The organism is Nocardioides sp. GY 10127 (genome assembly GCF_004919085.1).
Lineage (GTDB): Bacteria > Actinomycetota > Actinomycetes > Propionibacteriales > Nocardioidaceae > Nocardioides.
Genome location: NZ_STGL01000006.1, coordinates 281,573 through 337,465, shown reverse-complemented (window position 1 = coordinate 337,465; position 55,893 = coordinate 281,573). Strand labels below are relative to the sequence as shown.

Sequence of the window (55,893 nt, the reverse complement as noted above, 5' to 3'; positions counted from 1 at the left end):
CGAGCAGCTCGGTGACAAGGTCCAGCTGGTCGGCGACGACCTGTTCGTCACCAACGTCGAGCGGCTCCAGCGCGGCATCGACGGCGGCCAGGCCAACGCCCTCCTGGTGAAGGTCAACCAGATCGGCTCGCTGACCGAGACCCTCGACTCCGTCGAGCTGGCCCACCGCAACGGCTTCCGCTGCATGATGAGCCACCGCTCGGGCGAGACCGAGGACGTCACCATCGCCGACCTGGCCGTCGCCACCAACTGCGGCCAGATCAAGACCGGCGCCCCGGCCCGCTCCGAGCGCGTCGCGAAGTACAACCAGCTCCTGCGCATCGAGGACGAGCTCGGTGACGCGGCGCGCTACGCCGGTGTGTCGGCGTTCCCGCGCTACCAGGGCTGAGCGACCCTAGGGGCATGCCCGACGCTAGCCGACGCTCCACCTCGCGCTCCTCGGGCCCCCGTGGCCGCACGGGCCCCGGCCGATCCGGCCGGGGCCCGTCCCGCGCCTCCGGGGGGTCGCGCCCCGACGACGGGCGACCCGACGAGGCCCGAGAGGTGGGCGGCGCGTCCCGCCCGGCCCGCCCCGGTCGGCCGACCGGGTCGGCCCGGACGTCCGGCGACGGCCCTGCCACGGGCCGCCGGCGCCCCCGGCTGACCGGTCGGGCCCTCGTCCTGCTGCTCGTGGTCGGCGTGCTCGTCGTCTCCTACGCCTCCTCGGCGCGGGCCTACCTCCAGCAGCGCTCGGAGATCACCGCGCTCCAGTCGCAGATCTCCGAGACCCAGGCGTCGATCTCCGACATGGAGACCGAGAAGAAGCGCTGGAAGGACGAGGCCTACGTCGAGCAGCAGGCCCGCGAGCTCGGCTACGTCATGCCCGGCGAGACCTCCTACACCGTCCTCGACGAGGACGGGGAGCCGCTGGAGCAGGACAACGAGCTCACCGACCCCGACGCGGTCGTCGGCACCGACGACCCTGGGTTCTGGGAGGAGGCCTGGTCCTCGGTCCTCCTGGCGGGCGACCCCACCTCCGAGGACACCAGCACCCCCGCGACCGAGATCGACGGCTCCTCGGGCGACTAGCCCGGGGCCGACAGAGGAGCACCAGTGAGCGAGCAGCCCCCGCCGACCGACGCCCAGGCCGACCCGGTCCACGGCGTCGAGCGCGGCTTCTCCGAGGCGGACGCCGCGGCGGTCGAGGCCCAGCTGGGTCGCGAGGCCCGCGGCACGTACGGCGTCGGCTACCGCTGCCCGTGCGGCAACCCCGCGGTGGTGGCCACCGAGCCGCGGCTCCCGAACGGCACCCCGTTCCCCACGACCTTCTACCTGACCTGCCCCCGGGCCGCCTCGCGCATCGGCACGATGGAGGGCTCCGGGCTGATGAAGGAGATGACGGACCGCCTCGGCGAGGACGAGGACCTGGCCGCCGCCTACCGGGCCGCCCACGAGCGGTACCTGGCGGTCCGCGGCGCCATCGGGGCCGAGGTCGGCGCCGACGTCCCCGAGATCGCGGGGATCTCCGCCGGCGGGATGCCCGACCGGGTCAAGTGCCTGCACGTCCTCGCCGGCCAGGCGCTGGCCGAGGGTCCGGGCGTGAACCCGCTGGGCGACGAGGTCGTCGAGGCGCTCGGCGCCTGGTGGGAGCCCGGCCCGTGCGTGTAGCGGCGGTCGACTGCGGGACCAACACGATCAAGCTCCTCGTCCTCGAGCTCGCCGACGACGGCACCCCCACCGAGCTGGTCCGCGAGTTCCGGATGATCCGGCTCGGTGAGGGCGTGGACGCCACGGGTCGGATCTCGGACGCCGCGATGGGCCGCGCCTTCGCGGCGGTCGAGGAGCTCGCGGCGATGGTCGCGGACGCCGGGGGCGTGGAGCGCACCCGCTTCTGCGCGACCTCGGCGAGCCGCGACGCCGCCAACGCCGACGTCTTCACGGCCGGGGTGCTCGAGCGCTTCGGCACCGCGCCCGAGGTGCTCACGGGCACCGAGGAGGCCGCGCTCTCCTACGCCGGTGCCGTCCGGGCCCTGCGGACCCCGCCCGCGGAGCCGACCCTCGTCTTCGACGTCGGTGGAGGCTCCACCGAGCTCATCGTGGGGCACGGCGCGAGCGTGGACGTCTCGGAGTCGATGGACGTCGGCTCGGTGCGCCTCACCGAGCGGCGGCTGCACTCCGACCCGCCCACCGCCGCCGAGGTGGCCGCCTGCGTCGCCGACGTCGACGCGGCGCTGGACGCCTGCGCCGAGCCGGTCCGGGCGGCCGTCCGCGCGGCCCGTGGCGTCGTCGGCGTCGCGGGCACCGTGACGACGGTGGCGGCCGGCGTCCTCGGCCTGCCCCGCTACGACCGGACGCGGATCGACCAGTGCGACCTCGCCGTGGCCGACGTGCACGCGCACTGCGACGCCCTGGTCGCCATGACGGCCGAGCAGCGACGCGGGCTCGGCTTCATGCACCCGGGTCGCGCCGACGTCATCGGCGCCGGGGCGATCATCGTCTCCCGGGTGCTCGCCCGCACGTCGGCGAGCCGCCTGGTCGTGAGTGAGAGCGACATCCTGGACGGCATCGCCTGGGACCTGGCCCTGCGCTGACCCCTGCGCTGACCCCTGCGCTGACTCCCGGGCCCGGTGCGACCTGCCCGGTTCGACCTGCCCGGTTCGACCTGCCCGGGCCCGACTCGCCGTGCCAGGCTCGGGGCATGACCCGATCCGACGCCCTGGCGGCGCTCGACGCCCGGCTGGTGGCCTGTCGACGCTGCCCGCGGCTGGTGTCCTGGCGTGAGCAGGTGGCGGCGGACAAGCGCGCCGCCTACGCGGGCGAGGAGTACTGGGGACGCCCGGTGCCGGGTTTCGGCGACCCTGCGCCCACGGTGCTGGTGGTCGGGCTCGCACCCGCCGCGCACGGTGCCAACCGCACGGGACGCATGTTCACCGGCGACCGCTCCGGCGACTTCCTCTTCGCCGCGCTGCACGCCGTCGGGGTGGCGCGTCTGCCCACGGCCGTCAACGCGGACGACGGCCAGGAGCTCGCCGGGTTCCGGCTGACCGCCCCGGTGCGCTGCGCCCCACCGGCCAACCGCCCCACCCCGGCCGAGCGCGACGCCTGTGCACCCTGGCTGGACGAGGAGCTGGCCCTGGTGGGGGAGCGGCTCCGGGCCGTGGTGGCGCTGGGTGCCTTCGGGTGGGGGGCCGCGCTGACGGCCCTGGGTCGCACGGGGGTGCGGGTCCCGCGGCCGAGGCCGCGCTTCGGCCACGGTGCCGAGGTGGTGCTGGACGCGACCGCGTCCGAGGTGGGTGGGCCGCTGGCGTCCCTCACCCTCCTCGGCTGCTACCACCCCAGCCAGCAGAACACCTTCACGGGACGACTCACGCCGACCATGGCGGAGGAGGTGCTCGGCCGCGCACGCGACCTTGGCACAATGCGGACCTGAGGTTCCGCGCCTGGTCGGCCCCCGTATCCCAATGGCAGAGGAAGCCGCCTTAAAAGCGGCACAGTGTGGGTTCGAGTCCCACCGGGGGCACCGCTGCCGACTCGCCCGGTCACCGGGGCCGATTACACGACAGTTGTTGACTTGCCTCACCCGCAGGGGTGTGAGGACGCAGCAAAAACAGAAAATATTGGCCAGCGGAGGCGGTCGCGGCAAGTGCCGTCCAAGGATCTTCACGGCCGCTTCACGATCGTCGGACCTTGGCCCCTGCGGCCTTCGCGTCGACCGCGAAAGGATGGTTCCGCTGTCGTTCTTGGGGGAGGACGGCAGCCCGGGATCGTGGCGCTCGTCGTGACGGTTCCGGCCCCCACAAACCCGGGGACCTCACCGAGTGGGAGGTCCCCGGGTTCCCTCTTCCGTGGGGCGTTCCCCCTCCGACGTGGGCGGGGTGCCGGCGGGTCCATCCCCCCTTGTCCGTCGGCGCCCCGTCCCACCCCTCCCACCTCCGCCGGTGGGGCCGGCCCGTCCCGGAGCGGCTCGCGCGCCCGTCCCCGCCGCTCGGGAACCCTGGACGCCCTCCGTCCGTTGGACCCGATGAGGCGCCGGCCTGGCTAGGCTCCTCGCCACAGGACCACACGGCCCGACCCGGCCTCCGAGGAGAGACCACCATGCAGAGCAACAACCCCGTCTTCCGCCGCTCCAGCGAGTTCCAGCGCAACGGCGCCACCGCGCACGGCGACCAGGCCTACGCAGGCAACGGCAGCCCGTACGCCGGCTACGGCAGCGACCCCTCCACCTGGGGGACCGGCGCGCCGGGCCAGCCCGGGTACGCCCCGGCCGCGCAGGACCGGATGACCATCGACTCGGTCGTGCAGAAGACCGGCCTGACCCTCGCGGTCGTCGTCGTCGCCGCGATGGCCACCTGGATCATGACGCCCGAGATCACCGCCTACGCGGACCTCTCGGGGCTGATGGCCGCCGCGACGATCGGCTCGCTCGGCGCCTTCGCGCTCTCGATGGTCAACTCCTTCAAGCGCGCGGTGAGCCCGGCCCTCGTCCTGGCCTTCGCCGCCTTCGAGGGCGTCGCCCTGGGCGCGATCTCGAAGCTCTTCAACGCGCAGTTCGAGGGCAACGTCGTCCAGGGCGCCGTCATCGGCACCTTCGCGGCGTTCGGTGGCACGCTGGCCGCCTACAAGTTCCTCAACATCAAGGTCGGGGACAAGTTCCGGCGCGGCGTCATGGCCGCGGTGTTCGGCATGGTGGGCCTGGCCGTCCTCGAGATGGTGCTGAGCCTCTTCGGCGCCGGCATCGGGCTGTTCGGCGTCAGCGGCCTCGGCATGCTCACCGCCGTCGCCGGCCTGGTGCTGGGCGTGTTCATGCTCATCCTCGACTTCGACTTCGTCGAGCAGGGCATCGCGAACCGGCTCCCGGAGCGCGAGTCCTGGGTGGCCGCCTTCGCGATGACGGTCAGCCTCGTCTGGATCTACACCAACCTGCTGCGCATCCTGGCGTTCTTCAACCAGGACTGAGCGGCCCGGCGCCCCGCGGCGCCCCGTGAGGCAGAGAAGGGCCCCCGGCGCACGCCGGGGGCCCTTCGTCGCGCTCAGTCGGTGCCGCGGGAACCGGCCGGGTGCGGTGCGGGCTCGGTGCCGTCCTCGGTGCCGTCCGCGCCGGCGTCCTCGGGCGCCTCGGCCTCGACGTCGGCGCGCCGACGCCGGTGGCGCAGCTCGACCCACAGGCCCCGGACGCCGAGACGTGCCCCGCCGATCTCGGTGCCGTCCACCTCGGTGCCCGGAGTGCGGACGGCGCGGAGTGCCGCGTCCGTCACCGGCAGGACTCCCTCGCCCCGTTGGGACTCCAGCTGCTCCTCCTGCTCGTCGGCCAGGCCGAGGGCGGCGAGGACCGAGGGGAGCAGGACGGCGGTCAGCCGGCGGTACCCCTCGACCGAGGGGTGGAACTTGTCCGGGCCGAAGAGGACCGTGGGCTCGGCGGCGAACTCGGGGCCGAGGATGGAGCCGACCGACACCGTCCTCGCGCCCTCCTCCACCACGGCGATGGTCTGGGCGGCCGCGAGCCGGCGCGACCAGGAGCGCGCGATCTCCTTGAGCGGCTGCGCGATGGGCTTGACCGACCCCAGGTCGGGGCAGGTGGCGACGACGACCTGGCACCCCGCGTCCTCGAGCCTGCGCACGCCCTCGGCCAGGAAGCGGACGGAGGCCGACGGCGGCACCAGGTGCGTGACGTCGTTGGCGCCGATCAGGACGACGGCCACGTGCGGCTCCAGCGGGAGCGCGGCGTCGATCTGCTCCGCGAGGTCGGAGGAGCGCGCCCCGACGACGGCGAGGTCGCGCAGGTAGACGCGGCGGTCACCGGCCTCGGACACGCCCGAGGCGAGCAGCCCGCCGGGGGTCTGCTCGGGTCGGTCGACGCCGTACCCGGCGGCGCTGGAGTCACCCAGCAGCACCATCGTGAAGGCGGGTCCGGGGCGGCCGCGGCCGTACCAGCCGGTGGGGTCCGGCGGGGGCTCCTCCCGGATCGGCCCGACGGCCTTCTTGGCGAGGCGTGCCTCGGTCGCGAGCACCCCGTAGAGGGCGGCGCCGAGCACCGACAGGCCGCCGCCGCCGTACGCGGCCGCGGCTGCCAGCTTGCGTGCTGCTGCTGCCTTTCCCACGGCCGCGATCCTAGGTGGCGCCGGCGACCGGCGCCTCGCCCCGCGGGCCGATCCGGGTGAACGATCGCTCACTCCGCGGCCGGGGTGGGCGGCCTGCGCTGGGACGACGGCGTCCGAGTGCGCTGTCTCACGCCGGGTCCCGTCCTTGTGGGTGGTCTCCGCGGGAGCGCCCGAGCGGCCACCCGGGCTAGCGTGCTCCGGTGCCCGTCCCCCCGCGCGTCCTCGACCTCTTCGCCGTGCCCGGGCCGGCGCGCGCCCTGCCCGGCGGGCCGGACGCCCACGGCTCCGCGGTCGGCGTCGTGGCGGGCGACCTCGCGCTGCTGCCCGATCGCGACGCGGACCTCGTGGCGGCGGTGGCGCCGGTGCAGGCGCGCCTCGCCGTCCGGCTGGACGAGGCCCCGAACCGCTCCGCGCGCGACCTGCGGCTGGCGCTGCCGGTCCCGGCGCGGGACGGCTCCTGGGTGGTCGACGGCTGGGCCGCGGCCCGCTTCGAGCCGTCCACCGAGGTGTGCACCGACGTGCCGGTCGTGCTGGGCGCCGGACGGCTGCTGCACGCCCTGCTCGCGGTCACGGTCCGCACGCCCCCGTCGGCGCTCGCCCAGCGCGGCGACCGGGCCGGGTGGGCCGAGCGGGTCGCGTTCGGCGAGGTCCTCCTGCCCGAGGGGCCGGTGACGCCCGGTGCGGCCGGGATGACGGCGGGTGCCCCCGACGGCCTCGGGGCGGGGGAGGACGTGGCGCGACAGGCGCTCGACCTGCTCGCCGTGCTGGGGCACGCCCGCGACCCCCGCCCGGCGCAGCTGGCGCACGCGGGGCTGGCGGGGAGCGTCCTGCTCGACGGCGCGGGTGCCCCCCTCGTCCTGCCGCCCTCTCCCGCGTGGCGCCCGGCGCCGTGGGCGGAGGCGCTGGCGGTGCTGGACCTCGTGCTGGCCTGGGGCGCGCCGCCGGTGCACCTGGAGGAGCAGGCGGCGGACGCGAGCGGTCGGGTGGACCTGCTGCGTGCGATCGCCTACCGGGCGCTCACCGCGGGGGACGACGACGCGGTGGCACACCGGCTCGGTCGGGCGCTCGTCGTGGCGTGCGGCCCGCTGGTGGGCTGAGGGGCCTCCTGCCCGGCCGGGCTCCCGTTCCTCGACGGTCCTGCCACGTGACGATCGCCACACCCGCCCGCGGGGGGCGTGGGCCGTAGGTCCCGGGGCCGTGCGGTGCGGGCGCCGGGTCTCCGGGCCCGCCCGCTGGCGCCGCCGCGCGCACCGGGCGGGTCTCGGGCCGGTCGTCCGGACGGCTGACCTGCGGTGACGTCCGGGCGGCCCGCCGAGGTGGCCGCCGGTGGCCGCGGCAGGGGCGTGGTGACGCCGGTCCGAAGGTCCCGTCGTCGCTGCTGAGGACATGTGTCCGCTGGTCCGTCGGCACTCGGACCTAGGTCCCCCCAGCGGACGAAACTCGTCGGGAGACACCCCAGGGCGGACGGGCGCAGGATGTCGGCGTGGACCTCAGCGCACTCGACATTGCTCGATGGCAGTTCGCCATCACGACCGTGTACCACTTCTTGTTCGTGCCGATCACCATCGGTCTGTCGGCCATCGTGGCCGGCTACCAGACCGCCTGGGTGCGCACGGGGAACGAGCAGTGGCTCCGCCTCACCAAGTTCTTCGGGAAGCTCTTCCTGATCAACTTCGCCATCGGTGTCGTCACCGGCATCGTGCAGGAGTTCCAGTTCGGCATGAACTGGTCGGACTACTCCCGCTTCGTCGGCGACATCTTCGGCGCCCCGCTCGCGGTCGAGGGCCTGCTGGCCTTCTTCCTCGAGTCCACGTTCCTCGGCCTGTGGATCTTCGGCTGGGACCGGCTGCCCAAGAAGGCGCACCTCGCGACGATCTGGCTGGCGCACATCGGCACGGTCTTCTCCGCGTACTTCATCCTCGCGGCGAACTCGTTCATGCAGCACCCCGTCGGCTACGAGTACAACCCGGAGACCGGCCGCGCCGAGCTCACCGACTTCTTCGCCGTGCTCACCAACAAGGTGCAGCTGGTGACGTTCCCGCACGTCCTGCTGTCGGCCTACATGACCGCCGCCGGCTTCGTCGTGGGCGTCTCGGTCTGGCAGATGATCAAGGGTGCCCGCCGCCACGAGGCATCCGAGCGCTCGCTCTACAAGGCCGGCGCCAAGACCGCCGCGTGGGTCCTGCTCATCGCTTCCGCCGGCGTCATCTGGTCCGGTGACGCGCAGGCCAAGGTCATGACCGAGGTCCAGCCCATGAAGATGGCGGCCGCCGAGGCCCTCTACGACACCGAGCCCTCCGCGCCCTTCTCGCTGTTCACGATCGGCTCGCTGGACGGCAGCGAGGAGAAGTTCGCGGTCACCGTGCCGAACCTGCTCTCCTTCCTCGCCACCGGCACCTTCGACGGCACCGTCCAGGGCATCAACGAGCTCTCCGAGCAGTACACGACCGAGTTCGGCAGCGACCCGTCGTCGGTCACCTACGCCTCCGACTACACGCCCATCGAGGCCGTCACCTACTGGTCCTTCCGCCTGATGATGGGCCTGGGCTTCGCCGGCATCATCGCCGCGATCGCCACCCTGGTCGCGCTGCGCGGTGACCGGAACCTCGCCGACACCAAGCGCCCCGCGCTGTGGCTGCTCGCCGCCTGGGTGCTGCCCCTCGGCCCGCTGTTCGCCAACTCCTTCGGCTGGATCTTCACCGAGGTGGGTCGCCAGCCGTGGGCGGTGTTCGGCCTGATGACGGTGGAGAACGCCGTCTCGCCGACCGTCAGCGCCTTCGAGGTGCTCACCTCGCTGATCGTCTTCACCCTGCTCTACGGCGTCCTCGCGGTCGTCGAGATCAAGCTGATGCTCAGCTACATCAAGAAGGGCGCCGACGACTTCGCCGAGCCCGTCGTCCGCGACGACGACAACGACCCCGACCGTCCGCTGGCCTTCGCCTACTGACCGGCGCAAGAAGCAGAGACGAGAGAGAACTGTCATGGAACTGACCACCGTCTGGTTCAGCCTCATCACGATCCTCTGGATCGGGTACTTCGCCCTCGAGGGCTTCGACTTCGGCGTCGCGATGCTGCTGCCGGTCCTCGGGCGCACCGAGCGCGAGCGGCGCGTCCTCATCAACACCATCGGCCCGGTCTGGGACGGCAACGAGGTCTGGGTCCTCGTGGCCGGCGGCGCCACCTTCGCCGCGTTCCCCGAGTGGTACGCCACCCTGTTCAGCGGGTTCTACCTGCCCCTGCTGCTCATCCTGTGCGGGCTGATCGTCCGTGGGCTGGGCTTCGAGTACCGCCACAAGCGGGACGACGCACGGTGGCGCCGCAACTGGGACCTCGCGCTCATCATCGGCTCGTTCGTCCCGGCGCTGCTGTGGGGCGTGGCCTTCGCCAACATCCTGCGCGGCGTCCCGATCGAGGAGCTCAACGGCCACCTCGAGTACACGGGCGGGTTCTTCAACCTGCTCAACCCCTACGCCCTGCTGGGCGGCCTGATGACCCTGACGCTGTTCCTCACCCACGGCGCCATGTACATCGCGCTCAAGACCGACGGTGACGTCCGCTACCGCGCCCGTGCCCTCTCGGTCCGCCTCGGCGTCGGCGCCGCGGTCATCGCCGTCGCGTTCCTGCTGTGGACCCAGGTCATGACCGGGTCGGTCGCCTCCGCGGTGGCCTTCGTCGTGGCCGCGCTCTGCCTGGTGGGCGGCATCGTCGCCGCGCTCCAGGGCCGTGAGGGCTGGGCCTTCGTGGGCACCTTCGTCACCATCGCCGCGGGCGTCGCGGGCCTCTTCCTGGCCCTGTTCCCGAACGTGATGCCCTCGTCGATCGACGCCGCCTACAACCTCACCACCACGAACGCCTCCGCCACCGCCTACACGCTCACCGTGATGACGGTCGTCGCGGCGATCTTCACTCCGATCGTCCTGGCCTACCAGGCGTGGAGCTACTGGGTGTTCCGCAAGCGGATCTCCACGCTGCACATCCCCGAGGAGACCCTCGCGGGGTCGGCTGCGTGAGGCCCACCGACCCGCGGCTCGTCCGTCGGCTGGCGCCCGCCCGGCGCCAGCTGGCGGGCGTCGCCGTTTTCCAGACCCTGAGCGCCCTGCTCGTCATCGGCCAGGCGTTCACCATGACCGGCCTGGTCGTCTCCGCGGTCCAGGACCTCTCCTCCTCGGCCGTCGTCGGCTGGGCGGCCGCCTCGGCCGCCGTCCTGGCCCTGCGCGGCCTCGCGGGCTGGGCCACGGACCGGCTCACCGCCTCCGCCGCCTCGCGGGTCGGCGGCGAGGTGCGCCGCCAGCTCGTCGCGCGCGTGCTCGCCGTGCCGAGCGGCACCTCCGGGGACGCCGAGGCCAGCGGCCGTCGCGCCGTCCTGGTCACCCGCGGCGTCACCGCCCTGGAGCCGTACCTCACGCGCTACCTGCCGGCCCTGGCGCTGGCGACCGTGCTGCCGGCCCTCACCGTGGTCGCGATCGCGACGCAGGACTGGCTCAGCGCGCTCATCGTCGTCCTCACCCTCCCGCTCATCCCCGTCTTCGGCGCCCTCGTCGGGCTCGCCACCCGCGACCGCGCGGACGCCCAGTGGCGCGCGCTCTCGTCCCTGTCCGGGCACTTCCTGGACGTCGTGCGCGGCCTGCCGACCCTCGTGGCGTTCCGTCGCGCGGAGGCGCAGACCGCGGTGATCCGCCGGGCCACCGACGGCTACCGCCGCCGCACCATGGAGACGCTGCGGATCGCGTTCCTCTCCTCGGGCGTGCTCGAGCTCGTCGCCACCATCTCCGTCGCCCTGGTCGCGGTCACCGTCGGCCTGCGCCTGGCGGCCGGCGGGCTCGACCTGCACACCGCGCTCGTCGTCCTGCTGCTCGCGCCCGAGGCCTACTGGCCGCTGCGCCGCGTCGGGCAGGAGTTCCACGCCGCCGCCGAGGGCGTGGCCACCGTCGAGCAGGTCTCGGCGCTCCTCGACACCCCGGCCGCCGCCACCGCGCCCGCCCCCGCCACCGCGGGCGAGGCAGTGGCGGCCGGGGCCCACCCCGCCGCCGGCGCGCTCACCGTGGAGGGCGTCACCGTCCTGCGCGAGGGCCGCACGGTGCCGGCGCTGTCCGACGTCAGCGCCGTGCTCCCCGCCCGCGGCCTCACCGCGCTCACCGGGCCGTCGGGCTGCGGCAAGTCGACGCTGCTGGCCGTGCTCGCCGGGCTGCTGCCCCCGACGTCCGGCACCGTGCGCCGCGACGGCCGCCCGCTCGCCGACGCCACCGCGCTCGCCGCGTGGCAGCGCGACGTGGCGTGGCTGCCCCAGCGACCCGGCTTCGTGCCCGGCACGCTGGCGGACAACCTGCGCCTCGGGCGCCCCGAGGCCTCGGAGGCCGACCTGTGGGCCGCGCTGGCCCAGGTCGCGCTCGAGGAGCGCGTCCGCGACCTGCCGCTGGGCCTCGACACCCCGCTGGGCGAGGACGGCAGCACGCTGTCCGCCGGCGAGCGCGCCCGGCTGTCGCTCGCCCGCGTGGTCGTCGCCGACCGCCCGTGGGTGCTGCTCGACGAGCCGACCGCCCACCTCGACGCGCTCACCGAGCGGGTCATCACCGACACCCTGGTGGGCCTGGCCCGCGAGCGGGCCGTCGTCGTGGTGGCCCACCGCCCGGCGCTCGTCGAGGCGGCCGACCACGTCGTCGCCCTGCCCGCGCCCTCGCCCGTCCCGAACCCGACCACGGCCACCGACGCCCACGCCTCGCTGGCGGCCGCGACCGCGGCCCGCCCCCGTCGCGTCCTGCGCGCGGACGAGGAGGAGGCCGTCGAGGCCGGCGGCCGCGGCCGCCTGGCGCTGGCGACCGTCCTCGGGGCCCTGGCCTCGGGCTGCGGCGTCGCCCTCACCGCGACGGCCGGCTGGCTGATCGTCCAGGCCTCGCTCATGCCGCCCGTGCTGACCCTCATGGTCGCGATCGTGGGCGTGCGCACCTTCGGCATCGGCCGCCCGGTCCTGCGCTACGCGGAGCGCCTGCTCTCCCACGACGTGGTGCTGCGGCTGCTCGCCGAGCGCCGGGTGAAGGTGTGGACGTCGCTGGTGCCGCTCGTGCCCGGCCGGCTCGGCCGTCGGCGCGGCGACCTGCTCGCCTCCGTCGTCGACGACGTCGACGCGGAGCTGGACCACGAGCTGCGCGTGCTCATGCCCCTGCGCGGCTACGTCATCGTCGCGGTGCTCGCCACCGTGGTGGCGACCGTCCTCGTGCCCGTCGCCGGGCTCGTGGTCGGGGCGTACGCCGCCCTGGCCGGCGCGGCCGCCTGGTACGTCGCCCGCACCGGCGCCGCGCGCGCCGAGCGGCGCGCGGTCGCGCTGCGCGCGGCCCTCTCCGACGAGGTCGTGGCCGCCGCGGCGCTCGGCGAGGAGCTGACCATGTGGCAGGCGGTCGGCACCGCCGCGGAGTCGGTCGGGGCGGTCAGCGACCGGCTCGGCGCGGCCACCACCACGTCGGCCACCTGGTGGGGCGCGGCCCGTGCCGCCGTCCTGCTGCTCACGGGTGCCGGGGTCGCCACCACCGCCCTCCTCGTGGCGCCGTCGGTGGCGCTGGGGTCCGTGAGCGGGCCCGTGTGCGCGCTGCTGGTGCTGCTTCCGCTGGCGCTCTCGGACGTCGCCCTGCCGCTCGCCGACGCGGGCGCGCTCTCGGCGCGCACGAGCGCCGCCCGGGCGCGCCTGGAGGCCCTGGCCACCATGGAGCCCGCCGTCACCGAGCCGCGGGCCGTCGGACCGCAGCCGCGCGGCACCGACCTCGACCTGGCCGGCGTGAGCGCCGGCTGGGAGGGCACCACCGCCTTCGAGGGCCTGGACCTGCGGGTGCCCCAGGGTGGCCGTGTCGCCGTCGTCGGGCCCTCGGGCTGCGGGAAGTCGACCCTGGTCGCGCTGATGCTGCGCTTCCTCGACCCCAGCGCCGGCCGCGTCCGGCTCGGTGGGGCGGACCTGGACCGGATGGTCCTCGCGGACGTGCGGGGACGCGTCGGCCTGGTCGACGACGACCCGCACGTGTTCGCCTCGACGGTCGCGGAGAACGTGCGGCTGGCGCGGCCCGCCGCGAGCGACCCCGAGGTCGAGGCCGCGCTGCGGGCGGCCCGGCTCGGTCCGTGGCTCGACGCGCTGCCCCAGGGCCTGGACACGTGGGTGGGCGACGGCCACGCCGCCGTGTCCGGCGGCGAGCGCGCGCGGCTCGCGATCGCCCGCTCCCTGCTGGCCGACCAGCAGGTCCTCGTCCTCGACGAGCCCACCGCCCACCTCGACGAGGCCACCGCGGAGGAGCTCGCCTCGGAGGTGCTGGGACCGGTGCGGGGAGAGGTGTCCGGGGCGGACGTGAGGAAGGGCACAGGCCCCGCTCGGACGATCGTGTGGGTCACTCATGGGAGTGCCGGTCTCACTCGGGTGGACGAGGTGATAGACCTAGGGCCTGTCGCCGCCCTCCGCGGCGATGGCCCGGACGGTCCGGGTAGGGGAGACGCAGAGGAGCTGCCGCATGTCCGATAAGGCCGAGGACAGGATGATCTCCGTGTTCCTGCTCGACGACCACGAGGTCGTGCGACAGGGCCTGCGGAGCCTGCTCGAGGGCACCGGCATGATCACCGTGGTCGGTGAGTCCGGTCTGGCCGAGGAGGCCGCCTCGCGGATCCCCGCGCTCAAGCCCGACGTGGCCGTGCTCGACGCCCGCCTGCCCGACGGGTCCGGCATCGAGGTCTGCCGGTCCATCCGCGCCGTCGACCCCGACATCCGCGCTCTCATCCTCACCTCCTACGACGACGACGAGGCGCTCTTCGCCGCGATCATGGCCGGCGCGTCCGGCTACGTCCTCAAGGACGTGCGGGGCATGGACCTCGTCGGCGCGATCCGCCAGGTCGCCGACGGCAACTCCCTCATCGACCCCGCGCTCACCGCGCGCGTGCTCGACCGGGTGCGCAACGGCCCGGCCACCGCGCCCGAGCTGGCGAACCTCACCGAGCAGGAGCTCAAGCTGCTCGCGCTGATCGCCGAGGGACTCACCAACCGCCAGATCGGCGAGCGGATGTTCCTCGCGGAGAAGACGGTGAAGAACTACGTCTCCTCGATCCTCGCCAAGCTGGGCCTCGAGCGCCGCACGCAGGCCGCCGTCCTGGCGTCCAAGCTGCTGGGCCCCGACGGCAAGCCCAAGTGAGCCAGCGCCACTGATCAGGGTCCACTGATCACCGGGCCGTCGCGACGGCCCGCCACGCTCGGCCCCCGCCCCGCCCTCCTCGAGAGGAACCGGGACGGGGGCCGACGTGCGTCCGGCTCAGACCGGGACGCTCCAGCGGAAGAGCGTGCCGCGCGGGTCGCGGGCCTCGAGCGCGAAGCTGCCGCCCAGGTCGGTGGCGCGGGAGCGGGCGTTGCGCAGCCCGCTCTCGTGGTCCGGCACGCCGGGGCCGACCCCGTTGTCGGCGACCTCGAGCGTGAAGGTGCCGTCGGCGGAGCGCAGGAGCACCTCGGTCTGGGTGGCGCGCGCGTGCCGAGCGACGTTGGAGAGGGCCTCGCGCAGCAGCGGGACGACCTGCTCGGCCACGTTCTCCGGGACCGCGGTGTCGATGGGGCCCTCGATCGTGACGTCGGGGTTGTGGCCGAGCAGCCGCGCGTACTCGCGGGCCAGCGTCCGGGTGCGGGTCTTGAGCGAGGCCTTGCCGTCGCTGGTGAGCTCGAAGATGGTGCCGCGGATGTCGCGGATGGTGTGGTCGAGCTCGTCCACGGCCTTGCCGATGCGCTCGGAGAGCACCGGGTCGGTGGCCGCCATGGAGGCGCCCTGGAGGTGGAGCCCGGTCGCGAACAGTCGCTGGATCACGGTGTCGTGCAGGTCGCGGGCGATCCGCTCGCGGTCCCCGATGACGGCGAGCTGGGCGCGGTCGTCGATGGCCTGCGCACGGTCGAGGGCCAGGGCGGCCTGGTCGGCGAAGGAGATGAGCAGCTCGCGCTCCTCCGCCTCGAGGGCGGAGTTCTGCTCGCTGAGGAACGTGATGAGCAGGGCCGCGCCGCTCAGGTGCGAGCGCAGCGGGACGACGACGGCCCGCTGCCCGTCCTCGCGCCACTCGACCGGGTCGACGACCGGCGTCGGCAGCGCCTGCAGCAGCGCGTAGAGGTCCTGGCGCAGGTCCTCGACGTCCTCGAGGGTGGCGATCGCCGCGCTGTCGGCGGCGGCCATCGCGCTGTCCTCGGCGTGCACGATCGCCGTCCCCCGGGAGCGCAGGACGTGGGAGGCGGCGCGGGCGACGCGGCGCAGCGCCTCGTCGTGCTCGAGCGGCGGCTGGAGCTCGTCGACCAGCTCGGCCGCGGCCTGGAGCCACTGCCGGCGGCGCTCGCCGAGGGTGTAGGCGCGGGCGTTCTCGATGACGAGGCCGGCCGCGGAGGCCAGCGCCTCGACGAGCATGACGTCGGTCTCGGTGAAGTCCTCCCCGCCGTCCTTCTGGGTCAGGTAGAGGTTGCCGAAGACCGTGCCGCGGATCCGGACGGGGACGCCGAGGAACGTGTCCATCGGCGGGTGGTTGGCCGGGAAACCGTAGGAGTCCGGGTGCGCGTTGAGGTCGTGCAGGCGCAGGGGGCGCGGGTCCTTGATGAGCAGGCCGAGGATGCCCCGGCCGCGGGGTGGCGCGCCGATGCCGCGGCGCTGGTCGGCGCTCATGCCGTGGGTGAGGAACTCGCTGATCTCGCCGTCGGAGCCGAGCACGCCGAGCGCGCCGTACCCGGCGCTGGTGAGCTCGCAGGCGGCGCGCACGATGCGCTCGAGCACGCTGGCGAGGTCGAGGTCGCTGGAGATCGCGACGACGGCGTCGAGGAGGGCGTGCGCGTGCTTGGTCATCTCTGGGCGGCGGTGGGGCACCCGCCCATCCTGTCGCACCGACGGCCCCGGGTCAGCAGGAGGCGGCAGATGCCGTCAGGGGTGTCGCAGACCGCGCTCAGCCGACGGAGCGGACGGGACGGGGCACGGACTCCATCAGGTCCCACCCGTTGCCCAGGCGGCGCCCGGTGATCTCGGTGAGGCGGATGCCGACGTGGAGGTTGCGGTTGCCCGCGGCCCACGGACGCGGCGGCCAGACGGCCCGGATCTCGGCGAGCCGACCGAGGTCGGTGATGACCTCGCCCTTGCCGCGCACCAGCACGCTCCAGCCCCGCTGCTCGACGTGGTCGAAGTGGTCGGTCTCGAACGCCAGCACCGTGTCGGCCGCGTGGGTGCCGAGCAGGGAGTACGGCGACGTCCTCACGACCACCTGGTCGGCGACGACCGAGTAGTTCACGGGGATGATGTGCGGGCCCTCCGGCGTGGAGATCGCGATGCGACCGGTCGTGCCGGCCCGCAGCAGCGACTCACTCTCGGAGAGGGTGAGCTCGAGGGTCTGGAGCACCTGGTCCTCCCTGGGCGTCGGTGGTGGATACGTGGCTGGACGCTGCCATGGTGCGGGAGCCTCCGACGCAACTCGCAGGGTCCATGGTCCCCGGTGGCGGGGACCATGGCGGGGACCCTGACAGGGCCCGCGAGGGGCCGCGTGAAGACCCCGTGAAGGCTTCGCGCGGACGCTTGCGGATCGGCGGTGCGGCAGCCGCAGCAGCCCGCCCGGCTCAGTCGTGCACGCCGTCCAGGTAGAGCCAGTGACCGGCCCTCAGGACGAAGCGGCTGCGCTCGTGCAGCCGCCCGCGGGCCCCGCCGACCGCGTAGTGCGCCGTGAACTCGACCCAGCCCTCCTGCGGGGCGTCGGTACCGCGCGGGTCGTCGGGGTCGGCGGGCGTGAGCCCGCTCCCGTGCACCTCCAGGCCGGTCCACGTGGTCGTGGCGTCCACGCCCACGTCGTCCGGGCGGGTGCGGGGGTGCCAGGTGCGGAACAGGTAGTCGGCCTCGCCGCGGGCGAAGGCGGCGTAGCGGCTGCGCATGAGCTGCTCGGGGGTCGACGCACGCTCCGCGCCCCGGTGGAGGGGCCCGCAGCAGGCGTCGTAGGCGCGGCCGGAGCCGCAGGGGCAGGGGCCGGCGGAGGGGAGCACGGCACCACCGTACGGGCGTCCGGGACGGCCTCCCGGACCCGGGACTAAAGACAGGTCCTACGACCCTCCGGCACTCGCTACCGGCGGGTCAGGATGGGGGCATGACCACCAGCAACGTCACCCAGAGCCCGGCCGCCGGTGCCATCGTCGTCGGTGTCGACGGTTCCACCGCCGCCTCCGACGCCCTGACCTGGGCCGTCGGTCAAGCCACCCTCACGCGCCGCCCGCTGTGCCTGGTGAGCGCGTGGAAGCCGGTCAGCAGCGTCTGGCTGGCCCAGGCCGGCATCGACCCGGCCCCCATCGAGGCCGACGTCCGCGCCGCCACCGAGGGGCTCGTCGCGGACGCCGCCGCCACCGTCGCGGAGCTCTCCTCCGAGGTGGAGGTGCGCACGATCGTCCGGGGCGAGGACGCCCGCTCGCTCATGCTCGACCTCTCGCACGAGGCCGCCATGATCGTCCTCGGCTCGCGGGGCCTCGGCCCCGTGCGCAGCCTCGTCCTCGGCTCGGTCTCGGCCACCCTGGCCCGGCACTCCTCGTGCCCCGTCGTCGTGCTGCGCCCGCGCTCGACGCCGCTCGACGCCAACGGCGCCCGCGGCGTCCTCGTGGCCGTGGACGGCACGGAGCGCTCGCGCCCCGCTGCCGAGGTCGCCTTCGAGCAGGCGGCCGCGCGCGGCCTGCCGCTCACGGTGCTGCACTGCCTGCCGTGGGACCGCGGGGCAGCCGGCCAGCCGATGGACCCGCACGACCCGCACGTGGCCGACGTGGCCGCGGCGGTCTCGGGCTCCGTGGCGGGCCTGGCGGAGAAGCACCCCGACGTCGCGGTCGGCACCGTCCTGGTGGGCGGGCTGCCGGACGAGGCGGTGCTCAAGGCGGCCCGTGGCCGCGACCTCGTGGTCGTGGGGCACCGCCGGGCCGGCCTGGTCGACAGCGTGGTGCTCGGGTCGGTCTCGCTGGCCGTCCTGGAGCACGCGGAGGGCGCCGTCATGGTGGTGCCGGGCTGACCGGCACCGCGACCGCGCACTGACGGACCGGAGGGGCCCCGGGAGAGGCCCGGCTCCTCCGGCGCACGTGGCGGTAGCCGGACGCGCGCCCGACGACCGTCACCCCGCGTCCAGGACGGTGGACGCACCCGGGCCCCGTGCCACTCTCCCGGCACGGGGCCCTCCCTCTGCCGTGCCCTGCCGCCCCCGGGGGCCTCGCAGGCCCTCCCCAGCGCTGGGGCGCGGGCGTAGCGTGGCCGCCGTGAGCTCCCCGGCACCCACCCAGCCCGCCCGCACCCCCGCCCCGACGATCGCCACGCTCGGCGACCTCCGGGCCTCCGGCCACGTCCACAAGCCCCTGCGCACCGAGATCCGCGACAACCTGCTGGCCGCGCTGCGCGAGGGCCGCGACCCGTGGCCGGGCCTGCACGGCTTCGAGAACACCGTGGTGCCGCAGCTGGAGCGGGCGCTCCTGGCCGGCCACGACGTCGTCCTGCTCGGCGAGCGCGGCCAGGGCAAGACCCGGCTCCTGCGCACCATGGTCGGGCTCCTGGACGAGTGGACGCCGGTGATCTCCGGCTCCGAGCTCGGCGAGCACCCCTACGACCCGATCACGCTCGCCTCGCAGCAGGCGGTCGCGACCCACGGCGACGACCTGCGCGTCTCGTGGGTGCACCGCTCCGAGCGGTACGCCGAGAAGCTGGCCACCCCGGACACGTCGGTGGCCGACCTCATCGGCGACGTCGACCCGATGAAGGTGGCCGAGGGCCGCTCCCTGGGCGACCCGGAGACCATCCACTTCGGGCTCATCCCGCGCAGTCACCGCGGCATCGTGGCGATCAACGAGCTGCCCGACCTCGCCGAGCGCATCCAGGTCGCGATGCTCAACGTGATGGAGGAGCGCGACATCCAGATCCGCGGCTACGTGCTGCGGCTGCCCCTCGACGTCCTCGTCGTGGCCAGCGCCAACCCCGAGGACTACACCAACCGCGGGCGGATCATCACCCCGCTCAAGGACCGGTTCGGTGCCGAGATCCGCACCCACTACCCCCTCGAGCTGGACGACGAGGTGGCGGTCATCCGCCAGGAGGCCGACCTGGTCGCCGACGTCCCGCCGCACCTGCTCGAGATCCTCGCCCGGTTCACCCGCAACCTGCGCGAGTCCTCGGCGGTCGACCAGCGCTCGGGCGTCTCCGCCCGGTTCGCGATCGCGGGCGCCGAGACGATCGCGGCGGCGGCGCTGCACCGGGCGACCCGGCAGGGCGAGGAGCAGGCCGTGGCCCGGGTCGTCGACCTGGAGACCGCCGTCGACGTCCTCGGGGGCAAGGTCGAGTTCGAGTCCGGCGAGGAGGGGCGCGAGGCCGAGATCCTCGCGCACCTGCTGCGCAGCGCCACGCACGAGACGGTGCGGTCGGTGTTCCGGGGGATCGACCTCGGGGTGCTCGTGGACCGGCTGGAGTCCGGGGTCATGGTGACCACCGGTGAGCAGGTCTCCGCGCTCGACTTCCTCTCGGGCCTGCCCGTGCTGGGGGAGTCCGACCTCTACGACCGGCTGTGCGACGCGGTGGGCGCGACGTCCGACGGCGAGCGCGCCGCCGCGATCGAGCTGGCCCTGGAGGGGCTCTACCTGGCCCGTCGTGTCAGCAAGGAGTCCGGCGAGGGCGAGACCGTCTATGGGTGACGTGTGGAGCCAGCGACGCGCGTCGCGCTACGGCCGCTACACGGGCGGGCCGGACCCGCTCGCGCCGCCCGTCGACGTCCGCGAGGCGCTCGACGCCATCGGCGAGGACGTGATGGCCGGCTACAGCCCCGAGCGGGCGATGCAGGAGTTCCTGCGCCGGGGCGGCCGCTCGCAGCGGGGCCTGGACGACCTGGCGCGGCAGGTGGCGGACAGGAAGCGGCAGCTGCTCTCCCAGCACGAGCTGGACGGGACGATGCGCGAGGTGCGCGAGCTGCTCGACCGGGCGGTGCTCGAGGAGCGCAAGCAGCTCGCGCGCGACGCGATGATGGACGACGACGACCGCGCGTTCCGGGAGCTCCAGCTCGACAACCTCTCGCCCTCGCCTGCCGCGGCGGTGAGCGAGCTCGCCGACTACGACTGGGCCAGCCAGGACGCCCGCGCCGCGTTCGAGCAGATCAAGGACCTGCTGGGCCGTGAGCTGCTCGACCAGCGCTTCGCCGGCATGAAGCAGGCCCTCGAGGGCGCCACGGACGCCGACCGGGCGGCGGTCCAGGAGATGCTGGGCGACCTCAACGACCTGCTGGAGAAGCGGGCCGCCGGCGAGGACACGCCCGAGGACTTCGCGGACTTCATGGCGAAGCACGGCGACTTCTTCCCCGAGGACCCCCAGGACCTCGACGAGCTGCTCGACGCGATGGCGTCGCGCGCCGCCGCGGCCCAGCGGATGCTCAACTCGATGACGCCCGAGCAGCGGCAGGAGCTGATGGAGCTCTCCGCCGCCGCGTTCGGGTCGCCCGCGCTGATGGAGGCGCTGGGTCGCCTCGACGCGAACCTCCAGGGCCTGCGCCCCGGCGAGGACTGGGGTGGCTCCGAGCAGATGGGCCAGGGCGGGGACGGGCCCGGACAGGGGCTGGGCCTCGGCGACGGCACCGGGGTCTTCCAGGACCTCGCCGAGCTCGACGCGCTCTCCGAGCAGCTCTCCCAGTCCTACCGCGGTGCGCAGATGGACGACGTGGACCTCGACGCCCTGCGCCGCCAGCTCGGCGACGACGCTGCGGTCGACGCGCGCACCCTGGCCGAGCTGGAGCGGGCGCTGCAGCGCACGGGCACGCTCGAGCGCGGCTCGGACGGGCAGCTGCGGCTGACCCCGAAGGCGATGCGTCAGCTCGGCAAGGAGCTGCTGCGCGACGTCGCCCAGCGGATGAGCGACCGCTCGGGGCAGCGCGACATGCGCGCGGCCGGCGCGGCCGGCGACCGCACCGGGGGCACCCGCCCGTGGGAGTTCGGCGACACCGAGCCCTGGGACGTCACCCGCAGCCTCACCAACGCCATCGTCCGGGAGGCGGGGGAGGGCCTCACCGGCTCGGGGAGGGTGCGGCTGCGCATCGAGGACGTCGAGGTGCACGAGACCGAGGCGCGGACCCAGGCCGCGGTGGCGCTGTGCGTCGACACGTCCTTCTCGATGGCGATGGACGGCCGCTGGGTGCCGATGAAGCGGACGGCGCTGGCGCTGCACACGCTCGTGCGCAGCCGGTTCCGCGGCGACGACCTCCAGCTCATCACCTTCGGGCGGCACGCCGCGACCACCGAGATCGAGCAGCTCACCGCCCTGGAGCCGGAGTACGACAAGGGCACGAACCTGCACCACGCGCTACTCCTGGCGAACCGGCACTTCCGCCGGCACCCGAACGCGCAGCCGGTGCTGCTGGTCGTCACCGACGGCGAGCCGACCGCCCACCTCGAGCCCGACGGGGAGGCCTGGTTCTCCTACCCGCCGCACCCGCTGACGATCGCCCACGCGGTGCGCGAGCTCGACAACGCCCGGCGCCTCGGCGCCCGCACGACGTTCTTCCGGCTGGGGGAGGACCCGGGCCTGGCCCGGTTCATCGACCAGATGGCGCACCGCGTCGACGGGCGCGTGGTCGCCCCCGAGCTCGACGACCTCGGCGCCGCGGTGGTCGGCTCCTACCTGGGTGGTCGGGACGGACGCTGGGGGCCCGGCGGGCCGTGGGGTGCGGGCGACCTCGGCTGGGGCCGCGGGTTCTGGGCCGGCTGAGCGGGCTGCCCGGGCGCGGGCTCAGAGCCGCGCGAGCCGCGCGGCGAGGTCGGCGATGCCGTCGAGCACGCGTGGCCCGGGGCGCGCCCAGCAGCCGTCGGCGTCGACCGCGTGCACGGGGACGCCGGCCGGCAGCCGTCCGGCGGCCACCAGCGCGTCCGCCTGCTCCTGGGCGCCGGTGCGGTCGTAGCCGCAGGGGGCGACGACCACCAGGTCGGGCCTGGCCGCGGCGACGGCCTCCCAGGTCGTCGGCACCGACCGCTCGCCGCGGTGGCCGAGCACCGGCTCGCCGCCGGCCGCGAGCACCATCTCGGGCAGCCAGTGGCCCGGGGCGTAGGGCGGGTCGGTCCACTCCAGGACGACGACCCGCGGCCGCGCGGCCCGGGTGGCCTCCTCCTCGGCGTCGGCCCGCGCCACCGCGGCCAGCGCCGGGTCGAAACGGGCGGCCAGCGCCATCCCGGCCTCCGGACGGCCCAGCCGCTCGGCGATGGTGAGCACGCCCTCGCGCAGGTCGGCGAGGGTGTGCGGGTCGTAGGAGACGACCTCGGCGGTGCAGCCGAGGTGGGTGAGCGCCTGGTCGACGGTGGAGACGTCGAGGGCACAGACGGCGCAGAGGTCCTGGGTGAGCACGAGCAGGTCCCGGGCACCGGTGACGGGGTGGGCGTCGAGGTCGGCCAGGGCGTCGGCGTTCAGGTGGTAGAGGTCCTCGCCGGCGGCGGTGGCCCGGCGGACCCAGGCGTCGATGCCGGCCGGGTCGAGGCCGGTGGGCATGGTGGTGGAGGAGACCACCCGCCGCGTCCGGGCCTCGGCGGGGTGGTCGCACTCGAACGTCACCCCCACGACGTCCTTGCCGGCCCCGAGCGCGAAGCAGATCTCGGTCGTCGAGGGGAGCAGGGAGACCACGCGCACCCCCGGAGCCTAGGCACGACCTTCCGTGCACTCGGCAGTTGGGCCCGGGCGGGCTCGTCTACCGATGCGGGTGAGGGAGGTGGGGTGGGGTCGGTAGTGGGGCCCGGATGGGCTCAACTGCCGAGTGCGGACGCCCTGGGCAGAACGGCTCTGCTCCGAGCAGAGCGGCCTGGGGCGGGAGGTCGCGGCGGTCGAGGGTCGAGGCATGACCGACTCACCTCCCGTGGCCGTCGCCCCGACGCTCGCCTCCCGCACCGCCGAGGACCTCCTGGCCCACCGCGTCCTGCTGCTCGACTCCCCGCTGGACGACGGCAACGGCGCCCAGCTCATGGCCCAGCTCGCGCTGCTCTCCGCGCAGGACCCCGAGAGCGACATCGCCCTGTGGATCCACTCGCCGGGCGGTTCCGTCTCCGCGATGCTCGCCATCGCCGACCTCATCGACCTCGTGCCCAACGACGTCTCCACCCTCGCGCTCGGCATGGCCTACAGCGCCGGCCAGTTCCTGCTCTGCTGCGGCACCCCGGGCAAGCGGTACGTCCTGCCGCACGGCAAGGTCCTGCTGCACCAGGGCTCGGCCGGGATCGGGGGGATGGCCCCGGACATCGAGCTCCAGGCCGACGACCTGCGGCGCATGCGCGAGACGGTCATCGGGATCATCGCCGCGCGCACCGGTCAGACCCCCGCGAGGGTCTTCGCCGACTCGCTGCGCGACCGGACGTTCGAGGCCGCCGAGGCGGTCGAGTACGGCTTCGCCGACGCCGTCCTCACCGACCTCGCGCTGGCCCGGCCGGTGGTCCGGCGCACGGGCCTCGGCCTGGGCGCGGACCTCGCCACCGCGGGAGGCGCGCGATGAGCGGCTCGTACGTCCTGCCGAACGTGGTGAGCAAGGGGCCGCGCGGCGACCGCGTGCTCGACGTCTGGAGCCGGCTGCTGGAGGAGCGCGTGGTCTACCTCGGCACGGAGGTGGACGACGGGGTCGCCAACGCGCTGATCGCCCAGGTCCTGCACCTGGAGGCCGAGAGCCCCGACGAACCCATCCACCTCTACCTCAACTCCACCGGCGGCTCGATCACGGCGACGTTCGCCCTCTACGACACGATCCGCTTCTGCCGGGCCCCGGTGACGACGACCTGCGTCGGCCAGGCGTTCTCACCCACCGCCCTGCTCCTGGCCGCAGGGGAGCCCGGCCACCGCTCGGTGCTGCCGCACGCCCGGGTGCTGCTGCACCAGCCCTCGGCGCAGGGACGCGGCGCCATCCCGGACCTCATCCTCGCCGCCGAGGAGGTCCTCGCCGTGCGGACGGAGCTGGAGGAGGCGCTCTCGCTGCACACCGGCCGCACGGTCGCCGAGCTGCGCCGCGACACCGACCGCGACCGCGTCCTCCGGGCCGACGACATCGTGGCCTACGGCCTGGCGGACCGGGTGATCACCGCGCGCGACGTCCCCACCCGGTGATCAGGCCGGTGATCAGGCCGGTGATCAGGCCGGTGATCAGGCAGCGAGCGCCAGCGTGCCGCGCGGTCGCCCCGCCGGCGCCTGCGCGGCCCGCAGGTCCCGCTGGAGGTCCCGGGCGATCTCCGTGGTGAGGTCCAGCAGCGTCAGGCCGAGCGCCCCGGCCACGGCGGACAGCACCTCCGAGGAGGGCTCCTTCACCCCGCGCTCGATCTCCGAGAGATAGGGGAGCGAGACGCCGGCCCGCTCGGCGGTCTCGGCCAGGCGCTCGCCGCGCTCGTGCCGGTGGCGGCGCAGGACGCGCCCGCTCGCCTCGCGGAGCAGTGGCTCGGCGGCGCGGGCGGGCGCCCCGGCCTCGGCAGGACGGGCGGGCAGCGGCAGCAGGTCTCCCATGTCGCGAGGCTAGGCGGGCGGCGGCCCGGCGCCGAGGGGTTCTGCCGAGGGCAGAACGCCCGGACCCGCCGACTAGGGTCGGGCCACGTGGCCGACCCGTCCCTCACGACCCTGCTCCTGCTCGCGCTCGCGGGGCTCACGGCGGGGTTCGTGGACGCCGTGGTGGGCGGCGGGGGCCTGATCCAGCTGCCCGCCCTCCTGCTCGGACTCCCGGGAGCGGCGCCCGTGCAGGTGCTGGCCACGAACAAGCTGGGCTCGATCTGCGGCACCACCGTCTCCTCGGTCACCTACTACCGGCGGGTGCGACCCGACCTGCGCACGGTGCTGCCGCTCATGGGCCTGGCGTTCGCGGGCTCCACCCTCGGCGCCCTCGTGGCCAGCCACCTGCCCTCGAGCGTCTTCGAGCCGATCGTGCTCGTGGCCCTGGTGCTCGTCGGCGCCTACGTGGTGCTGCGGCCGCAGCTCGGCGCCGACACCGCCCTGCGCTTCACCGGCCGCCGCCACCTGGCCGCCGTCGCGGGCACCGGCCTCGTGATCGGCTTCTACGACGGTGCGCTCGGCCCCGGCACCGGCTCGTTCTTCGTCTTCTCCCTCGTGGGCCTCGTGGGGTACGCGTTCCTCGAGGCCTCGGCCAAGGCCCGGATGGCGAACTGGGCGACGAACCTGGCCGCCCTGGTGGTGTTCGTCCCCCAGGGCGCGGTCCTCTGGAAGGTGGGGCTGCTGATGGGCGCCGCGAACCTGGTGGGCGGCTACGTCGGCGCGCGCACCGCGATCGTCCGTGGGTCGGCCTTCGTCCGGGTCTTCTTCGTCCTCGTGGTGGCGGCGTTCGTCGTGCGGATCGGGGGCGAGCAGCTCGGTCTGTGGTGAATTCCGGGGCCGGCGCAGGTAAAACTTTCAGGAATCTTGTCGAAACCTGGGCGCAGTCCTGTCCGTGGCGCGCAACCCACAGATGCTCCACATTTCCGAGACCACCGGATTTTGAGAGCACGAACGTGCACCTGACGGGGTTGGCGTCGACGCGGAAAGGAAAGGGTTGGTAACGGGACGTCCACAACTGCCCAGGCAAAATGTCCGCACAGTAGGAGATCGACGGGTCCCGCAGTGCTCTGAGCGGACGTAACCCCGCTTGTGAACGGTCGTTTGCCGACCCACCATGGTGCTCAGACACCGCAAGCGTTTGAGGGAACGCAGCCCCCGCGGTGGTCTGCACCGGCGGCAGTCCCAGCTCCGCCGGGCCCAGGGAACGGCGAGCAGGAAGCCCGCCGGGGAGGAGCAACCATGACGATCGACTTCCAGCCGGAGGTGGGGACGCGCTTCGAACGCCCCGCGGCCGGCACGATGACCCACCACCTCGACCCCGCCCGGGTCGCGGCCCTGCTCGGCCTCGAGGTCGAGCCGGTCCAGCGCGAGGAGGCCCCCCAGGCCCCCGCCCAGGCCGCGCCCGAGGCCCAGCAGGCCGCGCTCACCATGCACGAGGTCCGCTCGATCTCGGTCGGCCTGGCCTCCACGGCCGGCCTGCTGGCCGACCCGACGCTGCCCGACGCCATGCGCGAGCGGCTCACCCAGCTCCTGGTCGAGGAGACCTGCCGCCTCCAGCGCCGCGTCCGGCCGGACGCCGACGCCGAGCGCGCCCCGCAGCCCGGCGCCCGTGCCCGGGTGGCGCTGGACCGGGTCGTCGCCCGCGTCTGCGACCTGCACGAGGTCCGCGGCACCCACGTGACCCTCGCCCAGCCCGTCGAGCGCACCTGGACCAGCGTCCCCGAGGACGTCGTGGTCGAGGTCGTCGGTGCCCTGCTCGAGAACGCCGCCCGGCACGCCCCCGGCGCCCGCGTCCGCGTCTCCGCGACCCGCGTGGCCGGCGGCCTCCGGGTCCGCGTGAGCGACGACGGCCCCGGCGTCGACCCGCTGCTGGTCCCGCACGTCTTCGAGGCGTGGGCCCGCCGCGCCGGCTCCCCGGGGCAGGGCCTCGGCCTGGCCTCGGCGCGCGACCTCGTCCGCACCTGGGGCGGCGACCTCCGCCTCGTCGCCCGCGAGGGTGGCGCGACCTGGGACGTCCTCCTGCCCGAGACCTCCAGCCCGTGGACCGGCGGACCGGCCGCCGACGCCGTCGCCCCGGCCCGCGCCTGGGACGCCCACGCCCCGCAGGCTGCCGCGCAGGCCGCCACGCAGGCCGCGACCCGGATGGTGGTGCTCCATGGCCGCGCGTTCTGAGAGCGGCCTGGTGGCCCTCGTCGAGGACCACCAGCTGTTCGCCGAGTCCCTGGAGCTCGCCCTGACCCTGCGCGGTCACGACGTGGAGCGCATCCGCCCGCAGGACGTGACCTACCTGGGCACCCTGCTCGAGCGGCTGCGCAAGCTCAAGCCGCAGGTCGTCCTCCTCGACCTCGACCTGCCCCCGCTGGGCGACTCGACCCCGCTCATCGCCCCGCTGAGCGCGGCCGGCATCCAGGTCGTCGTCGTCACCGGCGCCGCCGAGGAGGCGCGCTGGGGCCGTTGCCTGGCGGCCGGCGCCCGCGCCGTCCTGCCCAAGTCCAGCTCGCTGGCCGACATCATGGGCGTCGTCCGCCGCGTCCTCACGGGCTTCCCCGTGATGGCCGTGGAGGAGCGCGAGCGCCTCGTGACCACCTGGCTCGAGCGGGCCGCCGGCGACGGCGACGTCCTCGAGCGGCTCGAGCGGCTCTCGCCCCGCGAGCGCGTCGTGCTGCGCCACCTCATGGACGGTCGGACCGTCGCTGAGATCGCGGACATCGAGACCCTCTCCCCGGCCACCGTGCGCACCCAGGTCAAGTCGGTCCTCGGCAAGCTCGAGGTCAGCTCGCAGCTGGCCGCGGTCGGCGCCGCCCACCGGGTCCGCTGGGAGGGCCCGGAGGTCCGCACCTCCGCCTGAGGCGTCCTGCTCCCACCCGCTCCTCCCGCGCTGCCCCTCCCTCACCTCCCTCACCGACGGCCCCCGTCGCCCCGCCCCCGCGGAGCGCCGGGGGCCGTCGGCGTCCCGGACGCTGCTCCGACCGCCCGCGCCCGGGTGTCCTAGGGTCGGGCGCGTGCTGACCGCCTACCGCGTGCCCGCCGGCGACGCCGTGGCCGAGATCGAGGTGAAGCGCTCGGTCTTCCGCTGCACGCTCGCCCGGGTCGAGGACGAGGCGGGGGCCCGCGGCCTGGTCGAGCGGCTGCGCAAGGAGCACTGGGACGCCCGGCACCACTGCTCGGCGTTCGTCCTCGGGCCGCCGCCGGTGCCGGTCGAGCGGTCCTCGGACGACGGGGAGCCCGCCGGGACCGCCGGGGCACCCATGCTCGACGTGCTGCGCGGGGCCGGCGAGGGGCTCGTCATGAGCGACGTCGTCGCGGTCGTCACCCGCTGGTTCGGCGGGACGTTGCTGGGCGCGGGCGGCCTGGTCCGGGCCTACTCGGACGCCGTCCGTGCCGCGCTGGCCGAGGCCGGCACGAGGGAGCGACGGCTGCGCTCGGAGGTCCTGCTGGAGCTCTCCCACGCCGAGGCCGGGCGGGTCGAGGGCGAGCTGCGCACCCGCGGCGTCGACGTGCTCGACTCCGCCTACGGCGCCGCCGTCACGCTCACGCTGGGCGTCGCGCCGGACGGGGTCGGCCGGCTCGAGGCCACGCTGGCCGAGCTCACCGCCGGCACCGCCGAGCCCGTCGTCGCCGGGGAGCGCTGGGTCGACGCCTGAGCGGCGGCCCGCCGGCCCGCCCCGCCGGCACCCCGGCACGCCCGCAAGGCAGGACCCGCGCGCCCGCCCGGCTGGCGTCGTGCGGGAGAGTGGGGGCGTGAACCGCTGGCTCGTCGTCCTCCTCGACCTCGTCGTCGTCCTCGCCTTCGCCGCCGCCGGACGGGAGTCGCACGAGCCCGGCTCGGCGCTGCTGCTCGTCCTCACGATCGCGTGGCCCTACCTGGTCGCCTGCCTGGTCGGCCACGCGCTCGTCGCCTGGCGCGGGTGGCTGCCGCAGGGCGTCTGGCCGGCCGGCGTCACCGTCCTCGCCTCCACCTACGTGCTGGGGATGGCGCTGCGCCTGGTCCAGGGGCGCGGCATCGCGCTCGGCTTCCTGATCGTCACGATCATCTTCCTCACCGTGTTCCTGCTGGGCTGGCGCGCGATCGCGGGCCTGGTCGCCCGGCGCCGGGCCCGGGCCTGACGGGAGGGCGTGGCTCGACCCCACTGCGTCACCGACCGCGCGCCGCTACCGTCGCCCGCATGAGCGAGATCCCGCGCCCGCCCGTGCCCGTCGCCGGCGACGAGACGACCACGCTCCGCGCCTTCCTCGACCACTACCGCCACACGCTGCGCCGGCAGGCGGACGGCCTCGACGCCGCGCGGCTCGACACCCGCCTGGCGCCGTCCATGCTCACCCTCGGCGGCCTGCTGGCCCACCTGGCCTTCGTCGAGGACTGGTGGTGCTCGCAGGTGCTCCTCGGCCGGCCCGCCGCCGAGCCCTGGGCGGGGCTCGACTGGGACGCCGACGCCGACGCGGAGATCAGCTTCGCCGTGGGCCGCGGGGGTGCCGAGCTGGACGGGCTGCTCGTGGCCGCGATCGCCACCTCCGACGCGTGCGTGGACGAGGCCCTCGCCGGCGTGGACGACGAGGGGCGCACCGGGCTCGACCGGCTGGCCGTGCGCGAGCGGCACGGCGAGCGGGTCTCGCTGCGGTGGATCCTCGTGCACCTGATCGAGGAGTACGCCCGCCACTGCGGCCACGCCGACCTGCTCCGCGAGTCGATCGACGGCACCACCGACCTCTGACCCGCCGCGGCTGGGGGCGCCCCGTACCGTGCTCGTCGTGCGTCCCTCCCGCTCGAACCCCGCCCGCTCGAACCCCGCCCGCTCGAACCCCGCCCGCCGGCCCCTCGCCGTCGCCGTCACCTCGCTGGTCGCCACCGCGGCCGCCGCGGTGGGGCTGTCGGCCTGCGCACCCAGCGAGGTGGGGGAGCCCGAGGCGGCAGCGACCGTGAGCGTCGACCCGACCGCGACCAGCACCACCGAGGTCGCCGGGGTGACGGTCACCCAGTGGGGCGCCGGGCGGGACGTCGTCCTGCTGGCGGGTGGGGAGGACGCCGAGGCGTGGGCGCCGCTGGCGACCTCGCTGGCCGCCGACGGCCGCCTGGTCGTGGCGCTGCCCGCGGCGGGCGCCGACGCGCTGGCCGACGTCGCGCAGGCGCTCGCGGAGGACACGGACGCCGGCACCGTCACGCTGGCCGGGGCCGGCCGCCAGGCCACCGCCGTCCTGGCCCTGGGGGCGGCCCAGCCCGACCTGGTCGACGCGGTGGCGGCGCTCTCGCCCACCGAGGCCGTCGAGGGCGCCGGGGCGCTGCCGACCACGATCGTGGTGGCCGACGGCAGCGAGTCCGCCGAGGTCGCCGACGCCATCGGCATGGCCGGCGCCGCCAGCGGCCAGGTGCAGGTCTACAGCGTCGCGGGCCGACGCAGCGGGCTCGACCTGCTGGCCGGGGCGGGCTCCGGCGCCGTGATCACCTACGTCACCGACCGGCTGGCCGGGGTGGCCGACGACCCGCTCTCGCAGGCACCGACCCCGACCGACGACGCGCCCGTCGACGCCTAGGGCCGCTGAGCCCCGCTGTCAGCCCACCGAGAAGCCCGGCAGCTCCTCGGTGAGGATCTCCCGGAACGGCGCCTCGGCCTCGAGCTGGCACAGGATGCCCAGGCCGCCGAGCCAGGTGCGGTGGATGAGCAGGTAGGAGGGCGGCAGGTTGAGCTTGAGCCCCACGGTGTACGCGGGGTCGCGCGGGTCGTTGATCTTCGCGAACACCCCGCGCATCCAGGCCCGGGAGAAGCGGAACCGCTCCTCGAGCGTGGGCTCCACGAACGGCATGAGGTAGTCGGCGACCAGCTGCGGGTCGACGCTCACCTTGTCCTTGATGAACCCCTCGGCGCGCAGGCCCTCGACGAGGTCCTCCGGCGTCGAGGTCGCGGCGATCGAGAGCAGCCGGCCCATCGCGGGCGGGAAGCCGCCGTCCAGCCGCGCGACGGCACCGAAGTCGAGGACGCCGAGCCGACCGCGCTCGGTGTCGCCGTCGGGCCCGGGGACGACCCGGAAGTTCCCGGGGTGCGGGTCGGCGTGCAGCATCCCCGTCCGGGCGGGTGAGGCGAAGAGGAAGCGGCTGAAGAGCTCGCCGTAGTGGTCGCGCTGGGCCTGGCTGCCGCCCTCGATGACGGCGGCCAGCGAGGAGGCGCTCTCCAGCCACTCGGTCACCAGGACGGTGGGGCCGGCCTCCACGACGTCCGGGACGACGATGTCGGGGTCGTCCGCGAAGGCCTGCGCGAACGCGTGCTGGGCCTGCGCCTCGAGCGTGTAGTCGAGCTCCTCGGCGGCGCGCTCCTGGAGCTCGGCGACGAGCGGCTTGATGTCCATGCCCTGCAGGATCGGGGCCATGGTGCGCCCCAGCCGGGCGAGCTGCCTGAGGTCGGACAGGAGGGCCTCGCCGGCGCCCGGGTACTGCACCTTGACCGCGACGTCGCGGCCGTCGTGCCACCGGCCCCGGTGCACCTGGCCGATGGAGGCCGCGGCGCTGGGCCCGCCGTCCAGCTGGACGAGCCGGGTGCCCCAGTCCTCGCCGAGCTCCGCGGCGAGCACCTGGCGGACGGTGGCGGTGGGCATGGGCGGGGCCGCGTCCTGCAGCCGGGCCAGCTCGGCCCGGTAGGGGCCGACGAGCTGCTCGGGCAGTCCGGCCTCCAGGACGGAGAGCGCCTGGCCCAGCTTCATCGCCCCGCCCTTGAGCTCGCCCAGGGTGCGGAAGAGCTGCTCGGCCGTGCGCTGCTGGACGTCGGTGAGCACCTCGTCGGCGGACTTGCCGCCGAGCCGCTTGCCCAGGCCCAGGGCGGAGCGGCCGGCGTAGCCCAGGGGGAGCGCGGCGAGCCGGGCGGTGCGGGCCGCCGCCTTGCGCGGCAGGTCGGTCATGAGGTCATTGTGTCCGACGGGGGAAGGGCCGCGGTTCCCCCGAGCGTGGCGCCCGGGCGGTGCCCGCCCGGGGTCGCGGCCAGTCGTGCGTCCACCTGGTCCCGCAGGCTGCGGGCGGGGGCGGTGCCGAGGTCGGCCAGGGCCGCGTGCCGGCGGATGCGGTGGGCCGCCAGGTCCAGGGAGCGGTCGGGGTACAGCCGGGCTCGGCCGCCCCGGGGCGCCTGCCAGGCCGCCAGGTCCGTCCACGGCTCCTCGACCAGCCGGTGCAGCACCCACGCGGCCGCCAGCGCGAGCGGCAGGACCACCGCGAGGTTCACCGCGTAGGCGAGCGGGGTGGGGCGGGTGAGGAACAGCCCGGTGCGCTCGTAGGCCAGGAGCACGGGCTCGTGCACGAGGTAGAGCGCGTAGGTGACGACGCTGAGCCGGACGGTGAGGGGGTTGTCGACGAGTCGGCCCGGCCAGGTCTGCCGGCAGGTGGCGAGGGCGAGCAGGACGATCGCCCAGGCCAGTCCGCTGGTGGTGGTGCGCAGCGCGTGCTGGATCGGCGTGCGGGTCTCGTCGAGCAGCACCAGGGCGGTGGAGAACAGCCACAGCGCGCCCGCCAGCGGCACGGGCAGCAGCCAGGCGGGGAGGCCGCGACGTCCCACGAGCACCACCACGACGGCGGCGAGCATGCCGTAGGCGAAGTCGTCGGCCTTGGCCGGCGGGCCGAAGCGCCAGGCCCAGTCCGTGACCGGCGGCTGCCACCACAGCTCGACGCAGAGCTTGTAGGCCACGGACGCCGCGACGACCCCGAGCAGCGCCGCCACCAGGAGCCGGACCCGGGCCGCGGTGGTGGCCCGCAGCCGGGCCCGCCGCACGAGCAGGGGCCCCAGCGCCGCGAGGGCGAGGTAGAACATCCACTCCACCGAGAGGGTCCAGGCGGGGCCGATCGTGTAGAAGATCAGCTCGCTGCTCCAGGCCTGGAGCAGGGCGAGGTGCACCAGCAGGTCGTCCCACCGGGCCGTCGTGATGCCGTAGTTGTACGTCGACCAGGCCAGCACCACGACCACCCAGTACAGCGGGAACAGCCGGACGCTGCGCCGCCACAGGAACGTCCGCCACGCCGGCGCCGGGCGGGCGTCGTCGAGCGCCGCCTGCGCGAAGGGCAGGAAGAGCAGGAGCCCGGAGAGGACGAAGAACAGGTCCAGCACCAGGTCGACGTTGCCGAAGAAGGCGATCGCGGCGGGCACGTCCGTCCACGGGCCGACGCCGGTGCCGTCGGTGCCCATGTTCTGCCAGACGTGGAACACGACGACCAGCAGCGCCGCGATCGAGCGCCAGCCCGTGACCCCCACGAGCACCGTCGCGGAGCGGGCGCCCGGGCGGTGGGACGGGCGGCGGAAGCCGAGGCCGGCCCGCGTGCGGCCGGTGGCGGACGGCGCGCTCATCGCGCCGCCCGGAGGAGGCGTCGGTGACCAGCGCGGTGACCAGTGCGGTGACCGGCGCGGCGGGCCCGCGACGTCCTGCCCGTGATCTCCCAGCGGTGGACGCCCAGCCAGTCGCGCACCACGGCCGCCTGGGTGGTGACGCCCTTGAGCTGGCCGTAGAAGAGGGTGCCGACCAGCGCGTAGCGCACGTAGAGGCCGGGGTGGCGGTGGCCCGGCGGGGCCAGGCGCCACGCCACCGCCGCTTGGAGCACGGAGATGCCGAGGACGGCGCACGCGGCGACCAGCATCGGCAGCAGGTCCCACCGCAGGCGGTCTCCCGCGACGAGCCGCGCCGCGAGGATCGGCACCACCTGCGCGGCGACGAAGGGGTGGGCGACGCGCCAGCCGAGGAGCAGGGCGATCCCGCGGCGGTGCACCCGGGTGAGGGAGCGGTCGCGCAGCAGGGGGCGCAGGTGTCGCAGGCTGACCTCCCACCAGCCCTGGGCCCAGCGCATCCGCTGGGTCCACAGCCCCCGCCAGGTGGTCGGCGCGAGCTCGCTGGAGACCAGCCGGGGGTCGGTGCCGAGCCGCGCGCCGGCGGCCAGCGCCCGGACGGAGGCGTCGATGTCCTCGGTCAGCATGGCCGGGTCGAGGCCCACCTGGGCGAGCACGTCGGTGCGCCACCAGCCGTTGGAGCCGCCGAAGATGCCGAAGTCGTGCACGACGGTGCGGCCGGGGTGGGCCACCGCGTAGATGACGGCGAACTCCGCGGCGACGGTGCGGGCCACGAAGGAGTCGTGCCGGTTGCGGATGACGCACTGGCCCTGGACGACGTCGAAGCGGCGGTCGCCGGCGGCGTCGGAGAGCCAGCGGGCGGCCCGCCTCGGCGCCTGGGGGTCGGGGTGGTGGTCGGCGTCGAACACCGCGACGACGTCCACGACCCCCTCGAGGTGGCGCAGGGCAGCCATCACGTTCTCCGCCTTGGTGCCCGAGCCCTCGACCCGCAGCGGCAGCACCCGCTCGTCGACGGCCGCCAGCTCGGCGAGGCCGCGCTCGGTGCGGGCGGCCGGCGAGCCCTCGGGCGCCGGGCCGTTGTAGGCGACCACCACGAGCAGCCGGTCGACGGGGTAGTCCACCCGCAGGTGCGCGAGCACGGACTCGAGCAGCACGTCGGTCTCGTTGGGCAGGTAGGCCGCGACCACGGCCGCCAACGTCGGGAGGTGCTCGTCGGGGAGCTCGTGGCGCAGCGGCGGCTCGGGGAACCGCGCGGCGCGGGCGCACTCGGTGGTGATCTGGAGGGTGGTGAGGAGGAGCAGCACGAAGACCACCCAGAACCACGCCTGGAGGACGTGGGGGAGCCAGAAGGCGAGCGGCAGGTAGACCAGGAAGCCCAGCAGGGGCGGGCCCAGGAGGGCGGCGGCCACCTCGACCGCGGCCTGGCGGCCGCGCGAGCGCCGGGCGTGGGCGGCGGCGAGGCGCGTGCGCCTGGGCCCGGGGCGTCGGCGGTGCCAGGTGCGGGTCGGCAGGTCCTCGGGGCGCGGCGCCGCGGTGGTCCGGTGGCCGGACGGGGCCGGGCGCGCACGCAGGGGCGGGGGTGCGCCGATCTCCCCGGTCGTCTCGGTCATGGTCCGGCCCCCTCGTCGGGGCCGTCGCCCCTCACGAGGAGAACGAGGCGGGGGCGCGCGCGTCACGCCCGGCTGGACCAGCGGGTCGGTCGGCCGGTGCTACCAGCCCAGGCTGGTGGCGGAGTCGACGGGCGGCTCGTCGGCCGCCTCGGCGAAGGCGCTGAGCGCGGCGACGAGGCCGTCGCGGTGCTCGGCGGGCATGGTCCGGACGATCTTCTCGATCGCCGCGCGGCGCCGCTGGGTGACCTCGGCGACCAGCGCCCGGCCGTGCTCGCTGGTCTCGATGACGACCTCGCGGCGGTCCACCTCGCTGCCGCGGCGCTCGGCGTGGCCGGTGGCGATGAGGCGGTCGACGGCGCGCAGAGCGGTGGAGGGCCCCACGCCGAGCCGCTCCGCGAGCTGGGCCAGGCGGGTGGGTCCGTGGCTGTCGAGGACGACGAGGGTGCGGAACTGGCTGAGGGTGACGGTGTCCTCGACGTCCGCCAGCGACCGTGCCGACACCCCCACCAGTGCGCGGGAGGCCGTGAGCAGGCGGCCGACCAGCGCGTCGATCTCGGCGTCTGCGGTGGGGCTCACGGCCGCCACGCTACCGCCCGGTCCACCTGGCGGAGCGATTCGCCCGACGAACTTGGCATCTGCAATCATTGCACCGTGCAATCAGGCTCCGACGCGTCCCCGACCGCCCCGGCACGGACCCCCGAGCGGCCGCCCGGCCGCACCCTGGCGTCCTCCCCGACCTCCCGGGGCGAGGCCGGCCTGCTGCCGCGAGCGGCGGGCTGGCTGCGCGCCTCCGACGGTGGGCTGATCGTCCTGGCCCTGCTCGTCGGCGTGGGCGCCTCCCTGCTCGCGCTCGTCTTCCGGTGGCTCATCCACACCTTCACGTACCTGCTCAGCGGGTACGAGGACTACTCGGCCGTCGCCGGCGCCGCGAACCCCTGGGTCCCGTGGCTGGGCCCCTTCTTCGTGCTGGTCACCCCGGTGGTCGCGGGCCTGGTCTACGGGCCGGTCGTGCGTCGCTTCGCCCCCGAGGCCCGCGGGCACGGCGTGCCCGAGGTGATGTTCGCGGTGGCCCGCAACGGCGGCCGCATCCGCCCCCAGGTGCCGGCCGTGAAGGCGTTCGCCTCCGCGCTGTGCATCGGTGGCGGCGGCTCGGTGGGCCGCGAGGGGCCGATCGTGCAGATCGGCTCCGCCTGGGGCTCCTCGCTGGGCCAGCTGCTCCGGATGGACGAGTCGCGCATGCGCGTCCTCGTCGCCTGCGGTGCCGGCGGCGGCATCGCGGCCACCTTCAACACCCCGCTCGCCGGCGTGTTCTTCGCGATGGAGCTCATCCTCGCCGACTTCGCCGCCCAGGCCTTCGGCATGGTCGTCGTCTCCAGCGTCACCGCGGCCGTCATCAGCCGGGCAGCGCTCGGCGACGAGCCGTTCCTCTCCCTGCCGTCGATCTCGGTGGGCCACGTGTGGGAGTTCGCCCTCTTCGCCCTCCTCGGCCTGCTGGGTGGTGTCGTCGGCGTCGGGTTCTCCAAGGTCCTCTACGCCATCGAGGACGCCTGCGACTGGCTGTGGCGCGGCCCGGAGTGGCTGCGGCCGGCCGTCGGCGGCCTGGCGCTGGGCGTCGTCCTGCTCGTGCTGCCGCAGATGTACGGCGTCGGCTACCCGGTGCTCGGCGACGCCGTCGAGGGGCACTACGCGATCGCGTTCCTGCTGGTGCTGCTCGTGGGCAAGATGGTCGCCACCAGCCTCACCATCGGCATCGGCGGCTCCGGCGGCGTGTTCGCCCCCAGCCTCTTCATCGGCGCCATGTTCGGCGCCGCGTTCGGCCAGACGGTCGCCCTGCTCACCGGCGGCAGCGCCTCGGACGCGGCCGTCTACGCCGTCGTCGGCATGGGCGCGGTGTTCGCCGGTGCCGCCCGCGCGCCGATCACGGCCGTCGTCATGCTCTTCGAGCTGACCGGCGACTACGCGATCATCCTGCCGCTCATGGTCGCCATCGTCCTGGCCACCGGGCTCTCGCACCGGCTGAGCAAGGAGACGATCTACACGCTCAAGCTCGCCCGCCGGGGCGTCGACCTGCTGCGCAACCCCGAGACCATCGCCGTCCGCCGCCGCGTCGGTGACGTCATGCTGGCCGTCCCGGAGCCGCTGGGCGCCGGCACCCGGCTCGCCGACGCGGTCCCCGTCCTCGCCCGCTCGGGTGGCGTGCTGCCGGTGGTCGACGGCCGCGGCGAGTACGTCGGCACGGTCACCGCCGCCACCGTCGCGCACCACCTCGCCGAGGGGTCGGACGACGCGGACCCGGTGGCCCTGGTCGAGCAGTACCCCGAGCGCGTCCGCACCGGCGACACCCTGGCCGACGCGCTCCGGGCCCTGGAGTCGGCCCACGCGCCCGCCGTGCCCGTGCACGGGGCCGAGGGCTCCGCGGACGCCGAGCGGGTCGTCGGGTGGCTCACCTACCCGGCCGCGCTCGCGGGCCTGCGCCCCTAGACGTCACGCCCGGCGCGGCGGCGGCCCGGGTAGGTCGTTCGCCCTCAGCGCCGCGAGCCGGGGGCGGGCGGGGTGCCCTGGTGCCGGGCGAGGCCCAGCACCATCGCCGCCACGAGCAGCCCGGCGCCGAGCACGGCGAGGGACACCGGGGCCCGCATGGCGTCCGAGGTGGTGTCGACCAGCCAGGTGCCGCCGCCCGCGCCGACGGCCACGACGTCCGTGCCGGTGCTCGCGCACGCCACGGTCACCGTGTCGGAGGTCGGGACGAACTCGGCGCCCGCGATCCAGCTGCCGATCGAGCCGGCCGGGCGGGTGTACTCCTGCGAGGAGGCCAGGGCGATGCGGTCGCCGCTGGCCGTGTCCGCCACGCGGCACCCGGGCATCTGCGTCATCGCCGTCCACATGCGGGTCGTCTCGCCGGCGGTCACCGTGACCTCGTGGGCCCGGCCGTCGGTGGGCACGAGGGCCTCGTCGGCCCAGTGGTACCCGCCGAGGTTGCCGATGGACAGCGCCAGCGTCCAGGCCGCGGCGGCCCCGACCAGCGCCAGGCCCAGCCCGACGAGCGTGCGCGTCCAGACCTGCTCGTCGGGGCGGTCGGTGAGCGGGGGGCGCCCGGTGGCGCGCTCGATGCTCACGGTGGCGTCGACGTCGAGCGGCGCTGCGGTCGTCATGACGGGCACGATGCCACGTGAGGGCGGCCCTGCGCGCCACCCGACCGGGCGCGCCCTGTCGGCGGGTCAGCCCTTGAAAGCCCGGACCTCCTGGGGCCAGCCGCAGGCCTCGGCGACCCTGCCGCCCCAGTACCGGGCGGCGTCCTCGTCCGCGACGTCCACGATCGTGAGGCCGCCGACGAACTCGGCGGTCTCGCGGTAGGGGCCGGGGGAGAGGACGAGCTCGCCGGACGTGGCGTCGGCGCTGAACCCGTCGGCCGGGTCCTCCTCGAGCCCGCCCGCGAAGACCAGGACGCCGGCCTCCTCCATGTCCGCGACGACGGCCCGCGCCAGCGGTCCGCGGCTCGCGTACCACTCGGCGGGGTGGTCGCCGACCCACTGCTGGTTGAAGAAGATCAGGTACTGCGTCATGCGGTCAGCCTGACCCGTCCGCCCGCCCGGCGCCAGCCTCCCGCCGTCCTCAGACCGGAACAACCCGGGGCGCGGCCGCGGCCCCAGGTCCGTGACCTGCGGTGATGCGTGCGGCCGGCCCGCGGGAGCGGCGTTGTTCCGGTCCGGGGACGGAGACCCGGGCCGGCGGGCCCGGGATCAGGCCGGGAACGGCACCCCGGTGTTCGCGTGGCAGCGGTACCCGTACGGGTTCTTGTGCAGGTACTGCTGGTGGCCGTCCTCCGCGTAGTAGTACGGGGTCTCGGCGGCCGGGCGGACCTCGGTGGTGATCGCGCCGATGCCGCGCCGGGCCAGCTCCTCGCCGTAGACCTTGGTGAGCTCCGTGGCGGTCTGCTCCTGCTCCGGGCTCGCGTAGTAGAGGGCGGAGCGGTACTGCGTGCCCACGTCGTTGCCCTGGCGCATGCCCTGGGTCGGGTCGTGCACCTCGAAGAACTGCTTGACCAGGTCGGCGTAGGAGACCTTGCTCGGGTCGAAGACCACCCGCACCGCCTCGGTGTGGTTGGTCATGCCCGTGCACACCTCCTCGTAGGTGGGGTTCGGCGTGGTGCCGCCGGCGTAGCCGACGCTGGTCGACCACACGCCCGGCACCTGCCAGAAGATCTCCTCGGCGCCCCAGAAGCAGCCCAGGCCGAACAGGGCGACCTCGAGGCCGTCGGGCACCTCGTCGGTGACCACCGGCGTGCCGAGCACGAGGTGGCGGGTGCGCGGGTCCAGGAGCTCGCGGTCGCGGCCGGGCAGGGTCTGCCCCGCGTCGATGAGCTCGGTCTGCTTGCGGGCGAAGAACACGTGCGCCTCCGGAGTCGTCCTCGACTGCCCTCGCGGGCCTGGCAGGGGGCACAACGCAGCGCCGGGGCCGATGCTTCCCGCGCGCGCCACCCCTGCGGTGTCGGGGCGCGCGGATAGGGTCATGGGGTGGACGACAGCGAGCCCCCCACCGCGCCCGAGCCGCGCCCCAGCCGCGCCCGGCGGGCCGAGCTGAGGCGGGCCCGCGCCGAACGTCAGCAGGCCGCCGAGCAGGCCGCGAACCAGGCCGTCGACCAGGCCGAGGAGGAGGCCGAGCGCGCCCGCGGCGTCCTCGGGCAGCTCTCGCAGCTCAACGCCCAGTGGATCTCGCTGCGCGAGGAGCGCGAGAAGCAGCTCGCGATGCCGGACGTGGGCTCCGACCGTCCGGTGAGCGCCAAGGTGCCCGCGGGCGTCGACCTGGCCGCCGCGTGGGCGTGGCGGTTCATCGTCATCGTCGTGGCCGGCGCGATGGTCGCCTACGCGGTCGCCTACTTCTCCGTCGTGGTCGTCCCCGTGGTGGTGGCGCTGCTGATCACCGCGCTGGTCGCGCCCGTGGTGGGCGGCCTCGCGCGGGTGGTGCCCCGCGGGGTCGCCGCGCTGCTCACGGTGGTCGTGGGGATCGCCGTCATCAGCGCCTGCCTCACGTTCGTGGGCCAGCAGATCGCCAACGGGTCCACCGACCTGGCCGACTCCACCGTCCAGGGCCTCCAGCAGATCCGGGAGTGGCTCAAGACCGGTCCGCTGCAGGCCAGCGACACGCAGATCGACGACTACATCAACCAGGCGCAGGACTACATCACGCAGCAATTCACGTCCGAGCCCGGGCAGTCCTCGCAGCTGCTCACCCGCATCACCGAGGTCGGGCTGACCCTGAGCCACGTCTTCGCCGGGTTCTTCATCGCGCTGTTCTCCACCTACTTCTTCCTCGCCGACGGCGAGCGGATCTGGTCGTGGATCGTCCGGCTCGCCCCCTGGTCGGCCCGCGACCGCGTCGACTCCTCCGGGCACGTCGCCTGGATCTCGCTCACGCAGTTCGTCCGCGCCACGGTGATCGTGGCGTTCGTGGACGCCGTGGGGATCAGCGTGTGGGCCTGGGCGATGGGCCTGCCGTTCGTCGCGGCCATCGGCGTCCTGGTCTTCCTCGGCGCGTTCGTCCCGATGATCGGGGCGACGATCGCGGGCACCGTCGCGGTGCTCGTGGCGCTCGTCGACCAGGGGCTGTGGGCCGCGCTCATCATGCTGATCGGCGTCATCGTCGTGCAGCAGCTCGAGGGCCACATCCTGCAGCCGTTCCTCATGGGCCGCTGGGTCTCGGTGCACCCGCTGGCGGTCATCGTGGCGATCGCGGTCGGCGTGCTGCTGGCCGGCGTCGCCGGGGCGCTCGTGGCCGTCCCGACCGCCGCGGCCCTCAACGCCGTCGTGCTTCACCTGGCCTCCCTCACCGGCCCGGGCGAGCCCGAGCCCGGCCTCGACCCGGGCGACCCACCGGCGCTCTCCGCCGATGGCGGCACCGGCACCGGCACCGGCACCGGCGAGGGCCGCGCGTGAGCCTCCCGGTCGGCCTGGACGACGTCCGAGCGGCCCGCGAGGTGCTCGCCGGGATCGTCGTGCCGACCCCGCTGGAGGAGTCCCGGTGGCTCACCGCCCAGGCGGGCGGCGAGGTCCGGGTGAAGGCCGAGAACCTCCAGCGCACCGGGTCGTTCAAGATCCGCGGCGCCTACGTGCGCCTGAGTCGGCTCTCCGGCGAGGAGCGGGCGCGCGGGGTGGTGGCCGCCTCCGCCGGCAACCACGCGCAGGGCGTCGCGCTGGCCGCCCAGCTGCTCGGCGTCCGCGCCACCGTGTTCATGCCCGAGGGCGCGCCCATCCCGAAGGAGCGGGCCACCCGCGCCTACGGCGCCGAGGTCGTCTTCGCCGGGCCGAGCCTGGCCTCCGCGCTGGAGGCCGCCCAGGAGCACGCGGCGCGCACCGGCGCGGTCTTCATCCACCCCTTCGACCACGCGGACGTGGTGGCGGGGCAGGGCACCGTCGGGCTGGAGCTCGTGGAGCAGCTGCCGGAGCTGGCGAGCGTCGTCGTGCCGACCGGCGGGGGCGGGCTGCTCGCGGGCGTCGCCATCGCGGTGAAGACGCTGCGGCCCGACGTCCGGGTGATCGGCGTGCAGGCCAAGGACGCGGCCGCCTTCCCGGCCTCGCTGGCGCAGGGCCGCCCGGTGCCCCTGACCCAGCTCGCGACCATGGCCGACGGCATCGCCGTGGGCACGCCGGGGGAGCTCACGCTCGCGGCCGTCCGCGAGCACGTGGACGACGTCGTGACCGTCTCGGAGGACCTGCTGGCCCGCGCGGTGCAGGGCCTCGTCGAGCGCGCCAAGCTGGTGGCCGAGCCCGCCGGGGCCGCGGCCGTGGCGGCCGTCCTCGACGACCCGTCGCGCTTCCCCACCCCGTGCGTGGCCGTGGTCTCGGGCGGCAACATCGACCCCCTGCTGCTCGGCAAGGTGATCCGGCACGGCATGGCCGCGGCCGGGCGCTACCTCGACCTGATCGTCACCCTGCCCGACCGGCCCGGCGGCCTCGCGGCGCTCCTCTCCGAGGTGGGCGGCCACGGCGGCAACGTCCTCGAGGTCGGCCACGCCCGCACCTCGCCGGCCCTGTCGATGGACGAGGTGGAGGTGCGCCTCCAGCTCGAGACGCGGGGCGCGGAGGCGTCCGCCGCCCTCGTCGCGCGGCTGCGGGAGTGCGGCTACCGCGTGGTGACCTGACCCCTGCGAACCCACCTGGCGAGCGCCGCGACGGCCGGGGACGACGCCGGCCGGGAACGACGACGGCGCCGACCCCGTGCGGGGTCGGCGCCGTCGTGACGTGCGGGGTGCTCAGCCGGTGAAGGGCTCCGCGCCGAGGATGACGACCTCGAGCGTGCGGCCGTTGGGGGCCTGGTAGCCGACGGTGTCGCCGACCTTCGCGCCGATGATGGCGCTGCCCAGCGGCGACTGCGGCGAGTAGACCTTGAGGCCCTCCACCGAGTCCTCCATCTCGCGCGCGGCGAGGAGGAAGGTCTCGGCCTCGTCGTCGTCGTCGCCGACGAACTTGTAGGTGACCTTGGTGCCCGGGGCGACGGTGCCGTCGTCCTCCGGGGTCTCGCCGACCTCGGCGCGCTCCAGCATGTCCTTCAGCTGGAGGATGCGGCCCTCGAGGCGGCCCTGCTCCTCGCGCGCCGCGTGGTAGCCGCCGTTCTCCTTGAGGTCGCCCTCGTCGCGAGCGGCGGAGATCCGCTCGATGATCTCCGCGCGGACGGGGCCCTGGAGCTCGGCGAGCTCGTTCTTGAGCTTGTCGTAGGCCTCCTGGGTCAGCCAGATGGTGCCCTTGCCCTGCTCCGTGGACTGCGTCATTCCTGCTCCTACCGTGAGACGAACGGGTCGTCGCCCTGGGGCGTGGCGCCCCGTGCGGCGTTCCCGAGGTCCTCCTCGGGTGTCGTGGTGACGGGCCCGACGGGGGTCGGACCTGCCCTGACGTCCGTTCCCGGTGTGCCGCGACGCGGCCTCGACCCGGGCGCCGGGCGGGCCACTCGCGGTGGCCCGGCGAGACAGTCAGAAGTGGCAGTTTAACAATCCGTGCTCCCGCGCGCAGGTCGTGCGGACCACCCGAGGGGAGAGGGGCCGTCCGGAGAGCCCCGGTGCCGGCCCGGCTCAGCGGGCGCGGCTCAGCGGGCGCGGCTCAGCGGGCCCGGGTCTGGCCGTCGGCGGTGCAGCCGACGTTCTCCACGGACGTCGCGCGCCGCTCGGTCCGGATGCTCACCTCGATGCGCCCGCTGCCGGTCGGCACGAAGGACTCCTCGCCGACCGTCGTCTTGTCCTCGGCGTACGCACGGACGACGCACTGGACGCCCGAGGCGCCGTCGGCGAGGGAGACGCTCACGGAGGCGGTGGTCTCGTGGGAGTCGACGACCTCGAACGTCACGAGCGCCGACTGCACCTCGGGGTCCGAGGACGAGACCGCGGCCCAGGTGAGCAGCCCGCCGGCGACGACGACGAAGAGCGCCACCACCACGGCGGCCGCGACGAGCGGCCACCGGGAGCGGCGCCCGTAGCGCTGCGCCAGCTCGGCGTCGTGCGGGTCGGTCGGCTGCGCGCTCGTCACCCCCGCATCCTCGCACCCCGGCCTCGGGCGCCCGCCCGGCACCCGCGAAGGGGCGTTCGGGAGGGGGCGCTCCTACGATGGAGGACATGTCGCCGCACCCGTCGCCGCAGCCGGGGGACAGGCCGTACGCCGGCCTGCGCCTCATGCACGTCCACGCGCACCCCGACGACGAGTCGAGCAAGGGCGCCGCCTCCACCGCGCGGTACGTGGCGCAGGGCGCCCAGGTGCACGTCGCCACCTGCACGGGCGGCGAGCGCGGCTCCATCCTCAACCCGAAGATGGAGCGCCCCGACATCCTCGAGAACATCACCGAGGTGCGGCGCCAGGAGATGGAGCGGGCCCGCGACATCCTCGGGATCACCCAGCACTGGCTGGGCTTCGTCGACTCGGGCTGGCCCGAGGGCGACCCGAAGCCCCCGCTGCCGGAGGGCTGCTTCGGGCTGGTCCCGCTCGAGGAGGCGGCCGCGCCCCTCGTCCGGCTGATCCGCGAGGTCAAGCCGCACGTGCTCACCACCTACGACGAGCGCGGCGGGTACCCGCACCCCGACCACATCATGTGCCACAAGGTCGCCGTCGAGGCGTTCGAGGCCGCCGCCGACCCCGAGCGCTACCCCGAGCTCGGCGAGCCCTGGAGCGTCTCCAAGCTCTACTACCACCACTCGTTCAACCGCCGCCGGATGGAGGCGCTGCACGAGGCGATGCTGGCGCACGGGCTGGAGTCCCCGTGGGCCGAGCGGCTCAAGGACTGGAAGCCGGAGCCCGAGTGGGACGCCCGCATCACCACCAAGGTGGAGTGCTCGGCGTTCTTCGGCGTCCGTGACCAGGCGCTCCTGGCCCACGCCACCCAGATCGACCCCGATGGCCACTGGTTCGCCATCCCGCGCGAGCTCCAGGCCGAGGTGTGGCCGACCGAGGACTACGAGCTCGTCGTCAACCGGGTCGGCGAGGTCGGCCCCGAGGTCGACCTGTTCGCCGGGCTCCTGCCGCTCGACCCCGCCCCCACCACCGAGACCACCGAGGAGGACGCGTGAGCGCCCTGTCCGTCCCGCTCCTGCTCGTCGCCGGCGTGCTGCCCTTCACCGACCAGCAGCTGGACCCGGTGCCCGAGACCGACGACGTCACCGCCGGCTGGATGGGCGTCCTCGTCATCGTCCTGCTCTTCGTCGCCTTCGGCGTCCTCGCGTTCTCGCTGAGCCACCGGCTGCGCAACGCGCGCCGGGCCCAGGAGGCCGGCGTGTACGGCGACGAGCCCGTCGCCGAGGAGCCCGCCCAGGAGTCCACCGAGGGCACCGCCCCGCGCCAGGACTGAGCGACGCCAGGACTGAGGGACCCGCAGGCGGGGGCTCAGCCCTTGGCCGCCTCCTTGGCCGCCTTCTCGGCGGCCTTCGAGGCCTCCCGCGCCTGCTTCTCGGCGTCGCGCGAGGCCTTCTCCGCGGCCTTCTCGGCGTCGCGGGACGCCTTCTCGGCGGCCTTCTCGTCCACCGTCGCGGACGTCGCCGACGTCGTGGGCGCGGCCGCGCTCGTGGTGGGCGTGCTCGCCGAGCTGGACGTCGGCGCCGTGCTCGACGTCGCGCTGCTGGTGGCCGCGTCGGCCGGCGCACCGTCACCGCCGCCGGAGAGCAGGGACGCCGCTCCGACGACCGCCAGGACGGCCACGGCCACGCCGACCAGCGCCAGCAGGGCGGGTCCGAGCCGTCGACGGCCGGGTCCACCGGCCGCGGCGCCCTCGCCAGTCCCGGGCGGGAGGACGGTGGTGGCGCCCGTGCCGGACCACGCGGCCGCGCCCACGGCGCCGGCCCCCAGGACGGCGGTGGCGTCCCCGGAGGGCAGGACGGCGGTCTCCGCCGGTGCCCCGGTGGCCAGCTCGTGCAGCCGGGCCGCCAGGTCCGCGGCCGTGGGCCGGGCCGAGGGCTCCGCGGCCGTCGCCGCGGTGAGCAGGGGCGCCCAGCCGTCGGGCAGGTCGCCGGGTACCGCGGGGTCGCGGTGCAGCCGCGCCAGCGCGGACTCCGCCGGGGTCCCGGGGAACGCGCGGACGCCGGTGAGGGACTCCAGGAGGACCAGGCCCAGCGCGTAGACGTCCGCCGCGCCGGTCACCTGCTCCCCGCGGGCCTGCTCGGGCGCGAGGTAGGCGGCGGTGCCGATCGTCGTGCCCGTGCGCGTGTGGCCGTCGGTCTGGTCGAGGAGGCGGGCGATGCCGAGGTCGGTGAGCTTCGCGCGGCCCGCTCCGTCCAGCAGGACGTTGGCCGGCTTGACGTCGCGGTGCACGATCCCGGCCTCGTGGCACGCGGCGAGCCCGCCGGCCACGGACGCGCCGATCGCCGCGGCCCGGGGGCCGGCGAGCGGCCCGGAGGCGAGCAGGTCGGCCATCGACCCGCCCTCCACGAGCTCCATGACGAGGTAGGGGCGGCCGTCGTCGGTGCCCGCGTCGAGCACGGAGACCAGCCCCGGGTCGGAGAGGCGGGCCAGCAGGCGCGCCTCGGACTCGAAGCGGGCGCGCGCGGTGGTGTCGTCCTCGAGCGCGGCGGTGCCGGCACGCAGCACCTTGACCGCCACGGGCCGGTCGAGGACGAGGTCGGTGGCGCGGTGGACGTCCGCGGCACCGCCGGAGCCGAGCACGTGCTCGAGCCGGTAGCGCCCCGCGAGCGTCTGGGTGCGGGTGGTCTCGGACATCCCCGGCAGCGTGCCCCGCGACGGCGCTGCTCACACCACCCCGGGCGCGGCACCGCCCCGGCCCCCTGAGACCAGGGGCCGGGGCGGTGCCCTCCTGCGAGGGGTGCCAGGAGGGTCGAGCGCGGGATCGAGCGGTGGGTCAGGACGCGGGGACCGGCGTCCCGTTCAGCGTGAAGGGCCCGCCGACGTTGTAGACGTCCGCGCCGTCGGGGGAGGTGTTGCCCGAGACGTCCAGGTTCGTGGCGACGATGGTGCCGGTGGCGGAGTTCCACAGGCCGCCGCCCTGGTTTGTGGCGGTGTTGCCGGTCACGGTGCCGCCGTCCCAGGTGACGACGCCGGCGCCGGTCACGTGCAGGCCGCCGCCGTTGCCGGGGGCGCTGCCGGTGACGTTGCCGCTCGCGTCGACGTCGGTGAGGTCGAGGACGCCGTCCGCGGTCTCGATCCCACCGCCGGCGCGGGAGGAGGTGTTGTCGTCGAGGACGACGGAGTCGAGCGTGACGGTGCCGCCGACGTTGAGCAGGCCGCCGCCGGAGCCGGACGTGCCGGTGGCGAGGTTGCCGGTGACCTCGGTGTCGCGGACGGTCATGGTGCCGTCGTTGTAGAGGCCGCCGCCGCCCTGGGTGGCGTCGTTGCCGGTGGCGGTGTTGCCGTCGAGCACGGTCGCGACGACGGTCATGGTGCCGGTGGCGGAGTTCCACAGGCCGCCACCTTCGACGGCGGTGTTGTCGAGCACGTCGCTGCTGCGGACCGTCACCGTGCCGGCGCCGGTCAGGTGCAGGCCGCCACCGTTGCCGGGCGCGGTGCCGGCGTCGTTGCCGGAGAGCTCGCTGCGGCGGACGGTGGTGTCGCCGAGGTTGGCCTCGATGCCGCCGCCGGCCCGCTGGGCGCTGTTGCCGGAGAAGACCGAGCGGTCGACCACGAACGTGCCGCCGAGGGTGAGGGCGCCGCCGCCGGAGCCGGCCGCGCCGTCCGCGACGTTGTCGGAGACCTGCGAGCCGACCACCGTCAGGGAGCCGCCGTTGTTGTAGAGGCCGCCGCCGCCCTCGTCCGCGGCCGCGCCGGAGGCGGTGTTGCCGCTGACGACGCTGCCCCAGACCTCCATGGTGCCGGTGGCGGAGTTCCACAGGCCGCCGCCCTCGGCGGAGGCGGTGTTGCCGGTGACCCGGCTGGCGTCGACGATCGTGGTGGTGTCGCCGGTGACGTGCAGGGCGCCGCCGTTGCCGGGCGCCGCGCCGGTGACGTTGTCGGCGAGCTCGGAGCCGGTGATGGTGATGGTGCCGGTGGTGCCCTCGACGCCACCGCCGGCACGAGTGGCGGTGTTGGCGAGCAGGGTGCTGCCGGTGAGCACCAGGTCACCGCCGTTGTCGTTGAGCACGCCGCCGCCGGAGCCCGCGGCGCCGTCGGCGACGTTGCCGGCGATCAGCCCACGGGCGACGGTGAGGTCGCCGCCGTCGTTGAACAGGGCGCCACCGCCCTGCGTGGCCTCCGCGCCGGACGCGGTGTTGCCGCGCAGGACGGTGCGACGCACGATCATCGTGCCGGTCGCCGAGTTCCACAGGCCGCCGCCCTCGGCGGAGGCGGTGTTGCCGACGACGCGGCTGCCCCCGACGTCCACGGTGCCGGTGCCGGTCAGGTGGAGCGCGCCGCCGTTGCCGGGCTCCGCGCCCGCGGTGTTGTTGCGCAGCTGGGAGCCGCGGACCAGCGTCGAGCCCTCGAACGCCTCGATGGCGCCACCGGCGCGGACCGCAGTGTTGCGGACGAGGCGGGAGCCGATGACGGAGAGGGTGCCGCCGTCGTTCATGACCGCGCCGCCGGAGGCGCCGGTGCCGGTGACGACGCTGTCGGCGACGACGGCGCCGCGCAGCACCAGGGTGCCGGCGCTGCGGACGGCGCCGCCGGACTCGGTCTCGGGGGCGGCGCCGTTGACGATGCGGACGTTGCGCAGCACCAGGCTCGCGCCCGCTGCGACGTCGAAGGCGCGGTCGATGCCGGCGGCGTCCACGGTGTGGCCCGCGCCGTCGACGACGAGGTCGCCCGTCACGTCCAGGTCGCCCTTCATGGCGCCCCCGGTGCCGGCGGTGCTGAGGGTGACGTCGTGGGTGAGCCGGACGAGCGTCCGCTCCCCGGAGGTGTTGGCGGCCCGGACGGCGGTGCGCAGGCCCCGCTCGTCGTCGACGCGGACGCGCTCCGCGAAGTCGGTCGCGGCCTGGGCGGGCGCTGCCAGCGGGAGCAGGCCGGTGGCCGCCAGGGTCAGGGAGCCGGCGGCGAGCGCCAGGAGGCGTCGCGGCGCCGGACGGCGTCGGGTGGTGGGGGGTGTCGTCATCGTCTCGCCCTTCGTCGGGTCGACGGCTGAGGGCCGTCGCTGCGAGCGCCGCCGCCGGTGGTCGGTGGCCCGGACGCTCGGGAGTGGGTACGTCGCCCGGACCGGGCGCGTTCACGACGTCCTCGGACTTCTTCTCGACCAGCCCCTCCGGTCTGGTCCGCGGGCGGGTGGGGCGGGTCCTGACCCATCCGCGATCGTGGTCACGTCGAAGGCAGGGGAGAGGGTCGTCGACCGCGCGGCCACGGCAGGGACGAGGACGACGTGGACGAGACGACGAGCCGGACCGGCGCCCGGCGGACGCCGCGAACCGGGCCCCCCGCGGCCACGCCGAGCCGCCCGGTGGCGGTGACGGGGCTGGAGGACGAGGACGCGGTGCACGCGGCCTACGCCCTGCACGGTGCCGAGATCTACCGCTTCGTGCTGCGCGGCCTCGGTGACGCCGGCGCCGCCCAGGACGTCACCCAGGAGACGTTCCTCAAGGCGTGGCGCAACGCCGACCGCTACGACCCGACGCTCGCCTCGCTGCGTGTCTGGCTCTTCGGCATCGCCCGCAACACCATGCTCGACCACGCCCGCGCCAGCCGGGTCCGCCCCTGGGAGGCGAGCCTGGTCGACCCCCCGAGCGTGCGCGAGCACGCCCCGGAGGTGGAGGATCCCTCCGAGCGGCTCGTCGAGGGCTGGCTCCTGGAGGAGGCGCTGCGCCGGGTCGCGGAGCACCACCGGGTGGCCGTCGTCGAGACGCACCTGCGCGAGCGCCCCTACGACGAGGTGGCGGGTGAGCTCGGCATCCCGGTCGGCACGCTGCGCAGCCGGGTGTTCTACGGGCTCAAGGCGCTGCGCGCTGCGATGGACGAGATGGGGGTGGCACCGTGACGGACCCCGAGGAGCACGCCCGCCTGCGCGAGGCGCTCGGCTCCTACGTGCTCGGTCACCTCGAGCAGGACGAGGCGGGCGCCGTGCGTGCCCACCTCGACGGGTGCGCCGAGTGCCGCGAGGACGTCGCCGAGATCGCCGGCCTGCGCGGCCCCCTGGACCGCCTGGACGCGGACGCCTTCGAGCGCCCGGCCGTCCCCCCGCCGGACCTGGGGGCCGCGATCCGTGCCCAGGTCGCCGCCGAGCGCACCGCGCGCGAGCAGCGGACCGACGACGAGCTGGCCCGCGCCCGCGCCGCTCGCCGCCGGCGGGGTGCCCTGCGCGTGGCGGTCGCCGCCGCCGTCCTCGTCGCCGTGGCCGGCGCCGGGGTCGGGCTGGGGCGGGGCACCGCCCCCGAGACCGAGGTGGCGGCCACGCCGACGATCCCGTGGGAGCCGGTGTCGTTGCGGCACGCGGGCGGGGAGGACGTCCAGGTCGAGGACGCAGGTCTGGTGCCGCACACCTGGGGGGTCGAGCTGCGGATCACCGCGACCGGGTTCGCGGCCGGGGAGGTCTACCGGGCGTCCTTCGAGGCCGAGGACGGGACGATGCTGCCCGCGGGCGAGTTCGTCGGCGTCGGGGAGAAGGAGATGCACTGCAACCTGCAGTCGTCGCTGCTGCGCGACGACGCGGTGCGGGTCGTGGTCACGGACGCGGAGGGGCGCACCGTGCTCTGGAGCCGGCTCTGAGGGTCGTGGGGGTCGGGCTCAGGCCGCGGTGAGGGCCAGCTCGGCGACCACGCGCGTGCCGTGGTCGGTCTCCACGTGCCAGGCCGAGCAGATGTCGTCGACGATCATCAGGCCGCGTCCCCGCGTGGCGTCCGCGGAGGGGTGACCCGGCTCGAAGCGGCGGGTCGGTCCGGCGTCCCGGACGTCGATGACGATCCGGTCCGGCTCGATGCTCCACCCGACCGAGATGCCTCCGGTCGCGTCGGGATGTCCGTGCTCGACGGCGTTCGAGACGAGCTCCGAGAGCACGAGAGTGGCGTCGTAGGCGACGGGGTCACCGACGCCGGCGTCCGCGAGCGCCGCCCTCAGGCGGTGCCGGGCGACGCCGACGCTGGCGGTGTCCCGCGCCAGGTGCTGGTGCTGCATGGTGGCCCCTTTCGTTGCGAAGGGGCTTCTACCCAGGTCCTCGCCGGTCCACACCGCCCTCCCGCGCCGGACGCGGTGCGCCTGCTCACGTGGGGTCGCGGGCGTCGGCGCGGGCGGGCCGGGCAGGGGCCGGTCAGGGGCCGGTCAGGGGCCGGTCAGGGGTGCGCGGCGTGCTCGTGCTCGGCGTGCCGCTCGGACTCGAACTGGAGGGTCGAGTGCGCGACGTCGAAGTCGCGGGCCAACAGCGCCTGGAGCTCGTCGAGCAGGGGCCCGAGGTGACCGTCGAGGAAGCACTCGTCGGTCACCACCACGTGGGCGGTGAGCGTGGGTAGCCCGGTCGCGACCTGGGTGACGTGCAGGTCGTGGACGGCGAGCACGTGGGGGTGCGTGCACAGCCGGCCGCGCAGGGCGGCGACGTCGATGCCGGCCGGCGTGGCCTCGAGCAGCACCCGCCCGGTGCTGGCGAGGAGCAGCAGCGTCCGCGGCAGGATGAGGGCGACGATGACCAGCGAGGCGACGGCGTCCGCCCGCGCCCACCCGGTGAGGGCGACGACGGCGGCGGCGACGAGCACCGCGACCGAGCCGAGCGTGTCGTTGGCGACCTCGAGGAACGCGGCCCGCAGGTTCAGGTCCGCGCCGCGGGCGCCCACCAGGAGTCCCAGCCCGACCAGGTTGCCGACCAGCCCGACGGCGCCGAACACGAGCATCGCGCCGGAGGCCACCGGCTCGGGGGAGAGCAGGCGGCTCACCGACTCGACGAGCACGTACAGCCCGACGCCCAGCAGCACGGCCGCCTGGGCCGCGGCTCCGAGCACCTCGGCGCGACGCCAGCCCCACGAGTGGGTGTCGGTCGTGGGGCGGCGCGCCAGGGACGCGGCCACCAGCCCGAGCACGAGGCCGCCCGCGTCGGTGAGGACGTGCGCGGCGTCCGTGAGCAGCGCGAGGCTGCCGGACACCACGGCGCCCACCACCTCCGCGACCAGGACGGTGAGGGTGATCGCGAGCACCGCCGCCAGGCGGCCGCGGTGGTCGGGCAGGTCGTGCGTGTGCCCGTGCCCGGTGTGCCCGTGTGAGTGAGCGCTCATGCGTCCCGCTCCGCCCCGGCCGGGTCAGCCCCAGCGTGCCCGGCAGCGTGCCCGGCGGGGTGCCCGTGGCCCCGGCACGGCGCGCCCGTGGCGTCCAGGACGTCGCCCGCGGAGGCGAGGAGGGCCCGCACGAGGTCGGGGTGGGTGAGGGTGAAGACGGACGCGCGACCCTCGGCGCGCGAGCTGACCAGGCCGCACTCGCGCAGGCAGGCGAGGTGCCGCGAGACCGTGGACTGGGCGAGGCCGACGTGCGCGACGAGGTCGACCACGCGGTGCGGGCCGGTGAGCAGGTGCCGGAGCAGGCGCAGCCGGCTGGCGTCGGCGAAGCCGTGGAACAGGAACGCCGCGGCGGCCTCGCGACCGTCCGGCACGTCGTGCGCGTGGGGCAGCGTCGGCGACCCCTGACTCATCGTCATGCGACGATGATAGCGTCCAGCAACGCTGTTTCCGCCGGCCGGTGCTCGCTGGGGGAGAGGGTCAGGCGCTGCGCACCAGGTGCGCGACGTCCGCGGTCGCGAAGGGGCGGGCGCGGGGCAGGTCCAGCAGGACGGGGCGGGCCGGTGCGTCCGCGTCCTGCTGCTCGTCCGCCCGGTCGTCGTCCGTCAGCGGCAGCGGGGAGGCGAGGGCGGCGGCGACGCGGTCGAGCAGGTCCGCCTGCGCGAACGGCTTGGCCACGACGCCCAGCGCCCCGAGGTCGAAGTAGCGGCGGACGTCCTCGGGCTCGACGAGACCCGAGAGCACCAGGGTCCGGGGCCGGCACTCGCGGCGCCGGCGGCTGAGGGCCTCGAGCACCTCCACGCCGTCCATCCCGGGCATGAGGTTGTCGAGGAGGACCAGGTCGAACCGGTCCACGGCGCTGGCGTGCAGGGCGGTGGCGCCGTCGGCGACCGTGCTCACGTCGTGGCCGGCGCGGACCAGGACGTAGCGCAGCAGCAGGCGGAGGTCACGGTCGTCCTCGACGACGAGCAGGCGTCCCATGCCCGGTGGATCGACGGGGCGGCGGGCCTCCTGAGGTCACGCGGGCCGGGTGGGGATGAAGGTCCCGTGAGGAAGGGCGGAGGTCCTTCCCGAGCGGGTTCCTCACCAGGGTGGCGGGCCCACGACGAGGCGCTCGTCGAGGTGCATGGCCACGCGCTCGACGATGTCGTCCATGACGAACGGCTTGGTGATGACGTCGTCGGCGCCGCTCACGTAGGCCTCGCGGACGCCGCCGCGGTCGCGCAGCCGGTCGCCGAGCCCGGAGAGCGCCACCAGGGTGGGGCGGGTCGCCGGTTGCTGGTCGCGGACGGTGCGCAGGACGTCGTGCCCGTCGAGCTGGGGGAGGCCGATCTCGACGAGGGCGAGGTCGACCTGCTCGTGCAGGAGCTGGCGCAGCGCCTCGCGTCCGTCGCGGGCCTCGATCACCTCGTGCCCACTGCGGTGCAGGCGCACGCGCAGGAGCAGGCGGAGGTCGTCGTCCGCCTCGGAGATCTGGATGCGTGCCACGGAGGTGAGTTCGGCAGGTCGGGGCCGCTCCTGAGCCCGCTGCCGCGGGAGCGGGGCGGCGGGCGTGCGCCGGGCCGCGAGACCTGCTCCCGAAATTCGTCTTCCGCTGGGCGGAAGGAAGTGGTCGACGTCACGTGACCCAGGTCTCTAGCGTGCGGGACCAGCGGCCCGGTCGGGCCGTGACCCGAGGAGAGCCCCGTACCCCTCCTCGAGAAGGAGTCGATCATGAGCACCACGCGCACCCGCGTCGCCATCGTGGGTGGGGGCCCGGCGGGCCTCATGCTCTCCCACCTGCTGCACCTCTCCGGCATCGAGTCCGTGGTCCTCGACCACCGCGAGGTCGCCGAGATCGAGACCACGCACCGCGCCGGCATCCTCGAGCGGGACGCCGTGCGCCTGCTCGTCGACTCCGGGGCCAGCGAGCGGGTGCTGACCGAGGGCGACCGTCACGGCGGCATCCACCTGCGGTTCGGCGGCGTCAACCACCACGTCGACTTCGAGCGCCACGTCGGCGCCTCCGTGTGGCTCTACCCGCAGACCGAGGTGTTCGTCGACCTGCACCGCACCCGCACCCGCGACGGGGGCGACCTGCGCTACGGGATCAGCGGCACCCAGGTCCACGACGTCACGGGCTCCCCGCGCGTCACCTACGTCGACGCCGAGGGCGTCACGCACGAGGTCCGCGCGGAGATCGTGGTCGGCGCCGACGGCTCCCGCAGCATCTGCCGGGCCCTCGTGGACCCCCGGAAGCAGTACTTCCGCGAGTACCCCTTCGCCTGGTTCGGCTTCCTCTGCGAGGCCCCGAAGAGCGCCGACGAGCTCGTCTACACCCGCTCCGAGCGCGGCTTCGCGCTCATCAGCCAGCGCACCGAGGACGTCCAGCGGATGTACTTCCAGTGCGACGCGGGGGAGGACCCCACGGCCTGGTCGGAGGACCGGATCTGGTCGGAGATGCACGCGCGCACCGCCGGGCACGACGACTTCGTGCTGCGCACCGGGCCGGTGATCGAGAAGTCGGTCCTGCCGTTCCGCTCGTTCGTCCAGACCCCGATGCGCCACGGGAACCTCGTGCTCGCCGGGGACGCCGCCCACACCGTCCCGCCGACCGGCGCGAAGGGCCTCAACCTCGCCCTCGCCGACGTCCGCGTGCTGGCGGAGGTCCTCGAGCGGGCCCTGGTCAAGGACGACGCCGCGGCGCTCGACGGCTACACCGAGCGCGCCCTGTCGCGGGTCTGGAAGGCCCAGCACTTCTCGTACTGGATGACGACGATGCTGCACCGCACCGCCGAGGGCAGCGACTTCGACGAGCTGCGCCAGCTCGGCGAGCTCTCCTGGCTGGTCGGCTCCGAGGCCGGCTCCGCCTACCTGGCCGAGGGCTACACCGGCTGGCCCTCGCGCTGAGCCGGGCCGCCCACCCGCCGACCGGCACCCCCTGAACGCCCCACCCGTCACAGACCCGGAGGACACCGTGCCCGAGCTCGAGACCCAGCGTCAGATCGACGCGGAGATCGCGGCGACCGCCCACGACTACGAGCAGTCGGGGGCCGAGGAGACCCAGCCGCGGCTGGACTACGCCCCCTACCGCTCCAGCATCCTGCGTCACCCCACGAAGGACCCCCACCACGCCGACCCGGAGGGCATCGAGCTCTGGGCGCCCTGCTTCGGCGAGCGCGACATCGACCCGCTCGAGGCCGACCTCACCATCCAGCGCCGCGGCGAGCCCCAGGGCGAGAAGATCGTGGTGACCGGCAGGGTCGTGGACGGCCAGGGCCGCCCGGTCCGCCGCCAGCTCGTCGAGATCTGGCAGGCCAACGCCGGCGGCCGCTACATCCACAAGCGGGACCAGCACCCCGCCCCGATCGACCCGAACTTCACCGGCCTGGGCCGCTGCCTCACCGACGACGACGGCACCTACCGCTTCACCACCATCAAGCCGGGGCCCTACCCGTGGCGCAACCACCTCAACGCCTGGCGGCCCGCGCACATCCACTTCTCGCTGTTCGGCACGGACTTCACCCAGCGGATGATCACGCAGATGTACTTCCCGGGCGACCCGCTGTTCGCGCTCGACCCGATCTACCAGTCGATCGTCGACCCCAAGGCCCGCGAGCGGCTCGTCTCCACCTACGACCACGACCTGACCCAGCCCGAGGTGCTCATGGGCTACCGGTGGGACATCGTCCTCACCGGCGCGCACGCGACCCCGCTCGAGCAGGAGGACCACCAGTGACCGCCACGTCCCCGGCCCCCACCCTGACGGCCACCCCCGGCCAGACGATCGGCCCGTTCTTCCACTTCGCCCTGCCCTTCGACGGCGACCGCGACCTCGTGGCCCCGGGCACCCCGGGCGCCCTGCTGCTGCACGGCACCGTGCGGGACGGCGACGGAGCGCCGATCCAGGACGCCCTGGTCGAGATCTGGCAGGCCGACCCCAGCGGCGCCGTGCCGCGCAGGACCGGCTCGATGCGCCGCGACGGGTTCACCTTCACCGGCTTCGGCCGCTCCACCACCGACATCTCCGGGCGCTACACCTTCACCACGCTGGCACCGGGCGGCGTCGACGGCGGCCTGCCGTTCTTCGGCGTCACGGTCTTCGCCCGCGGCCTGCTCAACCGGCTCTTCACCCGCGCCTACCTGCCGCTGGACGGGGCCGAGCCGGACGCCCTGCTCACCTCCGTCGGCGAGCGGGCGGGCACGCTCCTGACCGAGCGGGACGAGACCGGTCTGCGCTTCGACATCCGCCTCCAGGGGGAGGGCGAGACCGTGTTCCTGACGTATCCGGGACACTCTGCCTCGTGACCTCCCTGTTCTGGCCCGGCGACCACCGGGCCGGTGGCCTGCTGGGCGACGAGGCGTACTGCCGCGCCCTGGTGGAGGTGGAGGCCGCCTGGCTCGACGCCCTGGTCTCCTCCGGCCTCGCCCCCGACACCGTCGGGGCGGACGCCGGGCGGGCGGTCCGCGACCTGACCGACGACGTCCTGGCCCAGCGTGACGCGCTGGCCGAGGGTGCGGAGTCCGGCGGCAACCCCGTCATCGGGCTCGTCGCGCTCCTGCGCGAGCGGCTCTCGGCCGGGCCGGCCGGGCGCACCGTCGCGGCCACGTGGCTGCACCGCGGGCTCACCAGCCAGGACGTGGTCGACACCGCCCTCGTGCTCTGCTCCCGGGACGCGGTCGACGCCGTCGTCGCGGACGTCGAGGAGCAGGTCGTGCTGCTGGCCGAGCTCGCCGCGGAGCACCGCGGGTCGCTCATGGCGGCGCGGACCCTCACCCAGCACGCCGTCCCGACCACGTTCGGCGTGAAGGCGG

General features: G+C 75.1%; 56 protein-coding genes and 1 tRNA gene (2 of these 57 only partly in view). 35 read left to right on the top strand and 22 right to left on the bottom strand.

Annotated features, from left to right (window positions below; all coding sequences use genetic code 11):
- From eno to E8D37_RS11635, 7 genes are all read left to right on the top strand, one after another.
- Positions 1–388, top strand: partial view of a phosphopyruvate hydratase gene (eno, locus tag E8D37_RS11665; RefSeq protein ID WP_136569932.1) — the 3' portion only. 890 nt of this gene lie to the left of the window's left edge; only the last 388 of its 1,278 coding nucleotides appear in the window; its start codon lies off the left edge, out of view; it ends in the stop codon at positions 386–388.
- A gap of 14 nt (positions 389–402) precedes the next feature.
- Positions 403–1,068 carry a septum formation initiator family protein gene (locus E8D37_RS11660; RefSeq protein WP_136569931.1) on the top strand — a complete coding sequence of 222 codons (666 nt, stop codon included), beginning with the start codon at positions 403–405 and terminating at the stop codon, positions 1,066–1,068.
- A 123-nt stretch (positions 1,069–1,191) separates the two neighbouring features.
- The gene (locus E8D37_RS11655; RefSeq protein WP_240770386.1) at positions 1,192–1,647 is read left to right on the top strand and encodes a DUF501 domain-containing protein; all 456 of its coding nucleotides are present in this window, start codon (positions 1,192–1,194) and stop codon (positions 1,645–1,647) included.
- Positions 1,638–2,570 carry an exopolyphosphatase gene (locus tag E8D37_RS11650; RefSeq protein ID WP_136569929.1) on the top strand — a complete coding sequence of 311 codons (933 nt, stop codon included), beginning with the start codon at positions 1,638–1,640 and terminating at the stop codon, positions 2,568–2,570. Before E8D37_RS11655 ends, E8D37_RS11650 begins: the two co-directional genes overlap by 10 nt.
- 107 nt (positions 2,571–2,677) lie before the next feature.
- Complete coding sequence (locus E8D37_RS11645) at positions 2,678–3,409, top strand: uracil-DNA glycosylase (RefSeq protein WP_136569928.1); 732 nt, start codon at positions 2,678–2,680, stop codon at positions 3,407–3,409.
- A 17-nt stretch (positions 3,410–3,426) separates the two neighbouring features.
- A tRNA-Leu gene (locus tag E8D37_RS11640) sits at positions 3,427–3,499 on the top strand.
- 575 nt (positions 3,500–4,074) lie between these two features.
- Complete coding sequence (locus tag E8D37_RS11635) at positions 4,075–4,935, top strand: Bax inhibitor-1/YccA family protein (protein ID WP_136569927.1); 861 nt, start codon at positions 4,075–4,077, stop codon at positions 4,933–4,935.
- A 74-nt stretch (positions 4,936–5,009) separates the two neighbouring features.
- On the opposite strand, the gene E8D37_RS11630 is transcribed toward E8D37_RS11635, so the two are convergent.
- Complete coding sequence (locus E8D37_RS11630) at positions 5,010–6,077, bottom strand: SGNH/GDSL hydrolase family protein (RefSeq protein WP_136569926.1); 1,068 nt, start codon at positions 6,075–6,077, stop codon at positions 5,010–5,012.
- 200 nt (positions 6,078–6,277) lie between these two features.
- Between E8D37_RS11630 and E8D37_RS11625 the strand changes: the two genes are divergently transcribed.
- From E8D37_RS11625 to E8D37_RS11605, 5 genes are all read left to right on the top strand, one after another.
- Positions 6,278–7,174 carry an aminoglycoside phosphotransferase gene (locus tag E8D37_RS11625; protein WP_136569925.1) on the top strand — a complete coding sequence of 299 codons (897 nt, stop codon included), beginning with the start codon at positions 6,278–6,280 and terminating at the stop codon, positions 7,172–7,174.
- A gap of 386 nt (positions 7,175–7,560) precedes the next feature.
- Positions 7,561–9,024 carry a cytochrome ubiquinol oxidase subunit I gene (locus tag E8D37_RS11620; RefSeq protein ID WP_136569924.1) on the top strand — a complete coding sequence of 488 codons (1,464 nt, stop codon included), beginning with the start codon at positions 7,561–7,563 and terminating at the stop codon, positions 9,022–9,024.
- A 34-nt stretch (positions 9,025–9,058) separates the two neighbouring features.
- Positions 9,059–10,087: a cytochrome d ubiquinol oxidase subunit II gene (gene cydB / locus E8D37_RS11615; RefSeq protein ID WP_136569923.1), complete on the top strand. Its 1,029-nt coding sequence runs from the start codon at positions 9,059–9,061 to the stop codon at positions 10,085–10,087.
- Positions 10,084–13,572 carry a thiol reductant ABC exporter subunit CydD gene (gene cydD, locus E8D37_RS11610; RefSeq protein ID WP_136569922.1) on the top strand — a complete coding sequence of 1,163 codons (3,489 nt, stop codon included), beginning with the start codon at positions 10,084–10,086 and terminating at the stop codon, positions 13,570–13,572. The genes cydB and cydD overlap by 4 nt, the downstream gene beginning before the upstream one ends.
- Positions 13,562–14,233, top strand: a complete 672-nt coding sequence (locus tag E8D37_RS11605; protein ID WP_346763588.1) for a response regulator transcription factor — start codon at positions 13,562–13,564, stop codon at positions 14,231–14,233. The genes cydD and E8D37_RS11605 overlap by 11 nt, the downstream gene beginning before the upstream one ends.
- 117 nt (positions 14,234–14,350) lie before the next feature.
- Here E8D37_RS11605 and E8D37_RS11600 read toward each other — a convergent pair whose 3' ends face one another.
- From E8D37_RS11600 to E8D37_RS11590, 3 genes are all read right to left on the bottom strand, one after another.
- Positions 14,351–15,922, bottom strand: a complete 1,572-nt coding sequence (locus E8D37_RS11600) for a GAF domain-containing protein (RefSeq protein WP_136569921.1) — start codon at positions 15,920–15,922, stop codon at positions 14,351–14,353.
- Between the two features lie 76 nt (positions 15,923–15,998).
- Positions 15,999–16,445 (bottom strand): pyridoxamine 5'-phosphate oxidase family protein, encoded by a 447-nt coding sequence (locus E8D37_RS11595; protein WP_168929728.1) that lies wholly within the window; start codon positions 16,443–16,445, stop codon positions 15,999–16,001.
- Positions 16,446–16,659: 214 nt separating this feature from the next.
- On the bottom strand, positions 16,660–17,076 hold the full coding sequence (locus tag E8D37_RS11590; protein WP_136569919.1) for a YchJ family metal-binding protein: 417 nt from the start codon (positions 17,074–17,076) through the stop codon (positions 16,660–16,662).
- Positions 17,077–17,177: 101 nt separating this feature from the next.
- On the opposite strand from E8D37_RS11590, the gene E8D37_RS11585 reads away from it, so the two are divergent.
- The 3 genes from E8D37_RS11585 to E8D37_RS11575 all read left to right on the top strand — a co-directional run bounded on the left by E8D37_RS11585 (position 17,178) and on the right by E8D37_RS11575 (position 21,793).
- Positions 17,178–18,077 (top strand): universal stress protein, encoded by a 900-nt coding sequence (locus tag E8D37_RS11585; protein WP_136569918.1) that lies wholly within the window; start codon positions 17,178–17,180, stop codon positions 18,075–18,077.
- Positions 18,078–18,318: 241 nt separating this feature from the next.
- Positions 18,319–19,737, top strand: a complete 1,419-nt coding sequence (locus E8D37_RS11580; RefSeq protein ID WP_136569917.1) for a magnesium chelatase — start codon at positions 18,319–18,321, stop codon at positions 19,735–19,737.
- Positions 19,730–21,793: a VWA domain-containing protein gene (locus E8D37_RS11575; RefSeq protein WP_206055705.1), complete on the top strand. Its 2,064-nt coding sequence runs from the start codon at positions 19,730–19,732 to the stop codon at positions 21,791–21,793. The genes E8D37_RS11580 and E8D37_RS11575 overlap by 8 nt, the downstream gene beginning before the upstream one ends.
- 21 nt (positions 21,794–21,814) lie before the next feature.
- Here the strand turns inward: E8D37_RS11575 and E8D37_RS11570 are convergent, their stop codons facing one another.
- Positions 21,815–22,702, bottom strand: coding sequence for an ABC transporter substrate-binding protein (locus E8D37_RS11570; protein WP_136569916.1), 888 nt, complete (start codon positions 22,700–22,702; stop codon positions 21,815–21,817).
- Between the two features lie 205 nt (positions 22,703–22,907).
- On the opposite strand from E8D37_RS11570, the gene E8D37_RS11565 reads away from it, so the two are divergent.
- Positions 22,908–23,555, top strand: a complete 648-nt coding sequence (locus tag E8D37_RS11565) for an ATP-dependent Clp protease proteolytic subunit (RefSeq protein ID WP_136569915.1) — start codon at positions 22,908–22,910, stop codon at positions 23,553–23,555.
- On the top strand, positions 23,552–24,157 hold the full coding sequence (locus tag E8D37_RS11560; protein ID WP_136569914.1) for an ATP-dependent Clp protease proteolytic subunit: 606 nt from the start codon (positions 23,552–23,554) through the stop codon (positions 24,155–24,157). The genes E8D37_RS11565 and E8D37_RS11560 overlap by 4 nt, the downstream gene beginning before the upstream one ends.
- Before the next feature lie 36 nt (positions 24,158–24,193).
- Here the strand turns inward: E8D37_RS11560 and E8D37_RS11555 are convergent, their stop codons facing one another.
- The gene (locus E8D37_RS11555) at positions 24,194–24,547 is read right to left on the bottom strand and encodes a helix-turn-helix transcriptional regulator (RefSeq protein WP_136569913.1); all 354 of its coding nucleotides are present in this window, start codon (positions 24,545–24,547) and stop codon (positions 24,194–24,196) included.
- Positions 24,548–24,634: 87 nt separating this feature from the next.
- Here E8D37_RS11555 and E8D37_RS11550 point away from each other — a divergent pair, with 87 nt between their 5' ends.
- The 7 genes from E8D37_RS11550 to E8D37_RS11520 all read left to right on the top strand — a co-directional run bounded on the left by E8D37_RS11550 (position 24,635) and on the right by E8D37_RS11520 (position 30,115).
- Positions 24,635–25,414, top strand: a complete 780-nt coding sequence (locus E8D37_RS11550; protein ID WP_136569912.1) for a TSUP family transporter — start codon at positions 24,635–24,637, stop codon at positions 25,412–25,414.
- Between the two features lie 411 nt (positions 25,415–25,825).
- Entirely contained in the window at positions 25,826–26,758 is a 933-nt protein-coding gene (locus E8D37_RS11545; RefSeq protein ID WP_136569911.1) for a sensor histidine kinase, read from the top strand.
- Entirely contained in the window at positions 26,742–27,434 is a 693-nt protein-coding gene (locus E8D37_RS11540) for a LuxR C-terminal-related transcriptional regulator (RefSeq protein ID WP_136569910.1), read from the top strand. The genes E8D37_RS11545 and E8D37_RS11540 overlap by 17 nt, the downstream gene beginning before the upstream one ends.
- Before the next feature lie 154 nt (positions 27,435–27,588).
- Positions 27,589–28,230 carry a YigZ family protein gene (locus E8D37_RS11535; RefSeq protein WP_136569909.1) on the top strand — a complete coding sequence of 214 codons (642 nt, stop codon included), beginning with the start codon at positions 27,589–27,591 and terminating at the stop codon, positions 28,228–28,230.
- Positions 28,231–28,327: 97 nt separating this feature from the next.
- Positions 28,328–28,693, top strand: a complete 366-nt coding sequence (locus tag E8D37_RS11530) for a DUF3054 domain-containing protein (RefSeq protein WP_136569908.1) — start codon at positions 28,328–28,330, stop codon at positions 28,691–28,693.
- A gap of 59 nt (positions 28,694–28,752) precedes the next feature.
- Positions 28,753–29,298 (top strand): DinB family protein, encoded by a 546-nt coding sequence (locus tag E8D37_RS11525; protein ID WP_136569907.1) that lies wholly within the window; start codon positions 28,753–28,755, stop codon positions 29,296–29,298.
- Between the two features lie 37 nt (positions 29,299–29,335).
- Positions 29,336–30,115, top strand: coding sequence for a hypothetical protein (locus E8D37_RS11520; RefSeq protein WP_136569906.1), 780 nt, complete (start codon positions 29,336–29,338; stop codon positions 30,113–30,115).
- 18 nt (positions 30,116–30,133) lie between these two features.
- On the opposite strand, the gene E8D37_RS11515 is transcribed toward E8D37_RS11520, so the two are convergent.
- The 4 genes from E8D37_RS11515 to E8D37_RS11500 form a co-directional block, all read right to left on the bottom strand.
- A complete protein-coding gene (locus E8D37_RS11515) occupies positions 30,134–31,471 on the bottom strand; it encodes an AarF/ABC1/UbiB kinase family protein (RefSeq protein WP_136569905.1) in 1,338 nt (445 codons plus the stop codon).
- Positions 31,468–32,901, bottom strand: a complete 1,434-nt coding sequence (locus E8D37_RS11510; protein WP_136569904.1) for an acyltransferase — start codon at positions 32,899–32,901, stop codon at positions 31,468–31,470. Before E8D37_RS11510 ends, E8D37_RS11515 begins: the two co-directional genes overlap by 4 nt.
- Positions 32,898–34,505 carry a glycosyltransferase family 2 protein gene (locus tag E8D37_RS11505; protein WP_136569903.1) on the bottom strand — a complete coding sequence of 536 codons (1,608 nt, stop codon included), beginning with the start codon at positions 34,503–34,505 and terminating at the stop codon, positions 32,898–32,900. Before E8D37_RS11505 ends, E8D37_RS11510 begins: the two co-directional genes overlap by 4 nt.
- Positions 34,506–34,604: 99 nt before the next feature.
- Entirely contained in the window at positions 34,605–35,081 is a 477-nt protein-coding gene (locus tag E8D37_RS11500; protein ID WP_206055704.1) for a MarR family transcriptional regulator, read from the bottom strand.
- A gap of 75 nt (positions 35,082–35,156) precedes the next feature.
- Here E8D37_RS11500 and E8D37_RS11495 point away from each other — a divergent pair, with 75 nt between their 5' ends.
- Positions 35,157–36,986, top strand: a complete 1,830-nt coding sequence (locus E8D37_RS11495) for a chloride channel protein (RefSeq protein ID WP_240770362.1) — start codon at positions 35,157–35,159, stop codon at positions 36,984–36,986.
- Between the two features lie 44 nt (positions 36,987–37,030).
- Here the strand turns inward: E8D37_RS11495 and E8D37_RS11490 are convergent, their stop codons facing one another.
- The 3 genes from E8D37_RS11490 to msrA form a co-directional block, all read right to left on the bottom strand.
- Entirely contained in the window at positions 37,031–37,657 is a 627-nt protein-coding gene (locus E8D37_RS11490) for a hypothetical protein (protein ID WP_136569901.1), read from the bottom strand.
- A gap of 66 nt (positions 37,658–37,723) precedes the next feature.
- Positions 37,724–38,068 (bottom strand): YciI family protein, encoded by a 345-nt coding sequence (locus E8D37_RS11485; protein WP_136569900.1) that lies wholly within the window; start codon positions 38,066–38,068, stop codon positions 37,724–37,726.
- 177 nt (positions 38,069–38,245) lie between these two features.
- Positions 38,246–38,893 (bottom strand): peptide-methionine (S)-S-oxide reductase MsrA, encoded by a 648-nt coding sequence (msrA, locus tag E8D37_RS11480; RefSeq protein WP_136569899.1) that lies wholly within the window; start codon positions 38,891–38,893, stop codon positions 38,246–38,248.
- Positions 38,894–39,019: 126 nt separating this feature from the next.
- On the opposite strand from msrA, the gene E8D37_RS11475 reads away from it, so the two are divergent.
- Both E8D37_RS11475 and ilvA read left to right on the top strand, forming a co-directional pair.
- The gene (locus tag E8D37_RS11475; RefSeq protein ID WP_240770361.1) at positions 39,020–40,438 is read left to right on the top strand and encodes an AI-2E family transporter; all 1,419 of its coding nucleotides are present in this window, start codon (positions 39,020–39,022) and stop codon (positions 40,436–40,438) included.
- Positions 40,435–41,643: a threonine ammonia-lyase gene (gene ilvA, locus E8D37_RS11470; RefSeq protein WP_136569898.1), complete on the top strand. Its 1,209-nt coding sequence runs from the start codon at positions 40,435–40,437 to the stop codon at positions 41,641–41,643. Before E8D37_RS11475 ends, ilvA begins: the two co-directional genes overlap by 4 nt.
- A gap of 111 nt (positions 41,644–41,754) precedes the next feature.
- Here ilvA and greA read toward each other — a convergent pair whose 3' ends face one another.
- Both greA and E8D37_RS11460 read right to left on the bottom strand, forming a co-directional pair.
- On the bottom strand, positions 41,755–42,270 hold the full coding sequence (greA, locus tag E8D37_RS11465; protein ID WP_136569897.1) for a transcription elongation factor GreA: 516 nt from the start codon (positions 42,268–42,270) through the stop codon (positions 41,755–41,757).
- A 325-nt stretch (positions 42,271–42,595) separates the two neighbouring features.
- Positions 42,596–43,018 carry a DUF4307 domain-containing protein gene (locus tag E8D37_RS11460; RefSeq protein ID WP_168929727.1) on the bottom strand — a complete coding sequence of 141 codons (423 nt, stop codon included), beginning with the start codon at positions 43,016–43,018 and terminating at the stop codon, positions 42,596–42,598.
- 86 nt (positions 43,019–43,104) lie between these two features.
- Between E8D37_RS11460 and mca the strand changes: the two genes are divergently transcribed.
- Positions 43,105–44,049, top strand: a complete 945-nt coding sequence (gene mca, locus E8D37_RS11455; protein ID WP_136569895.1) for a mycothiol conjugate amidase Mca — start codon at positions 43,105–43,107, stop codon at positions 44,047–44,049.
- Positions 44,046–44,327, top strand: coding sequence for a hypothetical protein (locus E8D37_RS11450; RefSeq protein ID WP_136569894.1), 282 nt, complete (start codon positions 44,046–44,048; stop codon positions 44,325–44,327). Before mca ends, E8D37_RS11450 begins: the two co-directional genes overlap by 4 nt.
- A 35-nt stretch (positions 44,328–44,362) precedes the next feature.
- Here the strand turns inward: E8D37_RS11450 and E8D37_RS11445 are convergent, their stop codons facing one another.
- Both E8D37_RS11445 and E8D37_RS11440 read right to left on the bottom strand, forming a co-directional pair.
- Positions 44,363–45,688 carry a serine/threonine-protein kinase gene (locus tag E8D37_RS11445; protein WP_136569893.1) on the bottom strand — a complete coding sequence of 442 codons (1,326 nt, stop codon included), beginning with the start codon at positions 45,686–45,688 and terminating at the stop codon, positions 44,363–44,365.
- Positions 45,689–45,827: 139 nt separating this feature from the next.
- Positions 45,828–48,011 (bottom strand): hypothetical protein, encoded by a 2,184-nt coding sequence (locus E8D37_RS11440; RefSeq protein ID WP_136569892.1) that lies wholly within the window; start codon positions 48,009–48,011, stop codon positions 45,828–45,830.
- Between the two features lie 261 nt (positions 48,012–48,272).
- On the opposite strand from E8D37_RS11440, the gene E8D37_RS11435 reads away from it, so the two are divergent.
- Both E8D37_RS11435 and E8D37_RS11430 read left to right on the top strand, forming a co-directional pair.
- Complete coding sequence (locus tag E8D37_RS11435) at positions 48,273–48,884, top strand: sigma-70 family RNA polymerase sigma factor (protein WP_240770360.1); 612 nt, start codon at positions 48,273–48,275, stop codon at positions 48,882–48,884.
- A complete protein-coding gene (locus E8D37_RS11430; RefSeq protein ID WP_136569891.1) occupies positions 48,881–49,612 on the top strand; it encodes a zf-HC2 domain-containing protein in 732 nt (243 codons plus the stop codon). Before E8D37_RS11435 ends, E8D37_RS11430 begins: the two co-directional genes overlap by 4 nt.
- An 18-nt stretch (positions 49,613–49,630) precedes the next feature.
- Here the strand turns inward: E8D37_RS11430 and E8D37_RS11425 are convergent, their stop codons facing one another.
- The 5 genes from E8D37_RS11425 to E8D37_RS11405 form a co-directional block, all read right to left on the bottom strand.
- Positions 49,631–50,017, bottom strand: a complete 387-nt coding sequence (locus E8D37_RS11425) for an ATP-binding protein (protein ID WP_136569890.1) — start codon at positions 50,015–50,017, stop codon at positions 49,631–49,633.
- Between the two features lie 155 nt (positions 50,018–50,172).
- A complete protein-coding gene (locus tag E8D37_RS11420; protein WP_136569889.1) occupies positions 50,173–51,102 on the bottom strand; it encodes a cation diffusion facilitator family transporter in 930 nt (309 codons plus the stop codon).
- Positions 51,099–51,518: a metalloregulator ArsR/SmtB family transcription factor gene (locus E8D37_RS11415; RefSeq protein ID WP_240770359.1), complete on the bottom strand. Its 420-nt coding sequence runs from the start codon at positions 51,516–51,518 to the stop codon at positions 51,099–51,101. The genes E8D37_RS11420 and E8D37_RS11415 overlap by 4 nt, the downstream gene beginning before the upstream one ends.
- A gap of 61 nt (positions 51,519–51,579) precedes the next feature.
- Positions 51,580–52,080 (bottom strand): response regulator, encoded by a 501-nt coding sequence (locus E8D37_RS11410; RefSeq protein WP_136569888.1) that lies wholly within the window; start codon positions 52,078–52,080, stop codon positions 51,580–51,582.
- A gap of 102 nt (positions 52,081–52,182) precedes the next feature.
- Positions 52,183–52,587 (bottom strand): response regulator, encoded by a 405-nt coding sequence (locus E8D37_RS11405; RefSeq protein ID WP_168929725.1) that lies wholly within the window; start codon positions 52,585–52,587, stop codon positions 52,183–52,185.
- A gap of 225 nt (positions 52,588–52,812) precedes the next feature.
- On the opposite strand from E8D37_RS11405, the gene E8D37_RS11400 reads away from it, so the two are divergent.
- The 4 genes from E8D37_RS11400 to E8D37_RS11385 all read left to right on the top strand — a co-directional run.
- Positions 52,813–53,988 (top strand): 4-hydroxybenzoate 3-monooxygenase, encoded by a 1,176-nt coding sequence (locus E8D37_RS11400; RefSeq protein WP_136569886.1) that lies wholly within the window; start codon positions 52,813–52,815, stop codon positions 53,986–53,988.
- Positions 53,989–54,055: 67 nt separating this feature from the next.
- The gene (gene pcaH / locus E8D37_RS11395; RefSeq protein WP_240770358.1) at positions 54,056–54,817 is read left to right on the top strand and encodes a protocatechuate 3,4-dioxygenase subunit beta; all 762 of its coding nucleotides are present in this window, start codon (positions 54,056–54,058) and stop codon (positions 54,815–54,817) included.
- Entirely contained in the window at positions 54,814–55,386 is a 573-nt protein-coding gene (gene pcaG, locus E8D37_RS11390) for a protocatechuate 3,4-dioxygenase subunit alpha (protein ID WP_206055702.1), read from the top strand. The genes pcaH and pcaG overlap by 4 nt, the downstream gene beginning before the upstream one ends.
- Positions 55,383–55,893: the beginning of a lyase family protein gene (locus E8D37_RS11385; protein WP_136569884.1), read on the top strand. Its footprint extends 746 nt past the window's final position; only the first 511 of its 1,257 coding nucleotides appear in the window; it begins with the start codon at positions 55,383–55,385; the stop codon falls past the right edge of the window. Before pcaG ends, E8D37_RS11385 begins: the two co-directional genes overlap by 4 nt.

Bases quoted from the DNA above. Each gene is read 5' to 3' on its own strand.
- greA (WP_136569897.1), bottom strand. From the start codon at position 42,270: ATGACGCAGTCCACGGAGCAGGGCAAGGGCACCATCTGGCTGACCCAG.
- E8D37_RS11560 (WP_136569914.1), top strand. From the start codon at position 23,552: ATGAGCGGCTCGTACGTCCTGCCGAACGTGGTGAGCAAGGGGCCGCGC.
- E8D37_RS11575 (WP_206055705.1), top strand. From the start codon at position 19,730: ATGGGTGACGTGTGGAGCCAGCGACGCGCGTCGCGCTACGGCCGCTAC.
- E8D37_RS11660 (WP_136569931.1), top strand. From the start codon at position 403: ATGCCCGACGCTAGCCGACGCTCCACCTCGCGCTCCTCGGGCCCCCGT.
- E8D37_RS11445 (WP_136569893.1), bottom strand. From the start codon at position 45,688: ATGTCCGAGACCACCCGCACCCAGACGCTCGCGGGGCGCTACCGGCTC.
- E8D37_RS11555 (WP_136569913.1), bottom strand. From the start codon at position 24,547: ATGGGAGACCTGCTGCCGCTGCCCGCCCGTCCTGCCGAGGCCGGGGCG.
- E8D37_RS11605 (WP_346763588.1), top strand. From the start codon at position 13,562: ATGTCCGATAAGGCCGAGGACAGGATGATCTCCGTGTTCCTGCTCGAC.
- E8D37_RS11525 (WP_136569907.1), top strand. From the start codon at position 28,753: ATGAGCGAGATCCCGCGCCCGCCCGTGCCCGTCGCCGGCGACGAGACG.
- cydB (WP_136569923.1), top strand. From the start codon at position 9,059: ATGGAACTGACCACCGTCTGGTTCAGCCTCATCACGATCCTCTGGATC.
- E8D37_RS11510 (WP_136569904.1), bottom strand. From the start codon at position 32,901: ATGAGCGCGCCGTCCGCCACCGGCCGCACGCGGGCCGGCCTCGGCTTC.
- E8D37_RS11415 (WP_240770359.1), bottom strand. From the start codon at position 51,518: ATGACGATGAGTCAGGGGTCGCCGACGCTGCCCCACGCGCACGACGTG.
- E8D37_RS11565 (WP_136569915.1), top strand. From the start codon at position 22,908: ATGACCGACTCACCTCCCGTGGCCGTCGCCCCGACGCTCGCCTCCCGC.
- E8D37_RS11585 (WP_136569918.1), top strand. From the start codon at position 17,178: ATGACCACCAGCAACGTCACCCAGAGCCCGGCCGCCGGTGCCATCGTC.
- E8D37_RS11545 (WP_136569911.1), top strand. From the start codon at position 25,826: ATGACGATCGACTTCCAGCCGGAGGTGGGGACGCGCTTCGAACGCCCC.
- E8D37_RS11420 (WP_136569889.1), bottom strand. From the start codon at position 51,102: ATGAGCGCTCACTCACACGGGCACACCGGGCACGGGCACACGCACGAC.
- E8D37_RS11515 (WP_136569905.1), bottom strand. From the start codon at position 31,471: ATGACCGACCTGCCGCGCAAGGCGGCGGCCCGCACCGCCCGGCTCGCC.
- E8D37_RS11400 (WP_136569886.1), top strand. From the start codon at position 52,813: ATGAGCACCACGCGCACCCGCGTCGCCATCGTGGGTGGGGGCCCGGCG.
- E8D37_RS11485 (WP_136569900.1), bottom strand. From the start codon at position 38,068: ATGACGCAGTACCTGATCTTCTTCAACCAGCAGTGGGTCGGCGACCAC.
- E8D37_RS11410 (WP_136569888.1), bottom strand. From the start codon at position 52,080: ATGGGACGCCTGCTCGTCGTCGAGGACGACCGTGACCTCCGCCTGCTG.
- E8D37_RS11425 (WP_136569890.1), bottom strand. From the start codon at position 50,017: ATGCAGCACCAGCACCTGGCGCGGGACACCGCCAGCGTCGGCGTCGCC.
- E8D37_RS11540 (WP_136569910.1), top strand. From the start codon at position 26,742: ATGGCCGCGCGTTCTGAGAGCGGCCTGGTGGCCCTCGTCGAGGACCAC.
- E8D37_RS11645 (WP_136569928.1), top strand. From the start codon at position 2,678: ATGACCCGATCCGACGCCCTGGCGGCGCTCGACGCCCGGCTGGTGGCC.
- mca (WP_136569895.1), top strand. From the start codon at position 43,105: ATGTCGCCGCACCCGTCGCCGCAGCCGGGGGACAGGCCGTACGCCGGC.
- E8D37_RS11440 (WP_136569892.1), bottom strand. From the start codon at position 48,011: ATGACGACACCCCCCACCACCCGACGCCGTCCGGCGCCGCGACGCCTC.
- E8D37_RS11505 (WP_136569903.1), bottom strand. From the start codon at position 34,505: ATGACCGAGACGACCGGGGAGATCGGCGCACCCCCGCCCCTGCGTGCG.
- E8D37_RS11635 (WP_136569927.1), top strand. From the start codon at position 4,075: ATGCAGAGCAACAACCCCGTCTTCCGCCGCTCCAGCGAGTTCCAGCGC.
- E8D37_RS11490 (WP_136569901.1), bottom strand. From the start codon at position 37,657: ATGACGACCGCAGCGCCGCTCGACGTCGACGCCACCGTGAGCATCGAG.